Raw genomic sequence first — 57671 nt, forward strand, 5'->3', positions numbered from 1 at the left:
ATTGACCAAATCTTTATTTCCAAAGAGGACATCTTTTATTAATCTCAGTTTATCCCGATTTCTAAAAGCAGTCATATAATCAGAGCCCGAAACAGCCAGTTCCTTAATGGCGATTTTCCAATTCATAATACTCCATGAGTACTGATCCTTGGTTTTTAGGATATGTTCAACAAAATACGAAGTATCTGTATAAGCAACAAGCGGAGGCCTAAACCTTTTCCCTGTAGCATCCACCCAAATGGCGGATCGGGGTGGCACTAAACTTAAGCCATCTTTAAATTTTCCTTTCTCCGGATTGGGTGTGGGGATTCCAGCGGCGTAATGCCACTGTTTATTGAGGTGGGTTGAAGGGATTCCTTTTTTATCTAAATCCAAATGTAGGGTGCCATCAGCATATTTGTGAGAACCATTTAATAAACTATCTGGTGGGGTCTGGAATCGTGTAGGCCAATGACTTTTGACCAGTTTTAAATCGCCACCCATTATACCACCGGATGCAATAATGATGTTTTCTGAGGTGATGTTGAATCTTTCTTTTGTCAACTCGTCAATGACTTCGATGCCTACGGCTTTTTTATTGTCGATAATTATGGATTCTACCTTGTGCTGAAACTTTATTTCAAGATGTTCTTTTTTTGGGTGATTCACTAAATAGTTGGTCACTTTATTAGTCAAATCATAACCCGTTCCCCAGGTAATATGCCATCTCGGTACCGAATTTCCCTTGACGTCCATCCCGCGTTCAGGCCAATTGACCACCGGAAGGAAGTCGACTTTTTTCGCAATAAGCCAATTATAAATGACGGATATGGAATTGTCTGAGTAGTATTTGGCCCATTGTGCGCCTAAACTATCGATTTTTGTGAAATCGCCGTAACGCATCCAATCCTCGAAAAGTAATTGGGGAGAATCTTTGATTCCAGCTTTTTTTTGCTGAGGTGTCCCAGAAAACAAAATACCGCCAAAAGATCTTTTTGCCAATCCGCCAAAATGCTCTTCAATATCTCTTTCAATAATGAGCACTTTTTTATTATGATCTAAGAGCTCAATGGCAGTTGATATTCCTGCCAAGCCTCCTCCAACAATGATATTTTCGTAGTTCAGAACCTTCATGAATTATAGCGTAATAGCGTCTAAAATTATTAAATCATGAGCTGCATTTTTCAACATATCGCCGTAGGCGGGAGCAATGGCCGATTTTAGGAAGCGAGAAACCTTCCTTTTGCTAAAAGAATTTGAATTTAAGGTATTAGTGAAAATTTTCAATGGATAGTGGTAATTAATGGAATGATAGCATTTAAACACTAAACTAAGCATTTTTCAACTTAATTAGGTCATCATATTATATTAAAATCGCATGAAATTTAGTTGGTTTCTGGTAATAATTTAATCTCAAGAATGTCTTATCAGAAAGGAGTAGTTTTGACGTCTTCAGATTCGTGTGGAAATGTTTAGATTTGCCATCGCAAGTTTCGCATGGGATGCCATAAGAACTTCGAGGTATTGAAACCCAATATTGGGAATAAACCGTAAATCCATTTGTTTTTTTAAATATGAATGCTCAGCTAAAAAGTGTTTTATATGTTGCTATTGGCGCAACCAGTTACGGAGTTTTGGCAACCTTTGTCAAATATGCCAATAATCAGGGCATTGGTACGGCTGGTCTTGCTTTTTCACAATACTTATTTGGAGCTTTAATATTGAGTGTGTTGGTCTTTTTGTTTTCCAAAAAATCGGAAACACCTCAAGCTGAAAGCAAGTCACTTCATCCTAAAATTCAATTGATGCTGTTTGGAGGTTTCTCTGGGCTCACCAGTAGTTTTTACTACCTATCCATTCAATATGTGCCCGTATCTGTCGGAATCATACTGTTAATGCAGACCATTTGGATGGGGGTGGTTTTGGAGTTTTTTACTGCACGTGCCTTGGTCAATAGAGGAAAAATACTTGGTGCGTTTGTGGCCATTGTCGGAACCATGTTGGCCGCTAAAATCTTTGAAACTGACATTGAACTTAATCTAAAAGGTATCGGCTTTGGTCTGCTGGCGGCCGTGTCATTTACAGGAATGATGTACGGCACGAGTCGGGTCGCGCTGCAATTACCCAATCTTGTACGGAGCCAATATCTGGTCTATGGAGGGCTCGTTGTCATTGTGCTATTTTGGAATGTTCAAATTCTGCAGGAATTTAATTGGACTATTTTGATAACATGGGGCGTTTTCCTGGGCTGTTTCGGCACTATTCTTCCTCCGATTTTGTTCAATAAAGGGTTTCCAATAATTGGGACAGGTCTGGGAAGTATAATTGCCGCTTTGGAAATACCGATTTCGGTGCTCAGTGCTTATTGGATTTTAAATGAGGAGATTAGCAACTTACAGTGGTTGGGAATTGTCATTATTTTGTGTGCTGTCGTAATGATCAATTTTAGAAAAAAAAGTAGGTCAGTAAAATCTTGATTTTCAGTATTTTCAAAGAATATTTTCGTCTTAAAGCCATACATAGGAATGATCGTTTTGTTTCTTGTTTGTAATAAGTCTAAATAAGATTACCTTTGCAAATCAAATCAAAACACTATATATAATGAGTAATATTCTAAAATTTGGATTTGCTATCTGTCTAATGACTTTAGTCGTGGCATGTGGTGATTCTAAGACAAAAAAAGAGGAAGTCAATGTCTACACGCACAGACATTATAAGGCCGATGACGAACTTTTCACCAAATTTACCGAAGAGACTGGTATTAAGGTGAATATTGTAAACGCCAGCGCCGATGAACTGATCCAACGTCTCGAAACGGAAGGGGAAAATTCTAGCGCGGATATCCTGATTACTGTTGATGCGGGTCGCCTTTATCGCGCACAATCAAAAGATTTATTACAACCTGTTCGTTCTGAAATTCTTGAAGCCAATATCGCGCCAGAATTTCGTGAGAAAGAGGGGCACTGGTACGGAATGACTTATCGGGCAAGAATTATTGCTTTTGCTAAGGACAGAGTAAATCCAGAGGATATTAAGACCTATGAAGATTTGACCGATCCGAAGTGGAAAGGTAAAATTGTGATCCGTTCTTCGGAAAATGTCTATAACCAATCGTTGTTGGCCTCCATAATCTTAGCTGATGGCGAAGAAAAGGCTAAGGAGTGGGCAGAAGGTGTTGTGGCAAATATGGCCAGAAATCCAAAAGGTAGCGATCGCGACCAAGTAAAAGCGGTAGCTTCTGGCGAAGCCGATATCGCAGTAGTAAACACCTATTATATAGGATTGTTGCTCAACGATGAGAATGTAGAAGAGCGCAAAGCAGGTGAGAGTGTGGGCATTATATTTCCAAACCAAGACGGAAGAGGAACTCATGTGAATGTCAGCGGCATAGGAGTGACCAAATATGCTCCAAACAAAGACAATGCTATTAAGTTAATGGAGTTTCTTTCAGGAGAAGAGGCACAACAGGTCTTGGCAAATTTAAACTACGAGTACCCAATCAATCCAAAAGCTACTAAGGCATCAATTTTAAAGACTTGGGGAGATTTCAAGGCCGATCCTGTAGAGCTTTATAAGCTTGGCGAATACAATAGTAAAGCCGTTATGGTTTTTGATGAGGCTGGTTGGAAATAGAGTTATAATAAATTTTGACCTTCATGAGGGAGGTCAAATCATTGATTAGCACAATTAAATGGCAAAAAAAACCACCTACTGGTGGAATAAGTGGACGGGCGGGGCAGTTGTAATACTACTTTTGGTATTAACTCCCGTCTTTACTATTGTGATCAAGCTCTTCGATAAGCCTGGAGAGCATTGGGGACATATTGCGTCTAACTTGTTGCCGTCTTATTTTGCCAATTCTTTTCTTTTGTTACTTGGAGTTGGCCTATTCACATTTCTTATTGGGGTAAGTATGGCCTGGTTGGTTTCAGTTTATGATTTTCCAGGTCGCAAGTATTTTGAGTGGCTTTTAATTCTGCCACTAGCGTTTCCATCGTATATGATGGCCTATAGTTATGTGGGGATTTTGGAGTATACAGGACCGGTTCAGGCATTTTTGCGTAATAATTTTAACATCCATTTTAAAGGAGCCATTGTCGATATTATGAATATGCCAGGTGCCATTTTCATACTGTCCATAAGTTTGTTCCCTTACGTATATGTCATCTGTAGGGCATCTTTTACACGACAATCCGGCGCCATGCAAGAAGCCGCATTTCTTTTGGGCAGTAATCGGATGCGGATGTTCACAAAAATTGCGCTACCTATGGCAAGACCAGCAGTTGCCGGTGGAATTGCTTTGGTCGGCATGGAGGTTTTGAACGATTATGGTACGGTAAAATATTTCGGGGTAGATACGTTTACTTCAGGGATTTTTAGAGCGTGGTTTTCTTTTGGAGATATTAATACCGCCATCTATCTCTCGGCAATTCTGACCGTTATCGTTTTGGTGCTGATCTGGTTGGAGAACATCCAAAGAGGGAGCCGAAATTGGAATGCTGGAAGTGGGAGTTCCAAACCGGCACTTCGGATCAGGCCTAAGTACAAAAGTACACGACGGTTGTATACGGGGCTTTGCTTAACGGTTTTGCTGATTAGTTTTATTTTTCCGCTGTTACAACTTTTTTACTGGGTATCGCTGACCTGGCGTAATGTAGTAGATTCTGAGTTTGGGATCTTGATTTTTAGGAGTTTCTCTTTAGCGATTGGGTCAGCAGTGGCCATTGCGGTGATCTCCATATTTTTATTGTACGCCATCCGTTTAAGTCCTTTAAAATGGACGAAACATATTGCGCGGACCGCTTCTTTGGGCTACGCTATCCCTGGTGCGGTTATTGCAGTAGGAGTAATGATTCCTATGATGGGCCTCGATCGGAGCATCAATTGGGCGATCTCCAATAATTTAGGGATGATATTGTCAGGAACATTGTTTATCTTAGTGGTGGCGTATATTGTTCGGTTTATGGCTGTAGGATATAATGCTATTGACGCCGGATTTCAGAAAACAGGAGCCTCAGTAAATGAGGTGGCACGATCCTTGGGCGCTTCGCCGTTAAGGACCTTATGGAAAATAGACTTACCTTTGATAAGGAACAGTATAGCGGGGGCAGTATTATTGGCCTTTGTAGATATCTTAAAGGAACTGCCGCTGACCTTGATTTTGAGACCTTTTAACTTCCATACCTTGGCGACCAAAGCCTTTGATATGGCGACCAATGAGATGATAGCAGAATCAGCAAATGCATCCTTGGTGGTGGTTTTAACAGGAGTGATACCAATTATAGTGTTGAATAATATGATCAGTAGAAAAAAATGAGGAGTGAAGCATGAAGATCAATAGCTTTTGAAATGAGAAGATAAGAAACAGAATTGTATCTTTTCGGAAGACAAAAGCAGAAAAAAGGAATGACCATGGCGATTATTGAATTAAATAATATTAGTAAACAATATCGGAGCGCCGACACCTATGCGGTGGACGGAGTGTCTTTTTCATTGGAGAAAGGTGAGATATTGGCGCTTGTTGGCGAAAGCGGTTCTGGGAAAACTACCCTGTTGCGCTTAATTGCGGGATTGGAGCATCCAAATTCCGGAACGATTGTATTGGCTGGAGAAACGATCGTGAGCGGACGAAAATCCTTACCAACCAATAAACGAAAAACCGGAATGGTTTTTCAGGATTACGCTTTGTTTCCACATTTGACTATTTTTGAGAATGTTGCCTTTGGATTAAAAGGACTTAATAAAAAAGAGACCGAGCAGCGCGTTCTCGAAACTATTAAATTGACCGGCTTAAAGGAAGATGTTAAGAAATACCCACATCAACTTTCTGGAGGACAGCAGCAGCGGGTGGCATTGGCTCGGGCATTAGCACCACGACCAGAATTATTGTTGATGGATGAGCCCTTTAGTAATTTAGATACCATCTTACGGGACCAAGTTCGCGAGGAAGTGCGACAGATCATCAAAGCCATGGGGATCACTGCCATTTTAGTGACGCATGATACCAAGGATGCTTTTTCCACGGCCGATAAGATTGCGGTAATGCTTAATGGGAAATTATTACAGCTCGATACCCCAGATAGTTTATACAATAACCCAAACTCTTCTTATGTTGCTGAGCTTTTTGGAAAATCCAACAACGTCGTGGCTACTGTGGCTCCTGGAGGATTTAAAACACCCTTCGGATTTGTTAGAGGTCCAAAGGATTGTCCGTTATCCGTAAATCGTGATAAGGTGAATCTCTTTTTCAGGGCTGAAGAAACCGATTTTTGCAATGCCGAAGAACCACATCTCTGCGGCATGGTGGAACAGTGTATGTACCTTGGGGATCACATGCAGTTGAAAGTATGCTGTAACCGATGTAATAAATGTGCGAATGATTGTAAAGGGGAACTTTTGGATGAAACACAGAGTATCTTGTTGAAATCTTCAGTGCAAACTTGGAAACCTGGTGATATCGTACGGTTTAAACTCAAAAACTTCAAAGTCAAGGAAACCGATTCTGAATAGGGTGGTGATGTCGATTGAAGGAGAGATTTTTTTCATATAAAACTTTTTTTGAAGCTTTATAGGACGACATGGTGACGTTTGAACCTTTTTTATCATGTAACATCATGAAGCTGCCTTATAGAGTCTATGTATCAGGTAAAATTGAGAATTGATTAAAATAAATATCTGTTTATACCACAACTTTCTATTTCATAGAATAATACTCGAGCATTCAGGACTACAAGCCGCAAGAACTTCATCTTCTGTACAAAAAACCTTATAAGAGGCAATGTTTCTTCTAAGTATCAGTGCTTACCGTCTGTAACCCAATTACGGAAATGACCAAGGTGCTAATAAAGAACATACGCCAAAACGTCACCGGTTCCTTGAACAGCAAAATACCGGCAATGACAGTGCCTACAGCTCCAATGGCGCCCCATACGGCATAGGCCGTGCCAACAGGGATGGGATTCTCGCCGCCCATAGCCTTAAATAAGAGATACATGCTTATGCCTACGCACACGATAAAAGAAAGCAACCACAGCCACATCTCCCTGCCAGAAGTGTGTTGTGCCTTTCCTAAGCTTACGGCAAATCCGGTCTCGAAGATGCCGCCAATGATCAATATGATCCAGTTGATGTTCATGTTGGTTTTAATTTATTCCCACCAGTGGGTTTTAATACTTTGAGGCTTACCTCAATCAAAGACATAAATCCTTACTCATGCCTCGTGGTCTTGCCCTGAGGTTCTCGATTACACAGGATCTGTTAAATGTCATTTTTAAAAATACAATTGTTTCAATTAACGCCCCAATAATAGTCGGACTTTTATTTAATTAAAGGTCGAAATCCGGTTCTCTATGGCTATTGGAAACACAAGTAATGATGACTTTTTCATCTTCTTTTCCTGCTATTTCACGATTCAGACTTTCAGTTTGCCAATATAAAACTTTAGAATTCCAATCCATAATAATTCGTTCCCAAAACAAGAATCGGTTTGGGAATATGGTTGATGGATAACCCTTGTCATCTTTAACATGACATTAGAAGAAAGCGGCTTTGATTTTCTTAACTTAGCCATAAAAACAAATGAAAAATATTATAGTCGTTTTAACCTTTTTTCTCTCTATTAATTTAATATCGCAAAACAATTTAACCATGCAAAATAATTCCATTCATCAATTTAAGGTCGAAGCGCTTTCTGGTGGTGAGATCGATTTTTCCGATTTTAAAGGAAAGAAAATACTGATCGTAAATACCGCTTCAAAATGCGGATATACGCCACAATATGAAGGTCTGGAAGCACTATACAGTTCAAATAAGGACAATTTGGTCATTGTGGGATTTCCTGCCAATAATTTTGGAGCTCAGGAACCTGGCAGCAATGACGAGATTTCAGCCTTTTGTGAACAGAACTACGGCGTAAGTTTTCCGATGGCGGCCAAGGTCTCAGTTAAAGGGGAGGATATGGCTCCAGTTTTCGCATGGCTGACCTCTAAGTCCCAAAATGGCGTAATGGACGTCAATGTTAAATGGAATTTTACAAAATTCATCCTCGATGAGAACGGGGGCCTCGTCGCCTCTTTTGAGAGTAAGGTTAAACCACAAAGTGACGAGATATTGGAAGCACTAACGAGGTGATTTTTGGGCGTGTTTTTTCTTAAAAAGAGTTGATTTTACATTTGTCTTTCGTTTAAAATCTATAACCTGTGGAAATATTTTATATCTTTGCGACATTATGAAATCATTTTTCCATAAAATAACTGCTGCTACTCTTGCGACTTTAGTATTATTTACTACGATGTCGTTCACTGTAGATATGCATTATTGTGGAGATACTTTAGTTGATTTTTCTTTATTCGATAAGGTTGAGACTTGTGGAATGGAGAAACAAGTGCCGACCAAAGCTTGTGGTAATGAACTAACAGAAAAATCATGTTGTTCAGAATTGCAGATCGTCATGGAAGGTCAGGATGATTTGAAATTAACATTCGACACTTTAAATTTAGAGCAACAAGTTTTTGTTGCCTCTTTTTTCTATTCGTATATCAATCTTTTTGAAGGACTCGATGAAAACATCATTCCATTTAAAGACTATAATCCTCCCTTTCTCATACGGGATATACAAAAGCTACACGAGACTTATTTAATTTGATTTTTAGACAGTAAAAATTTTGCCCTGCGGTGATTCCGTTTTGGGCACATTTTGTTGTGTTCAATTCTGATTTAATCAGCATGTAACACGAAGTTCAACTGTTTAATAATCACAATTCATGCTAAATAAAAGCATAAAATTTCTCATAGAGAATAAACTCGTCGCAGTTCTATTACTCGCCCTCTTCGTAGGTATGGGTGTGGTCAATGCGCCTTTTAACTGGGATACTGGCTTTCTTCCCAGCAATCCTGTCGCCGTTGATGCCATTCCTGATATTGGCGAAAACCAACAAATCGTTTATACCCAATGGGAAGGGCGCTCCCCACAAGATATAGAGGATCAAATAAGCTATCCACTTACCACGACGTTACTGGGCATTTCAGGAGTAAAGACGATCCGTAGTTCTTCCATGTTCGGCTTTTCGAGCATCTATATCATTTTTGAAGAAGATGTCGAGTTCTACTGGAGCCGTAGCCGCATCTTGGAAAAACTCAATTCCTTACCTTCGGGTCTGCTTCCCGATGGTGTCAACCCATCCTTGGGCCCAGATGCCACAGGATTAGGCCAGGTGTACTGGTACACTTTGGAAGGTCGCGATAAAGATGGCAACGTTACGGGAGGTTGGGATCTTCACGAACTCAGAAGCATTCAGGACTATTATGTGAAATATGCACTTTCTTCGGCAAGTGGCGTTTCTGAAGTGGCGTCTATTGGAGGCTATGTGCAGGAATATCAAATTGATGTGAAACCAGAGTTGATGCGCCAATACAATATCAGTTTGTCTGAAATTGTCAAAGCGGTCAAAGAAAGCAATAAGGATATTGGTGCCCAGACCATGGAAATCAATCAGGTGGAATACTTGGTTCGAGGTCTCGGATATATCAAGTCCGTTGCAGATATTGAAGATGCCGTGGTGACCTCCGAAAATTATACCTCCATACGGATAAAGGATATCGCAAACGTCAGCTTAGGCCCTGCTCCTCGAAGAGGGATTTTAGACAAGGAAGGTGCTGAGGTTGTCGGTGGCGTTGTTACGGCGCGCTACGGTGCCAATCCAATGGAGGTGATCAACAATGTCAAGTTAAAGCTGGAAGAACTTAAAGCCGGTCTGCCTTCCAAGGAACTTTCTGATGGTAGAATATCCCAACTTACCGTAGTTCCTTTTTACGACCGTTCGATACTTATTCAGGAAACTTTGGACACGCTTGATGAAGCTTTAAGCCTGGAAATCCTCATTACCATCTTTGTGATTATCGTGATGGTTTTCAATCTAAGAGCTTCCGTACTTATTTCTGGACTCTTGCCCGTTGCGGTTTTAATGGTATTTATCACGATGAAGTTCTTTAATGTGGATGCCAATATTGTGGCGCTATCCGGGATTGCCATTGCCATTGGGACCATGGTGGATATTGGGATCATCCTTACCGAAAATATCATCCGACATCTCGATGAGGAAAAAGAACGCTATAGCCTGACAGGCATTAAAAAATCGATCAATACAGTGGTCTACGAGGGAAGTGCCGAAGTTTCCAGTGCTATTCTTACTGCAGTATTGACGACTATTATTAGCTTTGTTCCAGTGTTCACGATGATCGGTGCGGAAGGAAAATTATTCAGACCCTTGGCCTTTACGAAAACCATGGCCATTACCGCTTCATTTATCGTGGCGCTATTTCTGATCCCGCCGTTTGCGGCCTACTTGTTCCGAAGAACAAGTTTAAAAAAGGTAACTACAACTACAGTTAGCGGATTATTGATCATCATAGGCATTGCTGTCATAGTTTTTGGGTATTGGTTGGGCCTGATCTTAATTGGATTCGGTATTACCGGACTTTTAAAAGATGAGAAGATTGCTTCTAAAATATCTAACAGGTTAACACTAACTGATGAGCGTGCCAATAGCATCAATATATTTATTTCGGCCTTGGCTGTAATCTTCCTGTTGGCAGAATTCTGGCGTCCACTTGGCGTGGATAAAAGCATCTTCTGGAACCTTATATTTGTTGGATTGATCTGTTTTGGTCTTTTGGGCGTATTCTGGTTGTTTATGCATTACTATACCCGGATCCTTGGTTGGGCACTTCGCAATAAATTAGTGTTCCTGTCTATACCAGCTCTTATCGTTGTTTTTGGAATTATGATTTGGCAAAATACAGGCAAGGAATTTATGCCATCCTTAAATGAAGGTTCCTTTTTATTGATGCCAACCTCTATGCCACACTCTGGGGTGGAAGAGAACAAACGCGTACTACAGCAATTGGATATGGCCGTGGCGGGCATTCCAGAGATTAAAACCGTTGTTGGGAAAGCAGGTCGAACCGACTCAGCACTTGACCCGGCACCATTGGCCATGTATGAAAATATCATTCTCTATAAGTCGGAATACGCACTAAATAAAGATGGAAAGCGCCAAAGGTTTAAAGTCAATACCGATGGATTGTTTATTCTTAAGGACGGCAGGCTTGCTCTCAATCCAAATAGTGAAGCCGCTAAAAATGGCACTACTGAGAATTCAGAAACTCAGGATGCATTTTTTGTGAAAGAACAAGATCTTGTTCCTGATAATGATGGGGAGTTTTATCGCAACTGGCGACCTGAAATAAAATCCCCTGATGATATCTGGAATGAGATCGTTCGGGTAACGAAAATCCCTGGTGTCACCTCCGCTCCAAAATTGCAGCCCATCGAAACCCGATTGGTCATGTTGCAAACTGGAATGCGAGCGCCGATGGGCATTAAAGTGAAAGGACAGGACCTTAGAAAGATTGAAGCCTTTGGAATTGAACTGGAGGAGATTTTGAAACATGCCGAAGGCGTAAAAGTAGAAGCTGTTTTTGCCGATCGAATTGTAGGAAAACCTTACATGTTAATAGATATTAAAAGAGATCGCTTGGCGCGATATGGAGTGTCCATAGAAGATGTGCAGCAAATTTTGCAAGTTGCAGTCGGAGGGATGCCATTGACCCAAACGGTGGAAGGAAGAGAACGTTATGACGTGCGGGTGCGCTATCCACGCGAGTTACGGGCTGACCCGGAAGATCTTAAGAATATCTATGTACCGGTCGAAAAAGGCAATCCAGTTCCATTGGGAGAACTTGTAGAAATACGCTACGAGCAGGGGCCGCAGATGATCAAAAGTGAGGACACATTTTTGGTGGGTTATGTATTGTTCGATAAATTGGAGGGCTACGCAGAAGTCAATGTCGTTGAGAATGCACAGGCGTTGATCAAAGAAAAGATCGCCAGTGGAGAACTCACTGTTCCAAAAGGGATCAATTATCAATTTACGGGAACTTATGAAAACCAATTGCGCGCCGAAAAAACACTTTCCGTAATTGTGCCTCTGGCCTTGGGGATCATCTTTTTAATCCTTTATTTCCAGTTCCGTTCTGTATTTACTTCACTGATAGTATTTTCAGGAATCACCGTTGCTTTTGCTGGCGGATTTTTGCTGATCTGGTTTTACGGTCAGGATTGGTTCCTAAATTTCACCTTTTTTGGAGAAAACTTGCGGGACATGTTCCAAATGCATCCCATTAATCTGAGTGTTGCCGTCTGGGTAGGATTTATTGCCCTCTTTGGGATTGCCACGGATGATGGCGTAGTGATGGCAACGTATCTCACCCAAACTTTTGATAAAAACGACCCTGAAGATGTCAAGGAAATCCGTGCATCTGTAGTAGAAGCAGGAAATAAAAGAATACGTCCCGCTTTGATGACTACGGCCACCACTATTTTGGCCTTGTTGCCAATATTGACCTCTACGGGCCGGGGAAGTGATATCATGATCCCAATGGCCATTCCAAGTTTTGGCGGCATGTTGATTGCGTTGATAACGCTCTTTGTAGTGCCTGTACTGTTCAGTTGGAGACGGGAAGCAAAATTGAAAAGACGGCTAAGAATCCTTAAAAAACAATAGAAATAATGAATCTAAATTTAAATACAACTATTCGTTTGCGTTTTCAGCAGTTCCGTGTTGGGGGTCTATGTCTTGTGACGCTGCTATTTTTTGGTTGGTCTTCTCAAGGTCAGCAATTGGAAACCTATGTTGAAGAGGCTATAATTAACAATCCGAATATTCAGGCCGTAGAAAAGCAATATGCTATTTCTACGGAAAAGATATCGGAAACCAACACACTTCCTAATACCGAGTTTTCAGGAGGTTATATGATCGGAAGCGAGATGCCCATGATGCAACAAGGGCAGTTTTCAGTGATGCAAATGCTGCCTTGGTTTGGAACTGTTTCTGCTCGTGGCGACTATGCCGCGGCAATGGCCGATGCGGATTTTTTGGAGATCGAAATCGCCAAAAGAAAAATCGCCATGGTCTTGTCGCAATCCTATTACCGCTTATATAAAATAGAAAAAAAGCAAGAGGTATTGGATTCCAATATCAAGCTGTTGCAGGTTTATGAGCGGATGGCATTAACCTCTGTGGAGGTGGGACAAGCTTCTGCCGTTTCAGTGTTGCGACTGCAGATGCGACAAAATGAGCTGATGGAACGAAAATTAGTGTTGGAGCAGGATTACGCCGCAGAACTGACGGCTTTCAATAAGATAATGAACCGTGACGAAATAGCCCAGATCTCAATTGTAGATAGCTTAATCATGCCTGAAAAGGATAGTGACATTGATTTTGCCAGTCTTAGTTTGCATCCCGAATTGCGAAAATTTGAGGAACTGAACAAGGTGGTTTCCCAAGCCGATGCGCTCAATAAAAAAGAGAGTGCACCGGGGTTTGGGGTAGGGATGGAGTATATGCTATACAACGAAGCACCTAACATGTTGATGCCGATGGTAACGCTTTCGATACCAATATTCAATAAGAAATATAAATCCATCGCGAAACAGAACAACCTAAAGCATGAGGAGTTGGATATTCAAAAACAGGGATCACAAAATTCCTTGATAGCACAATTGCAGACAGCTGTGCGAAACAGAAATGCAGCACGCATCAGCTTTGAGACCCAAGAGAAGAATCTAATTCAAGCGCAGAATGCAAACGAGATTTTGCTCAAGAATTATGAAACTGGTACCATCGATTTTAGAGAAGTTTTAGATGTGCAGGAATTGCAGTTGAATTTTCAAATAAATCGCATAGAAGCGATCGGGGCTTATTTTAATCAAGTGAGCATTATCAATTATTTTATGGGAACAAATTGATGACTATTTATCAATGAAATCAGTTACCCAATAATTTAAAATTAATAACAAATGAACCATCTAAAATTCTTTACAATATTGCTTTTAATAGGCTGTGGACAAGTAACTGCACAAATTGTGAAAAGTAATTCTGATAATCTTCCGGTTCGTGAATATACCTTGGTGATCAAGGAAGAATTGATCAATAAAACAGGAAAACAGGTTAAGGGAATGACCGTCAATGGAACCATTCCAGGACCAACTTTGGAGTTTACGGAAGGCGAATACGCGGTAATTTACGTGAAAAATGAAATGAGCGTTGAAACCTCAATTCACTGGCACGGACTTTTGTTGCCCAATTTTTTTGACGGTGTACCTTATTTAACAACACCTCCTATCAAAGCTGGAACCACATTTAAATATGAATTTCCAATCAGACAGTCGGGTACGTATTGGTATCACTCCCACACCATGCTTCAAGAGCAAAGTGGCGTTTTTGGTTCCTTGCTGATCCATCCAAAGGAAAAAACCTTGGATTATGACTATGATTTAATTGTCATGTTATCTGATTGGACCAATGAGAATCCACACAGCGTCATGAAAAATCTCAAGCGCGGTAACGAATGGTATCAAATGAAGAAGGGAACGGCAACACCTTTGAATAAGGTTATTGCACGTGGCGCCTTGGGTGCACAGCTCGATTTCTGGAGACAACGGATGGGTGGTGCAGACATAGCCGATGTCTATTATCCTGCTTTTTTGGTCAATGGTAAAAAATCAGTAGAATACTCCGATTACAAACCCGGAGAGAAGGTGCGATTGCGGGTCATTAATGGTTCCGCCTCCTCGCAATTTTGGATGACAATTGGTGGCGAAACTCCTTTATTGGTGTCTGCTGATGGTGTGGATGTTGTTCCCGTTGAACATCCTAAAACCTTCATAGCTACAGCCGAAACCTATGATTTTATAATCACTATTCCCCATCATGGGAAGGTTGAATTACGGGCAATGGCACAGGATGGTTCTGGGATAGCTACAGCGTACTTTGGAAAAGGAAAAGTACTTCCAGCAGAAATTATCGCAAAACCCGATAAGATTGAGATGATGCAGGAGATGGCAAAAATGGATATGAAAATGGGGGCACACGCCTTGAAATTCCGTCCCAAGAAAGATGAGCGTTATGAAATGAAGAAAGAGTTTGGGATGCAGATGGACGGAATGAAAATGGATGACTCAAACATGGAGGATGTGAAAATGAAAATGCCGAAAGATTCTACAATGAACGATATGATGGACCATTCCAAAATGGCAATGAAAAAGGATTCCACTGAAGCTGAAAAGGGAATGGCAATGGATCATTCAGACCTGCCTGCCGACAAGGCAGGGATGGAAGGTATGGGCCCGCCTGCCGGACGGGCAGGCATGTTTTCAGAATACAATTATGATTATCTTAAATCGCCAAAACCAACTACCTACGATAAGGAACTTCCTGTTAAGGAAATCCTTTTGAACCTCACTGGAAATATGAACCGTTACATCTGGAGTATGAATGGTGTTCCCTTGAGTGAAGCTGATAGAATCAAAATAAATAATGGGGAAGTGACCAGAATAACTTTCAATAACCTTACTATGATGCATCATCCAATGCACTTACACGGTCATTTTTTCAGAGTTATCAATAAAAATGGGGAATACTCCCCTTTAAAGCATACTGTAAACGTTGCCCCGATGCAGGAAGTTACCATAGAATTCAGCGGAAACGAAGGCGATGAACATGGCGATTGGTTTTTTCACTGTCATATATTGTATCATATGATGAGTGGAATGGCACGAGTGGTGAGTTATGAGACGCCACGTGACCCAAGAATGGAAGAGCATCCAGAAAAGCATTTAATCAAGGAAGCAGACGAGTTTTATGCTTGGTCGATGCTTGAGGCAGCCTCACATATGGCTTCATTTAAGTTTGTTACATCCAATATTCGAAACCAATTCAATATTTCCGCAGAATACGGCTGGAACCAAAATTTAGAAGCTGAAGTGACCTATGAACGTTATCTACACGATTATTTTAGAGTGTTCGGTGGGGTGAAAGCTGAAAATGAAATGGTAGACAGTATGGATGATATTTCGACTACAGCAGTCGCTGGGATTCGATTTTTAACACCGTATCTGTTCAATCTTGATGTCCGTATCGACAGCAAATTGAGACCACAAATTAGCTTGACCCGTGAACTATTGATTTTTCCAAGAACAGCCATTTTTGGAAGGTATGAATATCAGGCAGATTTTGGATGGGTTGATACCCTTCCATTCGGAAATAATTACGCAAACGAAGTGACCTGGAATGCGGGAGTAGAATATTTTTTATCACGAGACTTTTCATTGATGGCAAGCTACGACAACCGTTTTGGTGCAGGTGGTGGACTGTCAGTGAGATTCTAATAAAACTTTATAAATCAGTTAAAACCAAGTATTAATTTAAATCAAAATCAAAATGAAGAATTTACGAGTAACAACAACAATTTTGGCAATGGCTTTTGTAGGCCTAACAGCAATGTCTTGTAAAGACGGCCAGAAGGAAGATTCAAGTGCTACAATGGACTCTGAAGTGAGCCAAGAGCAAGCAAGTACATCTAAGTCTAATGCACAAAATCCTGAATCCCAACAAGTATTGGCTGATTATATGGTGCTTAAAGATGCTTTAGTTGCAACCGATGGAAAAGCTGCGGCAGAGGCTGGAAAGAAACTTGAAAGTACATTAAAAAGTATTAAATTAGATAGCTATACTTCTGATCAACAAAAGGAACTGAAAGAAATTGTTGAATCTTCAACAGAGCATGCAGAGCATATTGGCAGAAGTGACATGGCGCACCAACGTGAACATTTTCAGATGTTAACTCAGGATGTAACAGATATGGTGGCTATAACCGGTACAGAAAATACGCTTTACCAACAATTTTGCCCAATGTATGGTGAAGGTGGTGCTTGGTTGAGCATGGAAAAGGAAATAAGAAATCCTTACTTCGGTAGCAAAATGATGAAATGTGGGGAAGTACAAAAAGAGATAAATTAATAAATTAACCTGTAAGGTATTCCCCGCCTTTTAGCGGGGTCCTTGTAGGCTTAATGAAAATGATTTAATGAGAATACTGAAAATCATAGCACTCATTTTATTGGTAGTCTTTATAGGCATACAGTTTATGCCTACAGAGCGCAACCAGAGCGACCTTGTACCAAAAACCGATTTTTTATTGGTAAACAATACCCCGGAAAATATTGGTAAATTATTACAGGTGTCCTGTTATGATTGCCACAGTAACGATACAGCTTACCCGTGGTATAACAGAATTCAGCCCATTGCTTGGTTTTTAGAGGACCATATAATGGAAGGGAAAAAGGAATTAAATTTCAGTGAATGGGACGCATATTCAAATCGTAGAAAAAATAGCAAGCTAAAATCTATCATGAGCCAAATTAGAGATGATGAGATGCCTCTTTTCTCTTACACATTGTTTCATAGGGATGCCATTTTATCAGACGTTGAAAAGCAGCGTATAATTGAATATATGAAAAACGTTCAGGATAGCTTATAATCAAGTTGAACACGGATGGATGATAATCCGAAAATATAATGTTCTAATCCATAGGCTTTTCATATTTATAGGAACAATAAGAACCTAAAATTTAAAATTATGACACACATATACAGCATAGAGGGCATGACCTGCAATGGTTGCAGAAGCCACGTTGAAAAAGTACTTTCCAATGTAGAAGGCGTCTCGAGTGCCAACGTCAATTTAGAGAAAAAAGAGGCGACCATCGCAATGGAAAACCATATTCCACTCGAAAAGTTTCAAAAGGCTTTAAAAGATGATGGTGGGACTTATAGCATCTATAATCTGGGAGAAATGCCTCACAGGAGCCATACCTACAGCATAGAGGGAATGACTTGTGATGGGTGCAGAAGCCACGTTGAAAAAGCACTTTCCAATGTAGAAGGCGTTTCAAGTGCTTCCGTGAATTTAGAGAAAAAAGAAGCGACCATCGAAATGGAAAACCATATTCCACTCGAAAAATTCCAGGAAGTTTTAAAAGATGATGGTGGAAGTTATAGCATTTATAATGTGGGAGAAGCACCTCACCCTTCCGAAATCAAGAAAGAAAAACCACCAAAAGGTGTTGGTACGGGCGTCTTTTATTGTCCAATGCATTGCGAAGGCGATAAAACCTACGATAAACCAGGAGATTGTCCTGTCTGTGGGATGGATTTGGTCGAAGAGCAAAATTTATCAGCGATAGCTGCAGAGCAATGGACCTGTCCGATGCATCCTGAAATTGTACAAGATGAAGCAGGGGCCTGTCCAATATGTGGTATGGATTTAGTCCCGATGCAACCCGACCTGTCTTCTGAAGAGAAAACCTATAAAAAGCTATTGAAGAAGTTTTGGATCGCCATGGCGTTTACGTTGCCAATCTTCATTATTGCGATGAGCGAAATGCTCACTACGAATCCATTGTACGATATTATGGAGCAGAAAAGTTGGAATTGGGTTCAATTTGCACTCTCCATTCCAGTGGTGTTTTATGCCACTTGGATGTTCTTTGAACGTGCGTATAGAAGTATCAAAACATGGAATCTCAATATGTTTACGCTTATTGGCATCGGTGCAGGAGTCGCTTGGTTATTCAGTGTGGTAGCGCTGTTCTTCCCTAATGTTTTCCCTGATCAGTTTAGGTCAGATTCCGGTGCAGTACACGTCTATTTTGAAGCGGCAACCGTTATTCTAACGCTGGTACTTTTAGGTCAGCTTTTGGAAGCGCGTGCACATAGCAAAACCAATTCAGCGGTAAAAGAATTACTGAAATTAGCACCAAATAAAGCGGTGAAAGTAGTCGATGGTGAAGAGGTGGTGGTAAGCATCGATAAAATTGTCTTGAATGATATTCTCAAGGTAAAGCCTGGGGAAAAAATTCCTGTAGATGGTGTCATTACTGAAGGTGAAACCAGTATCGACGAATCAATGATCACCGGAGAGCCGATTCCTGTAAGTAAAACTATAGACGACAAAGTCAGCAGTGGAACGATTAATGGAAATCAAACATTTTTAATGAAGGCTGAAAAAGTGGGGAGTGATACCTTACTATCCCAAATCATCCATATGGTGAATGATGCCAGTAGAAGTCGTGCGCCAATTCAAAATTTAGCCGATAGAATATCTGGTTATTTTGTTCCTGTAGTGGTGATCATATCGTTAATAACATTCGCAGTTTGGGCTATTTGGGGACCAGAACCCGCTTATGTCTATGCCTTGGTCAATGGGATTGCTGTATTAATTATTGCTTGTCCGTGTGCCTTAGGATTGGCCACACCAATGTCCGTGATGGTAGGTGTCGGTAAAGGCGCTCAAAATGGGGTCTTGATCAAAAATGCCGAGGCTCTTGAGCGAATGGATAAAGTAGATGTGTTGATTATTGATAAAACCGGAACCATTACCGAAGGCAAGCCAACGGTTGAAAAAGTAGGTTCATTTAATCCAGAATTCCCAGACAAGAAGGTATTGGAATACATCGTTTCACTAAACAGTAACAGTGAGCATCCATTAGCTGACGCCACTGTAAAATATGGGATAGAACAAAAAGCCGAAATTATAAAATCAGAGGCCTTTAGTGCAGTTACCGGTAAGGGTGTTGAAGCGACGATTAACAATCAAAAAGTAGCTTTAGGAAATCCTAAAATGATGGAGCATGCCAATGCAGAGATCAGTCCAGAAATGGAGAATGAAGCAAAATCTTTTCAGCAACAAGGTAAAACGGTTTCATACTTGGCCATTGATAAAGTAGTTGTTGGCTATGTGGTGATCGGTGATAAAATAAAACCTACCAGTGCAAAAGCCATTAAAGAACTTCAAGAGAGAGGCATTGAAGTCATCATGTTGACTGGAGATAATCACAACACGGCACAAGCGGTGGCCACAGAGCTGCATCTTACCGATTTTAAAGCGAGCATGCTACCAGAAGACAAACTCAAGGAAGTCGAAAAACTGCAAAAACAAGGTAAAGTCGTTGCCATGGCTGGTGACGGTATTAATGATGCACCAGCTTTAGCGAAAAGTGACGTGGGAATTGCCATGGGTACAGGGACGGATGTTGCTATTGAAAGTGCGATGATCACTTTGGTGAAAGGCGATTTACATGGGATTGTTAAAGCTCGGAAACTAAGCCACGCTGTGATGAAAAATATCAAGCAAAACCTCTTCTTTGCACTCGTTTATAACACTTTAGGGGTGCCGATTGCCGCAGGTGTTTTATTTCCGGTTTTCGGAATTTTATTATCACCCATGATTGCTGCTTTGGCTATGAGTTTTAGTTCGGTATCCGTCATTGGGAATGCCTTGAGATTAAGAGCGGCAAAGATTTAAATAAAGACAAATCATTATGGAAACAAATAAAGAACACTCGAAAAACAATAACTATACAAAATTCATTCTGATGCTTGTGGCATCGTTTATTGCCATGTATGTTACCATGTATTTAAATACCTATGCCATAGATCATGTTTATTTTAGTCTTACCCGATTTTATATGACCTGTTTGGGAATTTCAGCCATGGCAGTTATCATGTGGGTTTTTATGCGGAAAATGTATCAAAACAGGAAAAAGAACATTGCTATTTTATTGGGTAGCTTCATCTTGTTTGTTGGAGCACTTGGCTTGGTAAGAGCACAAAGTCCTGTTGTTGGTGATTTACTGTGGTTGAAAGCCATGATTCCGCATCACTCTATTGCTATTTTGACCAGTTCAAGGGCAGATATTGAAGATCCTGAAGTGAGAAAATTAGCAGATGCTATTATTAAAGCACAAGAAAGAGAAATTGCCGAGATGAAAGCAATAATTAAACGCTTAGAGAACAATAAATAAAATATTAAATTAAATGAAAAAGAATATCATTTACACGGCTGTTGCCTTGATTGTAGGTTTGTTAGTAGGATTTTTACTCTTCGGTGGAGATTCTGGAAACACGACGGCAAATTCAGACAATCATGAGCATTCAGAAGCAGTTGCTCAAATGTGGACCTGTTCCATGCACCCACAAATTATGCAGCCCGAACCAGGAGATTGCCCACTCTGCGGGATGGATTTAATTCCAGCAGATGCAGGTGGCGAAGGCCTCGCGTTGAACGAAATAAAAATGACAACCAACGCCATGGCTTTGGCAAATATCCATACGATGGTGGTGGGGAATGCCTCTGAAACAGAAGGAAACTCTTTGATGCTATCTGGCAAGATTATGCCCAATGAAGAAGCCAATGCGGTGCAAGCCAGTTATTTTGAAGGGCGAATAGAGAAATTAAACGTCAATTTTACGGGTGAAAACGTTCGTAAAGGACAATTGTTGGCTACTATTTACGCTCCAGCGCTTGTGGCGGCACAACAGGAATTGTTGACCGCAGCTTCAATGAAAGCATCACAACCTGCACTGTACAATGCTGTTCGAAATAAATTAAAACTCTGGAAACTGTCCGAAGATCAGATTAGCCAAATTGAGACTTCAGGAAAAGTTAGAGAGAACTTCCCGATTTATGCGACGGTTTCGGGTACGGTTTCAGAGAAAATGACTGAAGAGGGCGACTATGTTAAACAAGGACAACCGATAGTAAAAGTCAGTAATTTAGGAACGGTCTGGGCGATGTTTGACGCTTATGAAAATCAGATTTCGCAGTTAAAGGTCGGCCAAAAAATAACAGTGACTTCCAATGCATACCCAAATAAGGAATTTGAAGCCACGATATCGTTTATCGACCCAAGTTTAAATACCCTATCCCGAACCGTTTCAGTTAGAGCAACTTTAAATAATAAAGAGGCTATTTTAAAACCAGGAATGTTCGTCACCTCAAAAGTTCAGGTAGCAAAAAGCGGAGAAAAACAAGCGTTGATCAGTGTCCCTGCATCTGCGGTCCTTTGGACGGGAAATAGATCTTTGGTATATGTGAAAACCAGTCCAGATGAACCTATTTTCGAAATGCGTGAGGTTACGTTAGGGTCTAAAAATGGCGAAAATTATACAATTGCTGAAGGTTTGTCCAATGGCGAAGAAGTCGTGGTGAATGGTACGTTTACAGTTGACGCGGCAGCACAGCTTCAAGGTAAAAGAAGTATGATGAACCCCGTTGGACAGCCGGAGATGGATCCTACAGGTCATCTTGCTGGCATTGATAGGGTGGAAGTGCCATCAAAGTTCCAAGATCAGCTAAAAGCAGTGTTTGATGATTATCTGACCATGAAAAAGGCTCTGGTTAACGACAATGCAGAGACTCCAAAAAAAGCGGCTGGCGACTTACTTAAAAGCCTTCAAAAAGTGGATATGAAATTGGTAAAAGAAGAGCCAGGGCATAGCCACTGGATGTTATTGGATAAAGAACTGCAAGAATCTGCACTCGCCATTTCAAAAACTTCGGATATTGATGAACAAAGAGATCATTTCATCCATCTTTCGGCTCACTTAATAAATGCCGTAAAAACTTTTGGCATCAATCAAAAAGTATATGTGGATTATTGCCCCATGGTGAAGGGAGATCTTGGTGCATTTTGGATGAGCACAGAGGAAGAAATCCTGAATCCGTATTTTGGAGCGAGCATGTTGCGTTGTGGAGAGATCACGGATGAAATAAACTAACTTAAGGGGGCTCTATAAATGAAAATTGTGGTTTTGACTTAATTTAAGATTTCTTTTCCTTAACTATAATAATGCTTTGAGAGACTTCTTTTCGTTAATTTAGAGTTATGGATTAATTCCTAAGTATTGATATGGGACTTGAATAAGTAAATGAGAAACGAAAAAACCGCCATACGAACTGTTTACTTCAGTATCATCGGGAACACCTGTTTGGCTATCATAAAAGGCTTGGCTGGGTTTTTCGGAAACTCCCATGCGCTCATTGCCGATGCGATAGAATCTACCACTGATATTTTTGCTTCATTTTTGGTGTTGTTGGGATTTAAATACGCCAAACGACCGGCAGATAAAAATCATCCCTATGGCCACGGAAAAATCGAACCATTGATCACATTTGCAGTGGTTGCATTTCTGGTGATTTCTGCTACAATTATTGCTTATACGAGTATTCAAAACATTCAAACGCCTCATGAAACTCCAAAAGGATGGACCTTAATTGTGTTAGCTTTGATTATTATTTGGAAAGAAACCTCCTTTCAAATTGTGGTCAGGAAAAGCAAGCAAACCAATAGCTCGTCGCTAAAAGCAGATGCTTGGCACCATCGGAGTGATGCTATTACTTCTGTAATGGCGTTTATCGGTATTTCAATTGCCATTATCTTCGGAGAAGGTTATGAAAATGCGGATGATTGGGCAGCTTTATTCGCGTCTGGATTTATTTTGTACAATAGCTACTTAATTTTCAGGCCGGCTTTGGGTGAAATCATGGACGAACAACTTTATGACGATCTCATAGTGGAAATCAGAGCACGATCAATTGAAGTTCCAGGAGTTCTGGGGACTGAGAAATGTATGGTCCGAAAATCCGGAATGAAATTTCACGTCGATTTACATGCCATTGTGGATGGAGAGATTACGGTAAAATTGGGTCATGAAATATCGCATGAGCTCAAAGATTATTTACAAGAGAAAATTCCAAATTTGGCTGAAGTACTCATTCATATTGAACCTAATCATTATTTTTGACAATACTTACTCATGCGATTTGAGGCTCAGCATTGAAAAGAGCTTTAACTTCTAATTGGAAATCATTTCATTGATCTCAAATAAATTTGAAAGCCAGCCTGAATGAACCGTGAGGTATGCTAAGTCCATATAGATTATCTTCTAAAAATTTTGACACGAATTTTCACAAATTCTTTCCTGATAAGTTGTGCGAAAAAACTTTACTTTCTATTTCACGAATGCAACAGACTTTTAGTCTGTTTTAAAAATCTCTAAAAAAGATATTTAAGGCTTAATATGTGGCTTTTATCTATCGTGATTTAGTGGTTAAATATTGAAGAGGGAATAAAAGTCCTTTTCAAGATATTTATCGCTAAATCAGATGTACATCCTTAATTCCATGGATAGGATTACTACCTTTGACATTTAAAAATAACATCTCAAATGAGTTTAAAATTATTGGTATTCTGCATTGGTTTTCTATTTTCCCTGAGTGCGTTTTCGCAAAACGATACTTTAGTATTGACTAATGGAGATCGGATTGTGGGAGAGTTGAAAAAAATGGATCGCGGCGTTTTAATTATAAAAACCCCTTACAGTAGCAGCGATTTAAAAGTTAAATGGAAAAAAGTCAGAGCGATAACAAGTATCGAAAATTTTTTGGTAACCACGACTGATGGCCAACGTTATAAGGTTACAGGTTTTGATACTGACCCTGCGAATTCTACACTTGTTCTAAATGGTGATGTTATTGGTATCAATGATATCGTTTTCATCAAACCTGTTAAAGATGATTTTGTGTCGCGTTTAAATGCGACAATGGCATTTGGATTTAATTTATCAAAAGCCAGCAATTTAAGCCAACTGACTTTGGATGGCACTTTAGGCTACACATCAGATTACTACAGCATAGGATCAACCTTTAACGCCGTGAGAAGTAATCAAGATAACGTTGAGGAAATCCAACGTACTCATGGTGAACTGTCTTTTAATTATTTTTTAAAAAACGATAACTTTTTAATTTTTCAATCAGAATACTTGTCCAATAGCGAGCAGAAGTTAAAAATGAGATTAACCAATAAATTGGGTTTTGGAACATACTTTATCCATAGTAATCAAATGTTCCTTGCGGGTGCTTTGGGTATTGCTTATAGTGTTGAAGATTATACAGATACAGTAGATGATAACAGAAATAGTGGAGAAGCTTTTGCTGCTTTAGAAGTCAATTTATTTGATTTTAATGATTTGAGTTTAGTTTCAGGAGTCACGATATATCCCAGTTTAACGGAGAAAAAAAGGGTGAGAACCGATTTTAAAATAGATCTTAAATATGATTTACCACTGGATTTATTTGTGAAATTAGGTTTCAACTATAATTATGACAACAAACCCGTGGAGGGAGCGTCTTATGATGATTATGTTTTTCGAACCACTGTGGGTTGGGAACTTTAATGTGAAATCACTTTTATACCCTTCTCAGCGTCTGTAGTATTTGTATAAAAATTGGGGACATCCTTTCTTAAAAGCGCTTTCAGTAGGATTACATCCTCTCAAATTAGTATCTTCGCTTTCTTATTTTAATTAAATATGTTCAATTATGAGATACTTTAAAAGCAGCATCTTGGGGCTGTTTGCTTTCCTTCTTCCACTTTCAATCCTCGCGCAAGAAGCAAATTATGGCAATCAACATTTATTTGACGATTTTACTTATCGTCAAGGTAATGTCTATCGAACGGCGTCAGGGAAACCCGGTCCGGAATATTGGCAAAACGCTGCCGACTATAATTTGGAAGTGACTTTAGACGAAAAAAATCACACGGTTTCAGGAGATGTCACCATTCATTACACCAATAACAGTCCAGAAACCTTGGATTTTATATGGATTTATTTGGAGCAAAATCGCTTTACCGAAAACTCGCGTGGCACATTAACGACGTCCGTCTTGGGAAGCCGTTACAGCGGTGATGTTGAAGGTGGTTTCGAATTGTCAAATATTTCGGCAAAAACAGAAACGGGAACCTCTTCAAAACATATCATTACCGATACCAGAATGCAGCTTTTCTTAGATAAACCATTAGCTGCCAAAGGTGGAAAAGCCACCATAAAAATGAATTTCAAATTCAAAGTTCCGGTGGAAGGCATGGACCGAATGGGACGATTGGAAACTGAAGCAGGAACGGTTTATGCTATTGCTCAATGGTATCCACGTGTGGCAGTATTTGATGATGTAGTGGGTTGGAATACAGAACCTTATTTGGGTGCCGGCGAATTCTATTGTGAATATGGAACTTTCGACGTAAAAATAACTGCGGCGGCAGATCAAACAGTGGTCTGTTCTGGAATTTTACAGAATCCGAAAGACGTACTTACCAAAACCCAACAAGATCGTTTTGCGGAAGCTGAAAAAAGTGATAAAACAGTTTATATCATCAAACCTGACGAGGTTGGAAAACCGGTATCACAAGTCAAAACGAATGGAACATTGACCTGGCATTTCAAAATGGAAAATACGCGTGATGTGGCTTGGGCTTCGTCAAAAGCATTTATTTGGGATGCCGCCCGTATGAATCTGGGTGAAGGAAAATCAGGAGTGGCACAATCCGTATATCCTAAGGAAAGTGACGGCAATGGTGCTTGGTCACGTTCTACTGAATATAGCAAAGCATCCGTGGAATTTTATTCAAACACCTATTATCCTTATCCTTATCACAATGCGATAAATGTTGCAGCCAATGTTGGTGGAATGGAATATCCGGGCGTTAGTTTTTGCCATTTTCAAAGCAAGGGTGAAGATTTATGGGGCGTTACCGATCACGAATTTGGTCATAACTGGTTTCCAATGATTGTTGGATCAAACGAGCGCCGTTACCCATGGATGGACGAAGGTTTTAACACCTTCATCAACCATTACAGTACGGTGGCTTTCAACAATGGTGAATATCCATCTTACACGGATAAACCCCGTACTTTGGTGAGATACCTCACGTTTGAAAATCGTGAAGGTATTGATACGTCTCCAGAGGTGGCCAATGCAAGAAATTTGGGTTACACGGCTTATTACAAGCCTGCAGCGGGTCTTTTTATGCTTCGCGAATATATATTGGGTCCTGAGCGTTTTGATAATGCTTTTAAGAGTTACATCCGTCACTGGGCATATAAACATCCACAACCAAATGATTTTTTCAATCATATGGAGAATGTCGCAGGCGAAGATCTGTCCTATTTTTGGAAGGGCTGGTTTTATGGTAATGGTAATATCGATATGGGTATTACGTCCGTGGAACCTTACCAAGGCAATTATCTGATCACAGTTGAAAACAATGGACAAATCCCAATGCCTGTTGAACTTCAGGTGATTTATACGGATGATACCACTGAAAATGTAAGACTTCCTGTAGAAATTTGGCAGCGTGGCAATAGCTGGAGCCATCTATTGAAAACAACAAAAGAAGTACAACGTGTTGTTCTGGATCCGAACAAGATGTTGGCAGATGTCAATATACTAAATGATACGTGGAATAAACTCTAACCATATAATTAAAGCCTCTAAATTTTCAATAACTTAGAGGCTTTTTCTTTTTAAGCTGATCTATTTTGGAAGACTTGGTAAAAGGGAATATCTTTCAGATTCTAAACAATTTCTAATGGAAATTGAGATTAAAAAATTGGAACATTAGAAAAAATATATATCATAGACATGAGCAATACAAATAACAGAAGGAATTTTTTAAAACTAAGTGGTCTTGCAGGACTTGGTATTGCCACTGGTGGATTGGTAAGTTGTGGTACGACTTCAGGAATTGCGGCGCCACCTAATTATGGCGCCTCCCGATTTAATATGTCAGGATATGCTGCGCCAAAAATAGATACGGTTAAAATTGGTTTTATTGGTTTGGGCATGCGCGGTCCAGGGGCTGTAAAACGAATGAGTTATATAGAAGGTGTCGAAATTAAAGCATTATGTGATTTAAGACCGAAGCAAGCCGAAAGTGCCAAAAAATTATTGGATGGCACGTCGCACAATCCAAAACTATATAGTGGCAGTGAAGACGCTTGGAAAGACATGATCGATACTGAAGACTTAGACCTGATCTATATTGCAACGCCATGGGCATTACATGTACCAATGGCCGTTTATGCCATGAACGCCGGAAGACATGTTGCCATTGAGGTGCCCGCAGCCAAAACTATTGACGAATGCTGGGAGTTGGTAGAGACCTCAGAAAAGACCAAAATGCATTGCATGATGCTCGAAAATTGTTGTTATGACTTTTTTGAATTGCTCACCCTGAATATGGCACGACAAGGTTATTTTGGCGAGATCATCCACGGTGAAGGAGCTTATATCCATGATCTTGTCGATTTAAATTTTAACAAGAATGCCTATCAGGACATGTGGCGACTTAAGGAAAATATTGGTCGCGATGGAAATCTCTATGCGACTCATGGTTTAGGTCCAATCTGTCAGATCATGAATGTGAACCGAGGGGATCAGATGGATTACTTAACATCGCTTTCAAGTGCGGATTTCTCCATGAATCCAATGGCTAAAAGTTTGGCGGCAAAAGATGAATTCTTCGAACCCTATGTGGACGCCGATTTTAGAGGAAATATGAACACGACCATGATCAAAACCAAAAACGGACGAAGCATCATGATTCAACACGACGTCAGTTCGCCAAGGCCCTATTCTCGTATCCACTTGGTAAGTGGCACCGAGGCTATTGCCAGAAAATGGCCAACGGCTAAAATTGGGAAAGGACATTCGTGGTTAAATGATGAAGAATTTAAAGCTGTAGAAGAAAAATATACCCCAGAAATTGTTCAAAAAGTAGGTGAATTGGCCAAACAAGTGGGCGGTCACGGCGGTATGGATTTCATGATGGATTGGCGATTGATCGACTGTCTGCGTAACGGACTTCCGTTAGATCAAGATGTTTATGATGCCGCTTTATGGAGCGCCATTACACCTCTAAGTGAATATTCAGTCGCAAACCGTGCGGCTTCTGTAGATGTGCCTGATTTTACGCGTGGACATTGGAAATCCAATAAGCCTGTAGATGTGAGTTTGGCTGGTGGCGGTACAACGAATGTGCTTTATGGTAAATAAGATTTAGTAATTAAGAATTTTAAATCCAGTACTCGTTTGGTGTTGGATTTTGGAATAGATAAAGTAAATCCTTCCCAATTCATTTGAAATGGGAAGGATTTCTGATTTTAAAGCATGGTGAGTTATTTTAAAAACACTATAAATGTTCTTCTGTTTAAGAATGTCAAGTTTTACGAGGTAGACAACTGTGTAAAAACATGTATAAAATCCCCTAATACGTGTAATTCTTACACACTTTATATCCCGATAAATACAATAATAGCCCTAAAACCGATGAATTTTGTGATGGCATAGGTGTTGCTAATAGTATGATGAACATGAATCATAAAACAAACAATTATTCGGGATTATCATCTATGAACACAAAAATGACAAATTCAAATCAAACGCAAATCTCAAAAGAGACCAATGTATCTATCGGAACTTCGAAGAAAGGTTCGTTTTTTAATAGTTTATCTCCAGTAAAATCGATCAATCCATGGGGAGTGGTGGTGTTGGTCAGTACTTTTATACTGATGATTGGTTCTGGGTTTTTAGTATTTGATCTTCAAAACGATTTTCAGCAGTTTAGAGAGGATCGTATCAATTCTACTTTTGGACTTATATTTTTAGTTGTGGCTACCGGCCTATTTGTTTTTAAAGCAGGCTTTTTTATCTACAACTTATTTCTTTATTTCAGATATAAAGCTGTTAAGTCAGTGTCGAATGAAGAATTGCCAACCTGTACCGTAATTGTACCAGCCTATAACGAAGGCAAACAGGTTTGGGATACCTTAATGAGTTTGGCGGATAGTGATTATCCAGAAGGTAAATTGGAATTACTGGCGATTGATGATGGCAGTAAGGACGATACCTGGTACTGGATGCAACAGGCAAAAAAGAAATTAGGAGACCGAGTGTCTATTTTTCAACAACCTAAAAATAAGGGAAAACGTCATGCACTCTACCGTGGATTTAACTTAGGTAAAGGTGAGGTTTTTGTAACTGTAGATAGTGATTCAGTTGTTAAACCGGACACCTTGAGAAATTTGGTGAGCCCGTTTGTGGTCAATGAAAATTGTGGCGCAGTAGCTGGTAATATCCGTGTGCTGAATAACGAAAGAGCATTATTACCTAAAATGTTGAACGTGAGTTTTGTATTGAGTTTTGAATTCGTACGTTCGGCAGAAAGTAGTCTCAACTCTGTACTTTGTACACCAGGGGCGTTGGCGGCATACCGTAGATCGGCAGTTTTTGCTTGTCTTGAAGATTGGATCAACCAAACCTTTATGGGACAACCTTCAGATATTGGGGAAGATCGTGCCATGACCAATATGATTTTAAAACAAGGTAAGCACGTGCTTTTTCAAAAAAACGCTTATTGTTATACCAATGTGCCTGAGCAATATAAAGGCTTGTACAAGATGTTTATTAGATGGGGGAGAAGTAATGTGCGTGAGAATATACAAATGTCAAAATATGTATTCACGAACTTTAGAGAAGGCTCTAAATTGGGGACCCGACTATTGTTTATTAGTCAATCTTCAAAAATAATAATGAGCTATCCGTTCTTAGTGTTTATGTTGTTTTTCGTCATCATGCACCCCGTGCTTTTTATAAGCTCTACATTTTTCAGTATCTTAATTCTATCAAGTTTTCCGGTGTTGTTTTACGCAAAAAATTATAAACTATCAGAATCCTTTTGGGCCTATTCGTATAGTGTGCTTTATACTTTTGGTTTGTTCTGGATAACGCCTTACGCTATTGCAACGGCAAGTAGAAGAGGATGGTTGACACGTGAATTGCCAGAAAAATAAATAAAACAACTTTTCTTCGGAAGTGTAGTAAATATGTTAAGGGATTGCGGCTTATAAATAAGTCGTGATCCTTTTTCATTTTAGGATATCTGATGACTGATACTTGGACAACAGACAACGGATAACGAGGAAAGAAGTGCGTACTGAATCCTGAATATTGATCACTCAAAACATCAACTGAAAACTGCGACTGAGTACTGCGACTGAAAACTGAAAACCAAACCCTATTCCCTCAACATCTCCACCGTAGCCACCGTTCTAAATCCAGAATGGTCAGATCCAGAATCCCAACTGGTACCCATTCGTGCTGAAATCCTGAAACTCGCACAATACGAGGCATGACATAAAAAGGAACCGCCCTTAATGACATGCTCTTTTGCATAGGGATTAGCGGGATTGTAAGTCTGATCTGCGCCTTTAGGATTGATCAAAGGTTTTGAAGTGTCCAATTGTTTATAAGATTCCACATTGAACCAATCGCTGGTCAATTCCCATACATTACCAAGCATATCATAGACGCCAATACTATTGGGAGGATAGGATTTAACTGGAGCGATCAGTGCAAATCCGTCCGTGCTTTCGTTTTTTACAGGAAACGTGCCTTGCCATGTGTTTGCCGATGCATTCAATTGTGCAGGATCATTGCCCCATGTATATATGCCTTTTGTATCCTTGCCTTGGGCTGCAGATTCCCATTCCGCCTCGGTAGGTAAGCGTCTATTGGCCCATTTGCAATAGGCAATGGCATCTTCGTAAGCAATATGTACTACAGGATAATCATCTTTGCCATCAATAGAACTATTTGGGCCTTCGGGATGTTTCCAATTGGCGCCAATTTTCCAAGTCCACCATTGTGTGTAGTTGTTCATATTGGCCACCATATTCAAGTTTTTGTTAAAGATCAAACTACCAGGTTGTAGAACACTGTCTGCTGGTTTAGGCGTGCCTTCTGGTAACTCTTTTTTCATCTCTTCCCAATCAATTGGACGTTCTGCCACGGTCATATAATCAGTGGCATCCACAAAAGCGCTGAATTGTTTATTCGTCACCTCTGTGACATCAATGAAAAATCCATCTACGGTAACTTCATGGGCAGGCTGCTCTCTTGGCATGGCAAATTCATCGCCCTGTTTGGCTCCTTGCACAAAGGTTTTCCCTGCTACCCAAACCATACCTTCTGGAGTGGCCATGTCTTGTGGTTGTTCTTTCAGTAAGTCATGTTTTGGAATTTCCACAATAGCTGCTTTTTTTTCGGCGGAAGGATTCTTGCAGCTCATAAAAGCGACTATAGAAAAGACAAAAAACAGCGAGTTTTTATATGTGTGATTTGGCATGAAACGAGGTTTTAGCAAGGGATTGCATTTGGTTAGAAATTCCCAAATGTAAATTTACTCAAATAATTTAATTAGTGCCGAGAATTGAAGTGCTTCTTCTTGCGTAGTAGAGCCTGGCGATTGATTAGAAAGATAGTGCTGTTGTGGTAATTAAAATTAGATATAATCAAAATAGGAGCAACGGTATATGGTATTCTAATTTATAAAACAAACGTCTCAAATAGAAGATCCAATTCCTTCTGTGGATCTGTGCACAATCCAGAATGTGTTTTGGAACTTTGGATGATGGTGCTTCTTGAAGCCGCCAACCATCTAAATCGGTCCGATACTTCAAATTCTCCAATGCAGCCTCCTTTCGGACGCCCTTTGCAAACCTCTTCCCATGCTTTTAAGTGATCGTTCAACATCGTGATGTCCAAATCTTCTGAAAAAGCTTCCAGTTTCTTTTTGTCGATTTTATATTTGACCCCAAGAAAGTTTTTTCGTTTTGAAAAAAGAAGCACGCCAACATTAAAGAATTCTTTCCGCTCAACTTTCGGAACGATCCTGATAATGGCATATTCATAAGTCACTTTATCTTGCATTTTGAGCTTCTTTTGCTAATACATCAATCATTGAAAGTTTGGTGGTCAGATAAAGGATATAAGCAGCTCGCATCTCATCTGGGGTGAGCGTTTCGCCTTCATGGATCAACCAATCCTCTGGAATGCTTGCTATAATGTCGACAATTTTTTCAGGAAGAAGTGACAGTTCAATACTCTTTGCTGCTGCAGGTAATTGTGTGGCCTGCGCCAATAAAACGTGATCTTTAATGAGTGGAAAAGATCGGGTGAGATGGTTCTCCCAGGTTGGCCAATTGTGATGAAAGTAAAAACTCGCACCGTTATCAATAACCCATAGTTCTTTATTCCAAATCAACAGGTTTGGATTTTTTGGGGTCCGATCAATATTACTGATAATACTGTCCAATAGTACCAATTTTGAAGCAAGTACGCCATCTATTTGATTCACCAAGGGGTCAAAAGTGATGGCTCCCGATAAGAAGTGTAGCCCGAGATTGAGACCGACGCTAAACTTCAATAAATCCTGGATTTCTTCGTCAGGTTCAGTTTTGCTGAAGGAATCGTCAAGATTCATAAAAACCACTTCCGGAACTTTTAAGCCAATGGTCCTTGCTAATTCACCACCAATAAATTCGGCTATGAGTGCTTTTTTGCCCTGTCCGGCACCCCTGAATTTAAGCACATACATAAATCCATCGTCGGCTTTTACAATTGCAGGAAGTGAGCCGCCTTCGCGTAGAGGGCTAACATATTGCACCACATCAACGGTGCGAATATCGAGTGTATTCATAGAAACGAAGGTAGTGAAAAAGTAAATTGCTCAGGCATCAAAAAAATACATTATTAAGATCAGACATGATTTTTCAGTCACCCGAGCAATTTGATTGTTTTTATTTAGCAACAGCCCGTATCTGGTGAGCAAGTAAGACCCTCAGATATCTCAGATAGTTTTATTTTAGGCTTTTCTGACACTGTGCCTTCTTTTTCGGCGTACACAGTAATGCTGAAAATTCCTGTGGCGTCTTTGTTAAACGCATTTATTTCATCTGCTGAGAGATATTTCGAAAGTATATCATCAGGAATGGTAATTGGTTTTTCTTTTTGAATGGTAACGTTTTGAAATCCTCTGTCGGTGATCAATTGCAGGTATTCTGATTTTTGAATGGCACCCGCAACACATCCTGCATACATTTCCGCATCTTCTTTTAAAGCATCAGGGAGATTCCCTACCAAAACAATATCTGAAATACTAAAGTGGCCGCCCGGTTTGAGTACTCTATGGATTTCTCCAATTACCTTTTGTTTATTTGGCACAAGATTCAGTACACAATTACTGACAATCACATCGGCCACATTATCGCTGATGGGCATGGCATCAATGTCGCCTTCTCTGAATTCCACATTATTATAGCCCAATTTTTCGGCATTGGTACGCGCTTTTTCTATCATGATAGGGGTGAAATCGATACCAATAACTTTTCCTTCTGAGCCAGTTTCATGTCGTGCCACAAAGCAGTCGTTTCCAGCGCCCGATCCTAAATCGATCACTGTATCGCCTGTTTTGATTTTTGCGAATTGTGTTGGAAGTCCACATCCTAAACCTAAATCGGCAGCTTCATTGTAGCCATCAGTCTCAGAATAGTCATCCATCATAATATTGTAAATCTTGTTTGAAGGCGTCGTGGCACCACAGCAGGAAGCTGCGTTTTCTGCTTTTCCTTGTTCGGCAATTCGCGTATAACGTTCTTTGACGATGTCTTTTAATTCTTGTTCTTTTTTCATGTTAATGAATGTTTTAAAATGATTAGATAATCAGTGATTTTAGCAGCAATCGTTCTTAATGGAAACATCTTGATTTAAGAAATTCGATAGAATCTGTTTCATTTTTGTCCAATTTTCTGGATTTATACAATAGCAAACTCGAGTGCCTTCAACACTTCCCTGAATTAGACCCAAGTTTTTCAACTCTTTAAGATGTTGTGAAATAGTTGGTTGTGCAAGACCAATTTCATTGACCAGATCACCGCAAACGCAGGTGTCGATCTTGAAAAGATGTTGTAGGATGGCTACGCGTGCAGGATGACCAAATGCTTTGGCGAACACTGCAATTTCGTTTTGCTGGTCCGTAAATATTTCAGTTTTGGATATGCCCATAATTCAATAAATTACTTCATTGCAATATTACGATGAATGACTTTCTTATCAAAGATATTTTTTATTTATTTTTTGAAAGTTGTGCAGAAATTGCCCCCTGAAAAATATAACTCCTGATTGAATTAAATGAGATAAAAATTAAGGCTTTTTACTGTAGAATTTGAGTACAGCCCGCTTGCGCATTTTATTGGAATAGGCCCGGAGTCGTTTTTGTCTTCGTTTTACTTTAATGAATTTCAGTCTCATATCGTCATAATAGAGGCTTAATATCAAAATGACTACACCAAGAATCAGGGTGTTCAATTTCAATTCTAAGGTTGAATAAAAAAACCCTGCGGATAGTCCCCCTAAGAAGAAGAAGGCAATGATATACAATCGGAGTTTTATGGTCGATTTTATTTCTTTCCTGTTAGGGTGTGTTTTTGGAAAAAACAATTGTGAAAGCTCAATACCTAAATCTGTAAACAACCCTGTAAGATGCGTCGTTCTCACTACGGCATTTGAAAGTTTGGTGACGAAGGAGTTCTGCAGTCCCATGGCGAAAAGCAACAAACACACCATAAGCTCAGGATAATTAAATTGTGGAATATTGCTCATAATGGCAACTCCAGATAAAATCACACATTCAATGAGCGTTGGGATAACGAAAACATTGAGTTTTTTGTTTTCTTTAAAAGTTTCAATCAGTATGTTTGATGAAAATGAGCCAAAGAGAAATGAGAAAATATAAAGAAAATAAATTGTCCCCTTCCAAAATTTAAAATCTGCCACATCTCTTATAAATAGCGCAAAATGGCCAGTCACGTTTGTGGTCAATTCGTTGAATGCCAAAATACCTGAAACGTTCACAATTCCGGCAACAAAAGATAGGACGATGGCAATCCGAAGATTGTGCTGTACTGTTCTTTTTTTTCCTTGATGTTTAAACATTTAGATTTCTATGGTTAGGTGATAACTTACGATTTTATATTGACACAAGATTATTTTAAGACCGAGTTTTTCATATCGAATACCAATCCAATATAGGTATTGTTGTTAAACTCGAATTCATCTATTTTTTCCCATCCCAGCTTTTTAGTGTGTGCCTTTTCGGAAATGATGTTGACCTTATTTATGAAGGTAATCGAAACTGGATATTTCTTAAAGAATTCAATTCTCATTTCTTCAAAAAGTTGGTTTAAAACTCCTTTCCCTCTATAGTTTTCATCAATACAAACGGGGCCATATTGAAAACTGTTTTCAGTGGTAATGGGAGTTCCATGAAAAGACAATTTCGGAAATCGGGAGACCATAAAATTGAAGATTTCCCATTGTTCAAAATACGTCCAACTTCCCGCAAAGGCGTAGGCGACAATACCCTCGTTTTCATTCTCTGCGATAAATACACCATTTTGTTGAAGGATGTCTTCAATTTGAGAACTTGTAAAAGGCGTCGTCACAAAACCTTTTTGCCGTTCAACAGCATTGAGATTTCTGTACAAATATTTTTCCTGAAGTGATAGAATACCGGGAATGTCATCCGTATGTCCTATACGTGTTTTTATCATTTGAAATGAGTTTTAAAATGCCAACATTTCGGATAAGATCAGCAATGCCGTTGGGGCAGCTAATTTAACAAATTAATGCGGATCGTTAAGCTCAGGTGTTGACTTTTTAGAGTAGGCAGTTAGCTTACACAAATGGCTGAGGTTTAGAGATGTGATTAGACCTGTTTTCCGTGGAGGTTTTAAACACTCTTAGTTTCTGGCTTTATTTGAAGGTGGTCCATACGCTTGCCCACCAATATTTTTCCTCCAACGGATTTAAAGCCCAATTTTAAATATAATTTTTTGGCCTTCGGATTTTCCTCATCTACCAAGAGCCCAATAGTTTGTCTTTTTTGGGTGACATAGTAATTGATTAAGAACTTGAGCATTGTTGCACCTATCCCTTTGCCCTGTTGGTTAGGGTTCACACCTAACGAATCGATATAATACTCACCTGATTGTGTTTCATCTTCTGGATTGAAGTCTGTCTTAAATTGTGATTTTATATACTGACTGATCGGGAGTCGCAATTGATTTAACTGCGATCCGTCGTAGATGTTGACAGCAGCAATAATTTGATCATTATCTTCTGCCACAAAACAGTTTTGATACGAATATTGATTCTGCTCTTGATGTATGAAATGGATTAAAAAATCTCTCGCTTTATTTGGGTCCTTTTGACCAATAAATTCACATACAATGTCTTCCATGGCCAATAGTAAATGAGTGGCGATGGCTGCTGAATCTTCTCTGTTTGCTTTTCTTATCTTTATTGAGGTCATAGTGTTTTACTGAGTCTTTATTGGGTATGAGATTGGTTTTTTTACACTATTTTCTATCTCATATAATAGATGTAAACTGCAAATTTAAAAATTTGAGACATATCTGATTCGTTGATTTTAGTGTAGGTCTTTAAATAGTCAGAGGTCATTTTGTCAATGTCAAAATCGGATAAATCGGCATAATTGAAGTCAGACTTGTTGTAATATTTAGATTTTGTTGATTGTGAAATCTCTCTGCACAAATCATTCTTTAAATTTCTGATATAGGCAACGCGCTCTTGATCATAAGGTCCAAGATTGTAATATTTTAATCTCCGTTTTATCTTCTTTTCGATTTTTTTAAAATCTGAAGAATCACGTTCGTAGACTACATCGCTAAAACAAATATAGTCATAGGTTTTATCTGGTTTTTGTCCCATTACTACTTTCTGGTTTATGCGTTTTTTTACATTTTTTTCTCAGTATAAATTATACCAATTTAATTTCTTAATGTCGTGTTCATTTCTATGAGATTTAATGCGATATTTAAAATCATAGTCGGTATTAATCAGAAGATCATTGAAAGCCATCCTAACAATATGAAATCCGTTTTCGATATTATCAAAAACGGATTTCTCATGCATGATTTGATTAGTCTGTGCCTGAGCTTATGAGGGGTCAACATTGATTTCCTCAGAAGTACCTTTGTTTTTTAAAGCGTTCTTTTCACAAGTTTTACAAAGTTCAGAAATGCCTTTCTGCTCCCATGATTCCTTTACAGTTCCGTTGGAGATGCCTTCTCTGCCTCTAATGTGTTGACAGTCTTCGAAAATGTGGTATTTGTTTCCGGCGGTGGTCCAATAGACATTATCGTTGTCAAAATTTAATTCTTTTAGAGTGGTCGTTTGTTCGTTGATTTCCTTGGTGTATTGTTCAACCGAAGGCGGATTGAAATCGACCCCAGAAATACCGGCAATCAACATAGCGACGACTGCTATACTACCGGCAATTCCTTTAGTTTTTCCGTCAAGATCTTTGTTCATGAAAATAAGGATGACTAAAGGCAAAAATGCCAATACGCCCATGATGGCGCCCAACTGATTTTGAACAAAGAATCTTGTCTTGTCCTTTTCAGAGGCAGGATCTAACCGATTTGCTTTTTTCCAAAGCATGGACCCGGTGATGGATAGGGCTAAAATGGCCACAATAACAACGATCAACCACACTAGGGTTTCGTTATTGATTAATTTAAAAATGGCAAAGATCTGACCTGCAATAGCAATGATCCAGGCCAACATTGCGAAAAGTCGCAACTGTTTTGCTTTCCCTTTGCTTTCAGGACTTGCTTCAAATACTTTTTGATCTGGCATAATTCTGGTTTTAATAGTTAGGTTTTTTCTCAATGTAATATGCTTGTTCAGATACTATAAGTAGCAACTGGTCAGCACGTTTCACTAATTATCTCAATCGGCAAATATAGAACAAGTTTGACTCTTTTGAAATACCGACTCTTCATTTAATATAAAAGACTTCGAGTGCTTAGGGTTTGGTTGTGTCTAAGACCAATTACCGCTTTTGCTTGAACGATCTTTTTAAACGAATTGAGGCCTCATTTTTTTAAACCTTGATAAAATCTTATATTCGAAACAGGCACTATTTTTTACAACAGAAATAATAGACTTTCGGATGTAAATACACTGCTAATTTGATTAGAAGTATTAATTTCACCTGTCAAAGAAGAAAAGTTTTATGAAAATTCAGAAAGACAAACCTTGGATTGTAATTTATTCGGTAATGGCAATAGTATTAATTGCTGTTCATTATTTATTGGAACTGAATATTTTTGATCCTTGGGAAGAATATATTCCTGTATTCAAAAAGTTGAGCATCAGCCTGTTTTTAATTTCTTTAATCCTTCTAATTAGTAAAATTATTTCGAGGATAGTCGATAGCCAAAACTATCTTGAAGGCGATCGCTATAATCTATTGCGAATTATAAGATTTCTTACAATTGTATTGAACCTTATTGTTGTCGTCGCTTTTTTGTTTCAAAATATCTACGCGGCAGCGGTCAGTTTTGGTTTAATTTCTCTGGTTTTAGGATTCGCGTTACAAGCGCCTATTGCATCATTTATAGCTTGGGTCTATTTGATTTTCCGACGCTCTTACTTGGTAGGCGATCGTATTCAGATCAACGGACTTCGTGGTGATGTCATAGAAATAAGTTATTTGGACACTATAATTTTGGAGTGTAGTGGCGATTATTTAGGCAATGATAGATCAAGTGGACGGGTGATCCGGTTTCCTAACAGCTTGATTTTAAGAGAGGAAATTATTAATTATTCTGGTCCCCAACTTCCATTTATATGGAATGAAACAGCCATTCAAGTAGCCTATACCAGCAACTTACAGTTTGTGGAAGACTGTTTGTTGAAAGCTGCCAGTGATGATTTTAAAGAGCGCTATCCTGAACGTTTAACCAGTAAGAATAAGCAATGGGAACCTGCCGTCTATTTCAGGATCAACACATTTGCCTGGATGGAAGCCGTCATTTCCTACCCTGTAGAACCACAAGATACTACTGGACGGCGCAATCGAATTTTAAGAGCAGCTTTGCCAATGTTGAATGCAGAACCAGATAAGGTGAGGTTTCCTGAAGGTGCCTTGCGCTAAAATTAGGTTGATTCCCACGAGTGGGTTTTAATACCCCGAGGTTCTTGATTTAGGAATACGCCATGGAATACTCCAAAGCAGGATAGGATGGCCCCTAATGAATGGGCCTGCACCGTAATTACAGTGATAGTTCTACTGCTTAAGTTCTGCTGGCAGTCAATATTATTTTTTTCCAATTAGCGTTGCGATTGGCTTATCATTTCTACTCCATTCACTCCATGAACCAACATAAAGTTTTGGGATTTCCAGTCCAGCGTGGGCTATTGCTAAAAGGGTATGACAAGCCGTAACACCCGATCCACAATGAACAATTATGCTTTCGCTTTTAGCATTTTTAAATATATTTTCATATTTAATCTTTAATTCACTCGGAGATAGAAACTGACCATTTTTCTTTAAGTTTTCTGAAAAAGGGATATTAATTGCCCCTGGAATATGTCCCGCAATCAAATCTATTGGTTCAGTTTTTCCATTATAGCGATCAGCATCCCGAACGTCAATTACGGTATGGTTTTCCATCTGTGAAACCTTTTCAACCTCATCAAGATCTGCCATTGGAAGTTTCCAATCATTGAATTCATACATTTCTGTATTATTGATGATTTCTGTTTTTGAGCTCATTGGGAAGTTGATCTTCTCCGCTTCTTGAATTCCACCATTTAAAACTTGGACTTTCTTATGGCCAATTGACCTTAGCATCCACCAGAATCTTGCCGCAGCACTTGAGCCATTTTGATCATCGTAAATTACGACGTGACTTGTTTTAGATATTCCGATATTTGATAATGTTTTAGCGAAATCTTCAATTTTTGGGAGTGGATGTCTGCCTCCAATTGATGGATCTTTGTTAACTTCAGCAAGATCAGTGTTTAGATCAACAAATAGAGCGCCTTTTAAATGTTTTGATCCATAATTTGATTTAGCGTCTTTTCCACTACTAGCATCAACAATTACAATGTTTTCAGTTGCATATAATTTAAGCAATTCTGATGCTTGAATTATTGGAGAAATAGTTATATCCATTTTCATTATTATTTATCTATATTTTGCTTGCGTAATGATGTTGCACAACCTTTAGTTTATATCACTTTGGTGTGTTTAGCTTTTTTTTATAATTATTATCAAGTCTTCCAATTGGGTATCAGTTTTACCTAAAATTTGACTTTCTCTTCTTTCAATTACGATATCAGGTACGGTACCATTTCCATCTAAAGTTTTACCATTTCTTTGGAATGACAGCATAGTAGATAATCGTATGCTTATTTTGGAGTTTTTCAAATCGAAATAAACCGATCTTCCACTCGAGCCGTTTGTATTAGTCCCAACGATCTTTATATTGGCCAATCCTTTAAATGCAGAAGTGAATACAGACGCTGCGCTAAATGATTCTTCATTGACCAAAATATATACAGGGCATTCTAAAGGCGATTCATTACTATGGAGAACCATATAAAACGGATTGCTAAATTTTTTTTCATCGAACTTGTATTCAGTCTCATAGCCGTTATTGAAATCATCAATAGCTTTTCTGTCCTGATCTGAAAGAGAACCTGATCGATAGTTATAAAGGTATCTTCCCTGCATTGAAGAAATGTCTTCATTCAGACGTTGATCACTTCGCACATATGCCAGATTTGCGACCCATGGCGATTGTTCAGGCTGTACAAAATATCCAGATAAGGTATTAAGAATATCGCGCGTTCCACCGCCATTTCCTCTAATATCGATGATTAGGGCTTTCGCATTTCTGAATTTTTCGATAGTTGTATTCAAGTAGAGTTCTATCCTGCTATTGTTTTTATAGCTGGCCATTGCAGGAATGGCGAGGTATGCTATTGAATCTGTTAACCATGTATCTAAAGTATTCAAATTAAAATCTTTATCTCCGTAAAAAGATTTCATAGCCGTATTGGATCTTAACGAACCAAGATCTGACCACGAATGTTGTTTGTTGCTTAAAGGTAAAGTCAATGGCATATCCTTCTTGCCGTCAGTTAAGATTATATTTAGCTCCTTTATATGATGTTCTCCTTGTTGGAAATAAAGTTTGCCAACGGCTCTTAAGTCCTTTAAACCATCAGTGATTCGAGCTGCATTGGGCGAAAGTTTCCTTCGATAGGCATAGTGCTCTAAAAACTTATCCATAGGTAGCCCGTTAATACTCTTTAGAAAGGGATATTTCTTTGAATAATACTCATATTCTCCATTGGAGTTTTTTTCTTTTAAAGCCACTATATCCCCATCCAATGAGGATAGAACAAATGGAAAATAAAGATTTAGTTGTTCAAAATCGTCGGCTTCGAAGTTTTTCATTTTAATACCTGCATGACGATCAATAGTTTCCGAAATTATTTTTTCCAACTCGTAGGCCAAAAAATATATAGGGATGGAATCATGAAGTCGGATTTCTTGCTCGATGAATTTATAGCGACTGGAAAAATCAAAATCTGACAATTGATAATAAGAAGATTCAATTTCCATTAAAGTTTTGAATTCATTCAAATCTTCGATGGCTTTATCCTTCTTCAAATATTGGGCAAAACAAGTACCGGAAAAAAGCATTAGTGTTATTCCTATTAAGTGTTTTTTCATTAGTATTTAGCTATTGTTAATGTTTTAATTTTGCGTCCCAATCGACGAATTTGACTTTGTGGCCTAAAAATCAATCACTTGGCTAAGGTGCGTAGTGCCAAAATAGTTAATGCTCCTGTCCATACTACTGTGGGTTGATGTGATCAGACTTTGCTTTTTCACGCTTTCCCCAAGCAATGACTTTTACACCTTCTGAGTATTGAAAGCTGTGCGGTTTACCTTCAATGAGTTGGTTGAGTCTTGGATAATCGATTTCTAATGCTTTCAAGTCCATCTCGTTAATTGGCCATTCCAAGTGGTGGATCTCAAATTGGTTAATCGACTTTTCTGTATCTTGAAAAAGAGCGTATCGTTCCGTCAGCCAGGTTTCCAATGCTGTTTTCTCGGTGATTGCTTTTCCTATGGCAAATTGTATATCCAATTTATCATTAAATTCGGTGTTATTGGATTCGTATCGGTGTTCAGTTCGTTTCATTCTTGAAAATCTGTACGGAAGTTGGGATATGCTTCTGGCAACTTTACAAGATATTTTTTTTCCGCCCTCCATACTCAGAAAATAAACACCAGCTTTATGATTTGATTTCACATAAGTGCGGATGTTCACTTCGTCAAAATCCGAAATTGGTGGGAAGGATGGTAGGTTTTTCGGTCGAATCTTTTCCATTGTAAATGCCACAACTGAAATCCAAGGTTTTCCATCAAAAAGATCGATTTCTAATTCTTCTGGCACAAATTTTTTCAGTTCGCTGAATTCCACTTGCCAATGAAGGAAGATGGCTTTGTTCCACTCTTGATAAAATTGCCAAGTTTCGGTGGGTATTTTCCAAGGTCTGTGTTCGGTTGTATGTAGTAGCTCTCGGATGGTCATTTCTTCATTGTCATTAGATAGAGGTGAAAACCTTTTGCCCAAAAGTCTTTTTCCACTTTCTCCAGTTCAAAACCCATTTTCTCATAAAACTTGAAGGCATGTTGACTTGTACGAACGATTATGATTTCAATTTCTTGGTTTTCGCTTAAACAGTTAATTCTGTATTGCGTTAGTTTTCTTCCGATTCCTTTTTCCTGTGCTTTGGGATCAATGATATCCCATGAGATTCGAGCGAGTTTTTCTTCTGGAAAATAATTAATGCCTCCAGCCCCTAAAATTTCAGAGTTTTCTACAAATACAAAATAGTCCTCTACTTCCGTATCAAGATATATTTCAAGATCGTTTTCTTCTGAAGGGTCAAAATATTTTGGAATATTTCGTCTTAGTAAGTCGATGACCTTAATTCTGTCCTTCTTTGTATATGCTCTAATCATGGTGTGGATTGTAATCATCTAATTTACCAAATACTGACTGAAATAAATGCACCATAGTACCAAGACTTCGAAATGGGACAAATTTCATTTACAATCTTTTAGATTGTCTTACTTATTTGTGAGAGATTTTTGACAATATAAAATGAAGATTTATTATTTTTAAAACCATAAAAATGTATTTTCGTTTGTACTAAACCCTTTTGAATGTCAGAAGCCAAGTTAAATCCCTTTATTAACGCCCTTGAAGTAGCGTCTGAAATTCTATATTTCCAATGCATACAGAAGATTAGCCGAATGTTATTGACCCCAAACGCTGATACTAATTTCACTTTTCTCCAAATCAATTCTTAAACAGGCGTCTTTATGAAACAACTATTGAAACTCATTACGATTGGCTTGATTTCTGGCTTTGTGTTGATGTTGGTATTAAAAATAGTCATTGAATTGACGGGTAATACGGCCTATGTTCTCCTATTTAATTTTGATTATATTCCTGTAGTTAAAGACTTGGAACCGGTTTGGTTTTTTGGACAGCTTTTTCATTATTTAACCTGTATTATCAGTGTGATTGCGCTCTTTTACATTTTAAAAACATGGACCTTACAGAAGACACTATGGCCTTATATGCTTGTTTATACCATAGGAGGAGGGGGACTGTTTTTTTTAACGGCATTATCTGAACAACCACCCGCAGCAAACGATATTATGGCTTGGATTTATTGGACTATGGCCCATGCAATTTTCGGCTATACGGTTGGCGCAATAATAAAAAAATGGATGTAAAATCTTTTGCAATCCTGAATTAATTGATCACATGTGTTGTCAAGATGAATGGCTAAATTAAATCCAAAAAACTCTTGACCATTAGTAGTTACTTCTTCAAGACCCGCAAAGCGGATGTTTTTTTAAAAAAGATCAAAGCATCGTAGCGTAATGGAATGATGGTAGGGACAAACTGCCTTCTGTCTCCTCGGGGATTATAGACCACGCCCACAGCTCTATTTCCTAATGTTTTCAGATTTTCCTCCTTTCGATCTTCGTCGTCAAAGATTATATAAAAGCTGTCTTGATCTACTTGATTTAATTTGTATTCGATACTATTGGGAATAGCTGGCGGAATGGTCATCTCCTTCATAGGAGCGCCCCAACTGGAGCCTGCCATCACTTTCCCCTCATAGGTGGTAAAGCCAATCAAAAACACATTGACGTCACCCAATCCTTCTCGCGTAAGCTGACCGATATTCTTTTGGCCGGCACTTCGCATGCTTGTATATTCCGCATCACCAATATGCGTATTATGTGCCCAAACAATGCCTTTGGAGTTCTCACCATAAAGATTTAATAGATCATTGACGGTGCCATGCATGTGATGGACTCGGGAATTCCATGAACCAGGCCCTGATGAAGAAACACTTTCTCTGTAGAATTCCTCAGCATTCTGTACGACAATCGTGTTTTGTAACAAATAAAAATAAGCGTCATCTGAAAGTTCTTGTAATTTATTTCGATTGTTTTTAATATATTCTACTACATTTTTAGTAGCTGTTGTGCAGGCATCCTTGCCAGCATTTACTGCATGTGCATAGCTCCAACTATCGCCTTTGTGCGGTTCGAAGCACTTGTATTGATCTTCCGCATATTTAGAGATGGTCTGGTCGGTAGATTTGAGCAGGTCCAAAACCACTTTTTTGGAATTCCATTCGTCATAGACATCCATTCCATAAAAGCCTACTTTTTTATTTTGAGGTAATTGATCGTTGTGATTGCGGAGCCATTCGGCTAATGCTACTACCTCTTCATTGGCCCACATCCAAGTTGGCCATCTGTTGAGCTTCAATAAAACTTCTTTGGCAGAACTTGCCGCGCCATCCAAATTTTTCACGTAGAGATTGAGGTGGTATAAACTTGCAAAATCGCCTTCTACCGCAATAAAACTGAAGTTCTGCTCTGATATCAACCGTCGACTGATTTTATCGCGCCATAAGTAGTACTCATGGGTGCCATGACTCGCTTCGCCCAATAACACCAATTCCTTATCGGCGGCCGCTGAGATCAGCTTGTCCAAACTCGTATCTCCTTCAAGAGGAATAGCTTTTTGTTTCATATTTTGGGCGGAACAAGACATACTGCCAAGCAATAATAAAACTCCTGCAAAGTATGTTGTAAGTAATTGATTCATATAATAATCAAGATAACCATAATTAATGTGCTTATCAAATTATCGATAAATGATTATCTCGTCAGTCGTCACTGGTAGTGTGAAATTAGGCTGTAAAATCCGCGAGTCTCCTCGGTCAAAGGAGATCAATGAACTTGCCAGTAATTAATTTGATGTCCCTGAAATTTATTGCTTTACTATATCAGATTCGATTTCAGGCCTATTCCCAAATAGCCACATGAGAATGCCGCCAGTTATGAACATCCATATCGCATAAGCTGCAGTTGGTATACTCATTTCAAAATTATTCAGTATCGACGTGGCAACGACGATGGCTAAGGTTCCGTTTTGTATCCCACTCTCAACGGTGATTGAAATGGCACTCTTTAAATTCAATTTGAATAATCGGGCCGTAAGATAACCCAATCCCATGGTGAGGATATTTAACAGCAAAGTAGGTAGTCCAACTTCAGTCATTGCTGTACCCAAGATGTTATAATTTGCAGCCAATACGGCAATAAATACAATAATAAAAATGACGGTTGAAGCCGTACGCATTGGTTTTTCCATTCGTCTGGCGAAGTTTGAATTCAATCTGCGAATGAACATGCCTATTGAAATAGGAATAATGGTAATTCCCATGATTTGAATGATCGTATTTAGTATGGGCAATTTGATAGTCACACCGGTACCAGTGCCAAAATAGTCTAAGGCAAAGGACAAAATAAAAGGTATTGTAAAGACGCAGATTATACTTGAGATGGCAGTTAGTGTCACCGATAATGCAATGTTTCCTCTACAAACCTGTGTGATCAAATTGCTGGTAGCACCTCCCGGACAAGTAGACAGAATCATTAATCCAACTGCCATTATTGGGTTTAAATCAAAAGCTATGGCTAACGAAAAACCAATGATAGGCAAAAATATAAGTTGATTGGTAAGGCCAATTAAAATGGCTTTCGGGTTTCTTAGAATTCTCGCGAAATCGGAGAGGATTAAAGTCATTCCCATGCCTAGCATAATAATGGCAAGAGATAATGGTAAAAATATATTGCTTATGATTTCGGCTATTGTCATAGGTTGATTGATTGGTTATTCATCTTGGTCATACGCGTTGTAGATAAGGTTTATATGTAAGAATATTTTGCGCACAAGGAGCTAACTTACTAAAAATAGAACAAACTAACGTAAAATCTGACTGGATGCGCTTTTGCAGAAGCGGATTTTCCGAATTGACCAAAATCAATGTTGGTTTAGAAACGTTGTGCGTAGTAAGAAATTTACTAATTGAAAACTGAACGAATTAGAGAGGGCTTCAGTCAGTTAAGGTTTTGAAGATGCTGTATTTTAGTCATTTCATAAATTCCGTTATCGTCTTAAGTGATAGAAAGAGCGATTGGGACGATGGATTGCGAACCGCTGACTACAATCTGTCCCAATCTTTTATAGGTAAGATCCGTACGTTTGATATAGTTAGGGGCACACTCCGTCATTTGGTGGTGTCATCCATTCATTTATCAACTGTTTGTCCTTTTGAATAAGCACCTGAAGAATAGGTCGATTCTTCATTTTGTATCATCTTGATTTTTTTACTATTCCAATTTAGAATAACACGATAATTTCTAAAAAAATCTAAACCAAATCTCTTACTTAAAGATTCTTCTGAATGCACCTTTTCATTTTTTAGAGTAGAATTTACGAATTCTATTTCATTAATTATTCCTCTATAAGATTCCCTTGCTAGATCCTGTTTTCCATAAACACCAATAAATCCGTGAGTTTCAGATTTTGTGAAATCTGAAATTTGACCACTTTCTTTTTGCTTTTCAAATTCGGAAAATGGAATTACTATACCACCATCATATCCAAAATCTACAGGAAAATTCCAAACCTTTTTTCCGTTTACTTTGCAAGCAATTGAAGGAATGCCTGCGTAACCAATAAATAATTTATTCTCAATTATTTCTTCAGGTAAGCTTAGTTTCGATTCGTTATCCGTTATAGTGATTTGGTTTTGGTTGAAGTCAAAATCCCAAATGGCATGTTGCATTAAATTTGAGCCTATGAATCCGTTAATATGCAAAGAAGACCAAACGGGCATTGATTTAACATCCTTGATTACGGCTACTGTATTCATGAAATTTATTGTTCCAATTCCAATTTTATCTATTCTTGCATATTTAGTGATTTTTGATTTATCAAAAACATCATAAACATTTACTGAATCAAGAACTTTTAAATTTAAACTTTAAGCAAGTTCTTTGAATACAACAAGGTTTATCTTTAAAGACTATTATATTAGTAAAAATATAATGCGAATCGATATTGACGACCAGATTAAAGTCGATGGATCCTTGTCAAAAAGAATCTATTAGTGGAAAGGCTCAAAAGCAGTATTGATAAAAACACGCTTTTTGAATATAATTTTACCATGCAAACGAGCTTTCAGAACTATATGACTGTGCTTTCTGCACATTTTACGGCAGCAAAAAGTATTAGAAGAGACCATCAGACGTTTGAATCTGAATTAGTGGTTTATAACGAAAATTACGAGTCCTATAAAGAGGAACAGGACCAACTAAAAACAGAATTTCCTATTGCGAAAATGGAACGCATCCACTAAAATACGGTATCCAAAAACAAACGAATGCTCTCCTGATTGGCGCGAATCAATTCATTTCTGGCACTCTCAATATCCTTTGGTTTTTTGTCTTGTGAAAGTTTGAATTTACCTTCCCAATGAGTGATGTCAATTTCAAATCCTTTAACATAACTAATAAATTGAGCCATTCTGGGATTATCCAATTCTAAAGTGTATTTGTGCTCAGGAGCTTCTAAAAACGACGTCATGTCAATCATGGATTGTTTGATGGCTTCTTGATCAACAATGTCTTTGACCTTGCCTTTGAGATGAACCACAATATAGTTCCAGGTGGGCAATTGTGTGGTGCTGTAGATACTTGGTGAAATATAACATTGCGGGCCTGAAAATATAACGGTAACATCATTGTCGTCTTTTAGCAATTCTGCTTGCGGATTGTATTTGTCCAAATGGCCAGTCAGTTTTCCATCAGAATAGATCAATGGTAAATGCGAAATCAATGGCAAGTTGTTTTTGACCGAAATAAGAGTTGCCAGTGGATAGGTTTTGATGACTTCAATGATATGCTCATGGTTGTCATCTTGATGTTGTTTTGGTGGGTAGTTTGTCATATCGTTTATTCCCGCGAAAGAGGGAATCTCTTGAATTTAAAAATAGCGTTTGGTAAGAGCGCCTCCAATTTGTTAATTAAGTGTGGTTAACAAAGATCTCACGTCTTCTGATGAAACAGGTGACAATCAGCAGGAAGAAGTTTTAATTCCATTTTTTACCTTAAATTCTGTAAAATATAGCCAAGGTTTTTTAATTTCATACCTCATACCTCATACCTCATACCTCAACCTCATACCTCAAAACCTCGAAAGCTTCATACCCCAAACTGTCTCAAGTGATGGTCCAAATGTTTGTATTGCATTCGTCCCCATTGATCTGTGCTAAAACTGCCAAAATAAGGGTGTTTAGGCCAATGCATATTTAAAGCTTTGCCTTGGAATTCGTTAATGGTTAATTTTAATTGATCTCTTTCCGTTTCAAAAACTTGCCGATCGGTTATCTTAAAATCTTTGGGTGTGGTAATGTTTTCTGGCCAAGGTTTGTCATTGTACATGATGGGTTTATAAAACTTGAACACCATCCTTTTTAAAAATCCAACTTTTTCCTCTAATTCCATCTTTCCACTGGCCACCAATAACGGCATTTGGCAGTGTTTTACCATTTGTGCCACATCCATTTTCCCCCAATTAGGCGTAGAGTTTTCTGTAAGTTGATCAATACGGGTCAATATTTCTTGATGTACTTTTTGGTCAAATAGCGTTTGCATCCTACAACAATTAATGTATTGGTTCTGAAATTTACAATTTTTATCTTTTCTTTGATAATAATTACCTATTTTTTATAACCAAAAAAGTACTGCATCTGCAATTAATACTAACTTTATAATCATCTAATTTTATTTGGGGAGCATGTCAGAAAAACAACCTTCATTTTCCATAAAAAACTGGTCGCAAGATGATCAGCCTCGTGAGAAATTAAGAGATAAAGGAAAAGCAGCTTTGAGTGATGCCGAACTTGTTGCTATCTTAATTGGTTCTGGAAGCAGAGATGAAAGTGCTGTAGAACTGTGTAAACGTATTTTGGCCAGTGCCAATAATAATTTAAGTGCTTTGGGTAAATTGTCAATCAAGCAGTTGACGGAATTTAAGGGGATTGGCGAGGCAAAAGCCATCACCATCATTGCAGCCTTAGAACTGGGAAGACGACGTAGGGGAGAAGAAGCGCTCCAACAACATAAAATTGATTCCAGCCAATCGGTTTTTGAACTCATGCAACCCATTATTGGTGAACTGGGACATGAAGAGTTCTGGATCATCTATCTGAACAATTCCAATAAAGTGCTTCAAAAAAATCAGTTGAGCAAAGGTGGCATCACCGGAACCCTGGTTGATGTCCGATTGGCTCTTAAAATGGCGCTCGAAGTGGGAGCCGTAGGTATAATTCTGGCACATAACCATCCATCAGGAACGCTAAAGCCGAGTGAGGCCGACAAGCAAATCACACAAAAATTAAAAAATGCTGGAAATAGTCTCGATATTAAGGTTTTGGATCATTTGATCATTACCGAGAACGCCTATTTCAGTTTTGCTGATGAGGGAATGCTTTAGGAGAAGGAAGACGGATGACGGATGACGGATGACCGATGACGGGTGACGGGAGGCCGAAGACCAATGATTGCCTGCCCGACCGATTGCCTGAAGTTTTTCTAAAGGCGGGCAGCATTTGCAGAGGAGGGAACACTATAAACTACTCAAACACCAAATTCCAATCAAATCAGGCCAAATTGACACACGAAATCATCATATTCCATGGTCTTACTATTATGTAAAACAGTTTAATTAGGAAGGTTAATTTAATGAATAGAAGCTTAAGCTGGAAATTTGTCTTTTATTATCTCCTGTAGAATATTTTTTTTAAATTTAATTAACTTCATGAATATTGAGCAAATGGCCATTTTGGAATATGGAATTTGTAATTTTGAAGTTTACGACTATCAATGCTACTAGTTTACACCCATAAAATTACCCATAGATTAACCTATGCTTTTAAGCATATCAGTTTGCGTATCTTAAATGTTCCAGTGAGTTTTACAACCACGGTTGAAGAGTTTATTGCACATGACAGTATGAAAATTTCCTATACCAAACAGCCATTAAGTAGCGAGTTGTTTATTAGGAGCCATGAACTCTTATTTGAACAGGGACTTTCTGATTTAGATATTCATGTTCAGGATTGGGGCAGGACAAAATGCTTTTTTTCAACATCTGATAAAAGTAGTATACCCTTTGATATATTTGCGGCTACTTTTTATTTGTTGAGTAGGTATGAAGAATATTTACCGCATGTTAAAGATGATTACGGACGGTTTCTGGCTACAGAAAGTTTGGCGTTCAATGAAGGCTTTCTGCATCAACCAGTGGTGGATATCTGGGCCTATAAATTTAAGGCCATTCTACAGGCACAGTTTCCGGATTTTGAGTTTCCAATAAAAAAGTACAGCATTCAACCAGTTATTGACGTGCCAGTTGCCTATTATTTTAAGGAGAAAGGTTTGTTAAGGACTTTCGGAGGTACAATAAATGATTTGTTCCGATTAAAATTGAAACAGTTTTACAGACGTTTTCAATCTTTGGCGGGTTTTAAACGCGATCCGTATGATACGTTTAAATGGATCATAACCAAACAAAAACAAACCCCAAATAAGTTTATCGTGTTTTTCTTGATAGGCGAGTATTCTACTTATGACAAGAACATCAACATCAATAAGAAGCGATTTGTATCGCTCATTAAATATGTTGCTGATTACTGTAAGGTCGGATTAAAAGTGTCGTATCTGGCGTTGGATGATAAGGAAATGCTAAAACATGAGAAACGGACTATGGAAGCGACTACAAACTATCCGTTAGAGGCATCAAGGCATTCATTTTCCAAGCTTAATTTACCCGAATCCTACAGAAACCTGATTGAATTGGAAATTAAGCAAGATTTCACAATGGGATATATCAACCACATGGGGTTTAGAGCTGGCACTTGTACGCCATTCCAGTTTTATGATTTGGATTATGAGGTACAAACGCCACTGCAGATCAATCCGTTTCATTGTGTGGATTACGCGCTGTTAAAGCGCCATTCCTTATTGGATAAAAAAGAGGATCTACTGCGTATCATCAGGGAAGTGAAAAATGTAAATGGCACCTTTGTGCCCATATTTCATAATTATTCGTTTAGTGATTTGGATCGATGGAAAGGATTTAGGGAATTATTTAGAATGGTATTAGAGTCAGAACATGAAGATTAAAGCTATTAAACACGTTTTTTTTGATTTGGATCATACGCTTTGGGATTTTGATAAAAACTCAGCGTTGACCTTTGATAAGATCTTCAAGAGACATCAGGTGGAAATCAACTTAGAAACCTTCCTAGAGGTTTATGAACCTGTTAATTTGAGGTATTGGAAACGCTTTAGAAATGATGAAATTGACAAGATAGAGTTGAGATATGGGAGGTTACGCGATACTTTTAATGAAATCGGTTTTGTTGTAGATGACACCTTGATCCATAATCTTGCAATGGATTATATTGAGTTTTTGTCCAGCTTTAGTCATCTTTTTGAAGGCACGCTTGAGCTGTTACAGTATTTGCAGCCCAAGTACCAATTGCATATCATCACTAATGGTTTTGAAGAACCCCAGTTGAAAAAAATGAATGCTTCTGCAATCACTTCCTACTTTAAAACCATCACCAATGCTGAAATAGCAGGTGTTAAAAAACCGAATCCTATTATTTTTGACTATGCTCTTAATATCGCAAAAGCACAATCTAAAGAAAGCATCATGATTGGCGATAATTATGAAGCGGATATTCTGGGCGCACTGAATGTCGGGTATGACGCTATATTTTTTAATTATAGAAATGACCTAACAGAACCACATATCAAGCAAGTCAGACATTTATCACAACTTAAAAAGTACCTATAACTAAACAGAACTTCTTTAAAGTTTGGCAATAGAGACGATTTAAAAAAGTAAAGACCCAGATGGTACTTATTTTTTTAAAGGAAGATAAATGATGACAGAATTGAACTCATTCTGGAAATGTAATTTAAAATAGTTGATGATTGGTGTCTTTGTTCTAATTGCGATCAGACCTTGATTTTTTTTCTAACTTTATTGTATCTTTATATCAAATTAATATATCCAAATATTCTATGAAATCCATTCTAACACTATGTGCTTTTTTGATATTGTTCAACTTCAAAGGACTTTCTCAAGAAAGCATCAATGCCTATAAATACATCATAGTACCAAGTTCCTATAATTTCTTAAATGAGCCAGACCAATACCAAATTAACTCCTTAACCAAGTTTTTATTTGAAAAACAAGGGTTTAAAACACTGTTGGCAGATGAAGAGTTTCCTGAAGACTTGAACAATAACCGTTGCCTTGCATTATATGCCGATGTTGAAAAGCACAAGGCATTCTTAAACACTAAATTACAGGTGCATTTAAAGGATTGCAACAATAAAGTGGTGCTCTCTTCAGAAATTGGTCAATCGCGGGAAAAGGAATACAGCAAAGTATATAACCTTGCTTTAAGAGATGCATTTAAAAGCCTTGAGAATTTAAATTACAGCTATCAACCAAGTTCGAAAGTCACGTCGAAAACTACAAATGTGTCTTCTCAAAATGTAGAAAACTCACAAGCTCAAGTAGAAATTGATCGTTTACAAAGAGAATTAGAAGCACTGAAAGAATCAAAACTCCGAGCGGCAGATGCTAAGATGCAGGCCGAAGCTGCAAAAGAAAGGGCTTTGCGTGAAAAAGAGCGCGTAAATATACAGGTAAAGGAGAATGAGTCGGTTGAAAAAGAAGCTAAAATAGAACTTGCAGAAACCTTAAAAAATGAAACGAAATCTGATGAAAGTATACAAAACTTATTTGCAAACCCTGTCGCAAACGGTTACACAATTACAGATGCATCTTCTAAAGTATTGTATCATCTGGTATTTTCGGGTAAGGAAGATGTGTATATCGTTAAAGGCCAAGATGCCATTGTTTATAAAATGAACAACAGCTGGATAGTTTCAAAAGCCAGCGATTCTGGTGTTTCCATGAAGACGCTTAATGTGAAATTTAACTAATAACTAAGGCTGTTTATCAAATAAAAACCCCGAAGCGCATTTCTTGCCTCGGGGTTTTATTTTAATAACTTTAGGATCATTATTTTATTGCTTCTCAATTTCACTCTTATCTTAGTGTCTTTTTTCAATCTCTATTGTCTGTTTTCTATAGTCTTTTGTCTCTATTCTATCGTCTTTTGTCCAACTACCCACTACCCACTACCCTCTAATACCCATATTTCGTCTTCCAACGTTGTTTTAAAAACTCACGTTGCGAGTTTTCCCTGGCATTATTTCCCGGTTCGTAAAGTTTGGTGTTTTTGATTTCGTCAGGAAGAAACTCTTGTGGCGCAAAGTTGTTTTCGTAACTATGGGCGTATTGGTAATTATCGCCATAACCCAATTCCTTCATGAGTTTGGTAGGCGCATTTCTTACCGATAAAGGCACCGATAAATCACCAGTTTCCCTAACCAATTGTTGTGCTCTCCCAATAGCCTCATAAGCGGAATTGCTTTTTGGAGACGTAGCCAAATAGGTGGCACATTGGCTCAGTATAATGCGAGACTCTGGGTGTCCAATCACAGAGACCGCCTGAAACGTGGTATTCGCCATAACTAATGCCGTCGGATTGGCGTTGCCAATATCTTCACTGGCCAAAATCAGCAAGCGTCGGGCAATGAATTTGACATCTTCACCACCTTCAATCATCCGTGCCAACCAATATACCGCTCCATTGGGATCACTCCCTCGAATTGATTTAATAAACGCCGAAATAATGTCATAATGCTGTTCGCCAGTTTTATCATAGCGCACCGTATTGCTCTGTACTTTTTTGAGCACGGCTTCATTGGTGATCACAATCTTTTCATCTTCATCATAAGAAGTGATGATCAATTCGAAAATATTCAAAAGCTTTCGGGCATCGCCACCAGAAAGGCGCAATAAGGCTTCGGTTTCCTTCAGTTGGATGTTGCGCTTTGAAAGAATCTCATCTTGGGTAATCGCGCGCTGCAACAAGTCTTCCAAGTCTTTTTTATCAAAAGAATTCAGTACATACACCTGAGCACGGGACAGGAGGGCAGGGATGACCTCAAAACTTGGGTTTTCAGTCGTAGCACCAATAAGGGTGACCCAACCTTTTTCAACCGCTTCCAACAACGAATCTTGCTGAGATTTACTGAAGCGATGGATCTCGTCAATAAACAACAGGGGGTTTTTAGCTGTGAACAAACCACCGCTGTGCTTCGCCTTATCGATTACTTCCCGGATGTCCTTGACCCCAGAATTGATGGCACTCAGCTTATAAAATGGACGGTTGGACTCATTGGCAATAATATTCGCCAAGGTCGTTTTCCCCGTTCCAGGAGGCCCCCAAAAAATCATGGACGGAATAACGCCCTGCTTGATGTGTTGCGTCAAAACCCCTTTGTCGCCAATCAAATGGGATTGACTCAAGTAGTCTTTTAAATATTTTGGTCGTAAACGTTCTGCTAATGGTGCATTCATATTGCAAAATTACATGAATTCCTTTGAAATAATTAATTTACTAATATACTATTGTAAGACATTGTGTCTTGATGAATGTTATGGAGTGGAAATAATCATCATTTTGGTGAGAATTTCAATAAATGAAAACAGAGCAGAGTTAGTTGGCATTATTAAATAAAAGCCTATGTTCCCTGGCTGCCGGCGCGCAGGTTTGCTCTAACAGCGAAGCGGTCTTGATTCTATTATCGGGCCTTGTTAATTATAAACTAAAATGTCAATAGTAAGCATATCTTTATTTCTACTTTTTGGGCATGCCTTTTTTGTGAAGGACAAAAAAGTCGTGCTCTCGCGGCTCAATCTTTTTGTTTTGAAAAAAAAGCAAAAAGGATTTCAAACAAACCGCTCCATCACTCATGCAGAAACGTGACAATTTTTCATATTTGGGTCAAATGGATACGAATTTGATAAGAAACCTTTAAATTTAACCATGGGCAATCAGCAACATTTCAGATATTCAACAGGCGTGGTAGCCTATCCCATCTTTTTTTTGATGCTTATTTGGGTAGTGTTTTGGTTGCAAGTCCGTTTTTTTCCGGTCATTAAAACCTGGGGTATCGTTCCTGAAAGTTTGATTGGTCTGCGAGGTATCGTATTAAGTCCGCTCATCCATTCCAATATTGAGCACATCTACCACAATAGTATTCCGTTGGTCGTACTCACCATGGCCTTATTTTATTTTTACAGACCAATTGCCTGGAAGGTCTTGCTCTATGGTATTCTGCTGTCGGGATTGATCACATGGACTATTGGAAGACCAGCAAACCATATTGGCGCCAGTGGCCTCATTTACGTATTGGTCAGTTTTATATTCTTTAAGGGTGTTTTTGCCAAACACTTCCGATTGGTGGCCTTGTCACTGTTGATTATCTTTCTATACGGCAGTATGATCTGGTACGTACTTCCCATTAAAGACGGCATGTCATGGGAAGGGCATTTGGGCGGACTCATTACAGGGTTGCTCTTTGCCGTTATCTTCAGAAAGGCCATTGCCAAACCAGAACGTTACGTCTGGCAAGAGCCACAGTATAATGAAGACGACGATCCGTTTTTAAGACATTTTGACGAAAATGGAAACTTTATTGAGAATTTGGAACCTGAAATTGAAAATGAAATTGTCGGCCTGACGGACGGGCAGAAAGATGAAATTGAAAATGATGACCAACATGGCGGACCCAAAGTCAATTATATTTATAAAGAAACCCCAGAAAAAGAATAATTAGGTCAATGACATCCCATCGATTATGTCACAATGGTTCTAATTTTGAGTTTTATTCGTTGCCGAAATCTACTCCCTTTGCCTACCTATATGTATTCGGGCTGGAATAGGTAAGTTAGGAACACAAAATCAACAATCAACAATCAACAATCGTCAATCGTCAATCAAAAATCTAAAGTCTTTGTCTCACCACCTCATACAAAAACGCACCACAGGCCACAGAAACGTTCAAGGATTCAATCTCTCCTAAAATCGGCAATTTGGCTTTTTCATCCACTATTTTTAGAATAGACGGATTGATGCCTTTGCCTTCAGATCCCATGATAATCGCACAAGGTTCTGTGAAAGAAACATCGTAAAGATTTTGGTCGGTCTTTTCAGTAGCGGCAATTACTTTAATGCCCGATGCCTGCATGTAGAACACGGCATCTTTAATATGATCGACCTTGCAGATTGGAATTTTGAAAATAGCACCCGCACTTGTTTTGATGGTATCGCCATTTACGGGAGCACCGCCTTTTTTCTGAATGATAATTCCTGAAACACCGGTACATTCTGCAGTTCTGATTATGGCACCAAAATTACGGACGTCACTTATCTGATCCAATAGTAGAAATAAAGGCGTCTTGCCGGATTCCAAAACATTGGTGACCAATTCCTCCAAGGGATAAAAACTGATCGGTGCAATTTGTGCCACAACACCTTGATGGTTCTTAGTGGTCAATCGGTTGAGTTTTTCAATAGGGACGTAAGAAAAGTTTAAACGTTCCTTATGTAAAAGTTGCTCCAATTCAGTAGACAAATCGCCGCGCAATCCCTTTTGTAAAAATATTTTGTCAATGTTTTCACCAGATTTAATAGCTTCTATAACCGCTCTGATTCCAAAAATAGTTGTTTCGTGTTCCATGGGCGCAAAGGTATAAAATAACCTTCTTAGTTTGGGAAGGTTTATTTAAGAATGCATAGCTAACCTTTCATTTATTTTTTAAAAGAGTGTATAAAAAAACCTCTTAAACATAAAGCTTAAGAGGTTTTCAAATTTCAAGTAGGCAAATTAGATTAATTCACGTCCCAGAATAATTTACTGAATACTGTATCTCCATCACTTAATTTGGATACTGCTGCAGCTCTATTTTCTCCATTTAAAGTTTGTGAGGTAACAGGATACCTTAAACGGCTTGGTAATGTGTTAAGACCATCGACACCTGACAGAAATTTAT

At 38.7% G+C, this 57671-nt stretch carries 51 protein-coding genes (2 of these 51 cut by a window edge); 27 read left to right on the forward strand and 24 right to left on the reverse strand.

The genetic code is table 11. From position 1 onward, the window contains the following. Positions 1 to 1113: the 5' portion of an FAD-binding protein gene (locus J4051_RS08855; RefSeq protein WP_208233519.1), read on the reverse strand. It extends 507 nt beyond the left edge of the window; the window shows 1113 of its 1620 coding nt (coding positions 1-1113); it begins with the start codon at positions 1111 to 1113; its stop codon lies off the left edge, out of view. Between the two features lie 440 nt (positions 1114 to 1553). Between J4051_RS08855 and J4051_RS08860 the strand changes: the two genes are divergently transcribed. The 4 genes from J4051_RS08860 (at position 1554) to J4051_RS08875 (ending at position 6489) form a co-directional block, all read left to right on the forward strand. Further along, a complete protein-coding gene (locus tag J4051_RS08860) occupies positions 1554 to 2456 on the forward strand; it encodes an EamA family transporter (protein WP_208233520.1) in 903 nt (300 codons plus the stop codon). Between the two features lie 124 nt (positions 2457 to 2580). Continuing rightward, positions 2581 to 3612 (forward strand): Fe(3+) ABC transporter substrate-binding protein, encoded by a 1032-nt coding sequence (locus J4051_RS08865; RefSeq protein WP_208233521.1) that lies wholly within the window; start codon positions 2581 to 2583, stop codon positions 3610 to 3612. 58 nt (positions 3613 to 3670) lie between these two features. Then, complete coding sequence (locus tag J4051_RS08870) at positions 3671 to 5296, forward strand: ABC transporter permease (RefSeq protein WP_208233522.1); 1626 nt, start codon at positions 3671 to 3673, stop codon at positions 5294 to 5296. A gap of 95 nt (positions 5297 to 5391) precedes the next feature. Next, positions 5392 to 6489 (forward strand): ABC transporter ATP-binding protein, encoded by a 1098-nt coding sequence (locus J4051_RS08875; RefSeq protein WP_208233523.1) that lies wholly within the window; start codon positions 5392 to 5394, stop codon positions 6487 to 6489. Positions 6490 to 6766: 277 nt separating this feature from the next. Here J4051_RS08875 and J4051_RS08880 read toward each other — a convergent pair whose 3' ends face one another. Further along, entirely contained in the window at positions 6767 to 7114 is a 348-nt protein-coding gene (locus J4051_RS08880; RefSeq protein ID WP_236027320.1) for a DMT family transporter, read from the reverse strand. 512 nt (positions 7115 to 7626) lie between these two features. On the opposite strand from J4051_RS08880, the gene J4051_RS08885 reads away from it, so the two are divergent. The 15 genes from J4051_RS08885 to J4051_RS08955 all read left to right on the forward strand — a co-directional run bounded on the left by J4051_RS08885 (position 7627) and on the right by J4051_RS08955 (position 30350). After that, positions 7627 to 8109: a glutathione peroxidase gene (locus J4051_RS08885; protein WP_236027321.1), complete on the forward strand. Its 483-nt coding sequence runs from the start codon at positions 7627 to 7629 to the stop codon at positions 8107 to 8109. A 97-nt stretch (positions 8110 to 8206) separates the two neighbouring features. Beyond that, positions 8207 to 8623 (forward strand): HYC_CC_PP family protein, encoded by a 417-nt coding sequence (locus J4051_RS08890; protein ID WP_208233525.1) that lies wholly within the window; start codon positions 8207 to 8209, stop codon positions 8621 to 8623. Positions 8624 to 8741: 118 nt separating this feature from the next. Beyond that, complete coding sequence (locus J4051_RS08895) at positions 8742 to 12542, forward strand: efflux RND transporter permease subunit (protein WP_208233526.1); 3801 nt, start codon at positions 8742 to 8744, stop codon at positions 12540 to 12542. 5 nt (positions 12543 to 12547) lie between these two features. Then, a complete protein-coding gene (locus J4051_RS08900) occupies positions 12548 to 13786 on the forward strand; it encodes a TolC family protein (protein ID WP_208233527.1) in 1239 nt (412 codons plus the stop codon). A 51-nt stretch (positions 13787 to 13837) separates the two neighbouring features. Further along, entirely contained in the window at positions 13838 to 16207 is a 2370-nt protein-coding gene (locus tag J4051_RS08905; protein ID WP_208233528.1) for a multicopper oxidase domain-containing protein, read from the forward strand. A 52-nt stretch (positions 16208 to 16259) separates the two neighbouring features. Continuing rightward, positions 16260 to 16838, forward strand: coding sequence for a DUF3347 domain-containing protein (locus J4051_RS08910; RefSeq protein WP_208233529.1), 579 nt, complete (start codon positions 16260 to 16262; stop codon positions 16836 to 16838). Positions 16839 to 16905: 67 nt separating this feature from the next. Then, positions 16906 to 17358 (forward strand): heme-binding domain-containing protein, encoded by a 453-nt coding sequence (locus J4051_RS08915; RefSeq protein ID WP_208233530.1) that lies wholly within the window; start codon positions 16906 to 16908, stop codon positions 17356 to 17358. A 99-nt stretch (positions 17359 to 17457) separates the two neighbouring features. Beyond that, positions 17458 to 20184 carry a heavy metal translocating P-type ATPase gene (locus J4051_RS08920; RefSeq protein ID WP_208233531.1) on the forward strand — a complete coding sequence of 909 codons (2727 nt, stop codon included), beginning with the start codon at positions 17458 to 17460 and terminating at the stop codon, positions 20182 to 20184. A 16-nt stretch (positions 20185 to 20200) separates the two neighbouring features. Beyond that, positions 20201 to 20683 (forward strand): DUF305 domain-containing protein, encoded by a 483-nt coding sequence (locus tag J4051_RS08925; RefSeq protein WP_208233532.1) that lies wholly within the window; start codon positions 20201 to 20203, stop codon positions 20681 to 20683. Positions 20684 to 20696: 13 nt separating this feature from the next. Beyond that, positions 20697 to 22439 carry an efflux RND transporter periplasmic adaptor subunit gene (locus J4051_RS08930; protein WP_208233533.1) on the forward strand — a complete coding sequence of 581 codons (1743 nt, stop codon included), beginning with the start codon at positions 20697 to 20699 and terminating at the stop codon, positions 22437 to 22439. Positions 22440 to 22589: 150 nt separating this feature from the next. After that, a complete protein-coding gene (locus J4051_RS08935; protein WP_208233534.1) occupies positions 22590 to 23465 on the forward strand; it encodes a cation diffusion facilitator family transporter in 876 nt (291 codons plus the stop codon). A gap of 423 nt (positions 23466 to 23888) precedes the next feature. After that, entirely contained in the window at positions 23889 to 24896 is a 1008-nt protein-coding gene (locus J4051_RS08940; RefSeq protein ID WP_208233535.1) for a DUF481 domain-containing protein, read from the forward strand. 145 nt (positions 24897 to 25041) lie between these two features. Further along, positions 25042 to 26973 carry a M1 family metallopeptidase gene (locus J4051_RS08945; protein WP_208233536.1) on the forward strand — a complete coding sequence of 644 codons (1932 nt, stop codon included), beginning with the start codon at positions 25042 to 25044 and terminating at the stop codon, positions 26971 to 26973. A gap of 168 nt (positions 26974 to 27141) precedes the next feature. Next, positions 27142 to 28554 carry a Gfo/Idh/MocA family oxidoreductase gene (locus J4051_RS08950; RefSeq protein WP_208233537.1) on the forward strand — a complete coding sequence of 471 codons (1413 nt, stop codon included), beginning with the start codon at positions 27142 to 27144 and terminating at the stop codon, positions 28552 to 28554. Positions 28555 to 28922: 368 nt separating this feature from the next. Then, positions 28923 to 30350, forward strand: coding sequence for a glycosyltransferase (locus J4051_RS08955; RefSeq protein ID WP_208233538.1), 1428 nt, complete (start codon positions 28923 to 28925; stop codon positions 30348 to 30350). 224 nt (positions 30351 to 30574) lie between these two features. On the opposite strand, the gene J4051_RS08960 is transcribed toward J4051_RS08955, so the two are convergent. From J4051_RS08960 to J4051_RS09005, 10 genes are all read right to left on the reverse strand, one after another. Next, complete coding sequence (locus tag J4051_RS08960) at positions 30575 to 31684, reverse strand: formylglycine-generating enzyme family protein (protein ID WP_208233539.1); 1110 nt, start codon at positions 31682 to 31684, stop codon at positions 30575 to 30577. Between the two features lie 200 nt (positions 31685 to 31884). Beyond that, positions 31885 to 32268: a DUF3037 domain-containing protein gene (locus J4051_RS08965; RefSeq protein WP_208233540.1), complete on the reverse strand. Its 384-nt coding sequence runs from the start codon at positions 32266 to 32268 to the stop codon at positions 31885 to 31887. Then, the gene (locus J4051_RS08970) at positions 32258 to 33037 is read right to left on the reverse strand and encodes a HipA family kinase (protein WP_208233541.1); all 780 of its coding nucleotides are present in this window, start codon (positions 33035 to 33037) and stop codon (positions 32258 to 32260) included. Before J4051_RS08970 ends, J4051_RS08965 begins: the two co-directional genes overlap by 11 nt. Before the next feature lie 104 nt (positions 33038 to 33141). Then, positions 33142 to 34029: an arsenite methyltransferase gene (locus tag J4051_RS08975; protein ID WP_208233542.1), complete on the reverse strand. Its 888-nt coding sequence runs from the start codon at positions 34027 to 34029 to the stop codon at positions 33142 to 33144. 39 nt (positions 34030 to 34068) lie between these two features. Further along, positions 34069 to 34401 carry an ArsR/SmtB family transcription factor gene (locus tag J4051_RS08980; protein ID WP_208233543.1) on the reverse strand — a complete coding sequence of 111 codons (333 nt, stop codon included), beginning with the start codon at positions 34399 to 34401 and terminating at the stop codon, positions 34069 to 34071. Between the two features lie 138 nt (positions 34402 to 34539). After that, positions 34540 to 35331 (reverse strand): YoaK family protein, encoded by a 792-nt coding sequence (locus J4051_RS08985; RefSeq protein ID WP_208233544.1) that lies wholly within the window; start codon positions 35329 to 35331, stop codon positions 34540 to 34542. 50 nt (positions 35332 to 35381) lie between these two features. Continuing rightward, positions 35382 to 35948: a GNAT family N-acetyltransferase gene (locus J4051_RS08990; RefSeq protein ID WP_208233545.1), complete on the reverse strand. Its 567-nt coding sequence runs from the start codon at positions 35946 to 35948 to the stop codon at positions 35382 to 35384. Positions 35949 to 36127: 179 nt separating this feature from the next. Further along, positions 36128 to 36709 carry a GNAT family N-acetyltransferase gene (locus tag J4051_RS08995; protein WP_236027322.1) on the reverse strand — a complete coding sequence of 194 codons (582 nt, stop codon included), beginning with the start codon at positions 36707 to 36709 and terminating at the stop codon, positions 36128 to 36130. Between the two features lie 53 nt (positions 36710 to 36762). Then, entirely contained in the window at positions 36763 to 37128 is a 366-nt protein-coding gene (locus J4051_RS09000) for a hypothetical protein (RefSeq protein WP_208233546.1), read from the reverse strand. Positions 37129 to 37356: 228 nt separating this feature from the next. Further along, complete coding sequence (locus J4051_RS09005; protein ID WP_208233547.1) at positions 37357 to 38058, reverse strand: hypothetical protein; 702 nt, start codon at positions 38056 to 38058, stop codon at positions 37357 to 37359. 379 nt (positions 38059 to 38437) lie between these two features. Here J4051_RS09005 and J4051_RS09010 point away from each other — a divergent pair, with 379 nt between their 5' ends. Next, positions 38438 to 39361, forward strand: coding sequence for a mechanosensitive ion channel family protein (locus tag J4051_RS09010; protein ID WP_208233548.1), 924 nt, complete (start codon positions 38438 to 38440; stop codon positions 39359 to 39361). Positions 39362 to 39523: 162 nt separating this feature from the next. Here the strand turns inward: J4051_RS09010 and J4051_RS09015 are convergent, their stop codons facing one another. From J4051_RS09015 to J4051_RS09030, 4 genes are all read right to left on the reverse strand, one after another. Then, a complete protein-coding gene (locus J4051_RS09015; protein WP_208233549.1) occupies positions 39524 to 40384 on the reverse strand; it encodes a sulfurtransferase in 861 nt (286 codons plus the stop codon). Between the two features lie 75 nt (positions 40385 to 40459). Further along, positions 40460 to 41953 (reverse strand): S41 family peptidase, encoded by a 1494-nt coding sequence (locus tag J4051_RS09020; protein ID WP_208233550.1) that lies wholly within the window; start codon positions 41951 to 41953, stop codon positions 40460 to 40462. A 124-nt stretch (positions 41954 to 42077) separates the two neighbouring features. Next, positions 42078 to 42821, reverse strand: a complete 744-nt coding sequence (locus tag J4051_RS09025) for a YqjF family protein (protein ID WP_208233551.1) — start codon at positions 42819 to 42821, stop codon at positions 42078 to 42080. Then, positions 42818 to 43273 carry a GNAT family N-acetyltransferase gene (locus J4051_RS09030; protein ID WP_236027323.1) on the reverse strand — a complete coding sequence of 152 codons (456 nt, stop codon included), beginning with the start codon at positions 43271 to 43273 and terminating at the stop codon, positions 42818 to 42820. The genes J4051_RS09025 and J4051_RS09030 overlap by 4 nt, the downstream gene beginning before the upstream one ends. 345 nt (positions 43274 to 43618) lie before the next feature. Between J4051_RS09030 and J4051_RS09035 the strand changes: the two genes are divergently transcribed. Next, positions 43619 to 44038, forward strand: coding sequence for a hypothetical protein (locus J4051_RS09035; protein WP_208233552.1), 420 nt, complete (start codon positions 43619 to 43621; stop codon positions 44036 to 44038). Positions 44039 to 44126: 88 nt separating this feature from the next. Here the strand turns inward: J4051_RS09035 and J4051_RS09040 are convergent, their stop codons facing one another. The 3 genes from J4051_RS09040 to J4051_RS09050 all read right to left on the reverse strand — a co-directional run bounded on the left by J4051_RS09040 (position 44127) and on the right by J4051_RS09050 (position 47550). Continuing rightward, a complete protein-coding gene (locus tag J4051_RS09040) occupies positions 44127 to 45359 on the reverse strand; it encodes an erythromycin esterase family protein (protein WP_208233553.1) in 1233 nt (410 codons plus the stop codon). Positions 45360 to 45599: 240 nt separating this feature from the next. Beyond that, complete coding sequence (locus J4051_RS09045; RefSeq protein WP_208233554.1) at positions 45600 to 46490, reverse strand: bile acid:sodium symporter family protein; 891 nt, start codon at positions 46488 to 46490, stop codon at positions 45600 to 45602. A gap of 433 nt (positions 46491 to 46923) precedes the next feature. Further along, the gene (locus J4051_RS09050; RefSeq protein ID WP_208233555.1) at positions 46924 to 47550 is read right to left on the reverse strand and encodes a hypothetical protein; all 627 of its coding nucleotides are present in this window, start codon (positions 47548 to 47550) and stop codon (positions 46924 to 46926) included. Positions 47551 to 47787: 237 nt separating this feature from the next. On the opposite strand from J4051_RS09050, the gene J4051_RS09055 reads away from it, so the two are divergent. Further along, positions 47788 to 48036 (forward strand): hypothetical protein, encoded by a 249-nt coding sequence (locus J4051_RS09055; RefSeq protein WP_208233556.1) that lies wholly within the window; start codon positions 47788 to 47790, stop codon positions 48034 to 48036. On the opposite strand, the gene J4051_RS09060 is transcribed toward J4051_RS09055, so the two are convergent. Together J4051_RS09060 and J4051_RS09065 are read right to left on the reverse strand one after the other, a co-directional pair. Next, entirely contained in the window at positions 48033 to 48626 is a 594-nt protein-coding gene (locus J4051_RS09060; RefSeq protein WP_208233557.1) for an FMN-binding negative transcriptional regulator, read from the reverse strand. The genes J4051_RS09055 and J4051_RS09060 overlap by 4 nt on opposite strands. A 254-nt stretch (positions 48627 to 48880) precedes the next feature. After that, entirely contained in the window at positions 48881 to 49333 is a 453-nt protein-coding gene (locus J4051_RS09065) for a DUF1569 domain-containing protein (RefSeq protein ID WP_208233558.1), read from the reverse strand. Between the two features lie 142 nt (positions 49334 to 49475). On the opposite strand from J4051_RS09065, the gene radC reads away from it, so the two are divergent. The 4 genes from radC (at position 49476) to J4051_RS09085 (ending at position 53707) form a co-directional block, all read left to right on the forward strand. Next, positions 49476 to 50174 (forward strand): RadC family protein, encoded by a 699-nt coding sequence (gene radC, locus J4051_RS09070; protein WP_208233559.1) that lies wholly within the window; start codon positions 49476 to 49478, stop codon positions 50172 to 50174. Between the two features lie 389 nt (positions 50175 to 50563). Beyond that, positions 50564 to 51865 (forward strand): polysaccharide deacetylase family protein, encoded by a 1302-nt coding sequence (locus J4051_RS09075; protein ID WP_208233560.1) that lies wholly within the window; start codon positions 50564 to 50566, stop codon positions 51863 to 51865. Further along, positions 51855 to 52544, forward strand: coding sequence for a YjjG family noncanonical pyrimidine nucleotidase (locus J4051_RS09080; RefSeq protein WP_208233561.1), 690 nt, complete (start codon positions 51855 to 51857; stop codon positions 52542 to 52544). The genes J4051_RS09075 and J4051_RS09080 overlap by 11 nt, the downstream gene beginning before the upstream one ends. A 230-nt stretch (positions 52545 to 52774) precedes the next feature. Beyond that, positions 52775 to 53707: a hypothetical protein gene (locus J4051_RS09085; protein ID WP_208233562.1), complete on the forward strand. Its 933-nt coding sequence runs from the start codon at positions 52775 to 52777 to the stop codon at positions 53705 to 53707. Positions 53708 to 53912: 205 nt separating this feature from the next. Here J4051_RS09085 and J4051_RS09090 read toward each other — a convergent pair whose 3' ends face one another. Further along, entirely contained in the window at positions 53913 to 55193 is a 1281-nt protein-coding gene (locus J4051_RS09090) for a replication-associated recombination protein A (RefSeq protein WP_208233563.1), read from the reverse strand. A gap of 469 nt (positions 55194 to 55662) precedes the next feature. Between J4051_RS09090 and J4051_RS09095 the strand changes: the two genes are divergently transcribed. Further along, entirely contained in the window at positions 55663 to 56451 is a 789-nt protein-coding gene (locus tag J4051_RS09095; protein WP_208233564.1) for a rhomboid family intramembrane serine protease, read from the forward strand. A 172-nt stretch (positions 56452 to 56623) separates the two neighbouring features. Here J4051_RS09095 and rlmB read toward each other — a convergent pair whose 3' ends face one another. Both rlmB and J4051_RS09105 read right to left on the reverse strand, forming a co-directional pair. Continuing rightward, positions 56624 to 57358 carry a 23S rRNA (guanosine(2251)-2'-O)-methyltransferase RlmB gene (rlmB, locus tag J4051_RS09100; RefSeq protein ID WP_208233565.1) on the reverse strand — a complete coding sequence of 245 codons (735 nt, stop codon included), beginning with the start codon at positions 57356 to 57358 and terminating at the stop codon, positions 56624 to 56626. Positions 57359 to 57510: 152 nt separating this feature from the next. Continuing rightward, positions 57511 to 57671, reverse strand: partial view of a SusD/RagB family nutrient-binding outer membrane lipoprotein gene (locus J4051_RS09105; RefSeq protein WP_208233566.1) — the 3' portion only. The gene runs 1429 nt beyond the window's last position; the window shows 161 of its 1590 coding nt (coding positions 1430-1590); its start codon lies off the right edge, out of view; it ends in the stop codon at positions 57511 to 57513.

The organism is Gelidibacter pelagius (genome assembly GCF_017581925.1).
Taxonomy (GTDB): Bacteria; Bacteroidota; Bacteroidia; order Flavobacteriales; family Flavobacteriaceae; genus Gelidibacter; species Gelidibacter pelagius.

Coding starts and splice junctions, on each gene's coding strand:
- J4051_RS08860 (WP_208233520.1), top strand. CDS start 1,554: ATGAATGCTCAGCTAAAAAGTGTTTTATATGTTGCTATTGGCGCAACC.
- J4051_RS08865 (WP_208233521.1), top strand. CDS start 2,581: ATGAGTAATATTCTAAAATTTGGATTTGCTATCTGTCTAATGACTTTA.
- J4051_RS08870 (WP_208233522.1), top strand. CDS start 3,671: ATGGCAAAAAAAACCACCTACTGGTGGAATAAGTGGACGGGCGGGGCA.
- J4051_RS08875 (WP_208233523.1), top strand. CDS start 5,392: ATGGCGATTATTGAATTAAATAATATTAGTAAACAATATCGGAGCGCC.
- J4051_RS08880 (WP_236027320.1), bottom strand. CDS start 7,114: ATGAACATCAACTGGATCATATTGATCATTGGCGGCATCTTCGAGACC.
- J4051_RS08885 (WP_236027321.1), top strand. CDS start 7,627: ATGCAAAATAATTCCATTCATCAATTTAAGGTCGAAGCGCTTTCTGGT.
- J4051_RS08890 (WP_208233525.1), top strand. CDS start 8,207: ATGAAATCATTTTTCCATAAAATAACTGCTGCTACTCTTGCGACTTTA.
- J4051_RS08895 (WP_208233526.1), top strand. CDS start 8,742: ATGCTAAATAAAAGCATAAAATTTCTCATAGAGAATAAACTCGTCGCA.
- J4051_RS08900 (WP_208233527.1), top strand. CDS start 12,548: ATGAATCTAAATTTAAATACAACTATTCGTTTGCGTTTTCAGCAGTTC.
- J4051_RS08905 (WP_208233528.1), top strand. CDS start 13,838: ATGAACCATCTAAAATTCTTTACAATATTGCTTTTAATAGGCTGTGGA.
- J4051_RS08910 (WP_208233529.1), top strand. CDS start 16,260: ATGAAGAATTTACGAGTAACAACAACAATTTTGGCAATGGCTTTTGTA.
- J4051_RS08915 (WP_208233530.1), top strand. CDS start 16,906: ATGAGAATACTGAAAATCATAGCACTCATTTTATTGGTAGTCTTTATA.
- J4051_RS08920 (WP_208233531.1), top strand. CDS start 17,458: ATGACACACATATACAGCATAGAGGGCATGACCTGCAATGGTTGCAGA.
- J4051_RS08925 (WP_208233532.1), top strand. CDS start 20,201: ATGGAAACAAATAAAGAACACTCGAAAAACAATAACTATACAAAATTC.
- J4051_RS08930 (WP_208233533.1), top strand. CDS start 20,697: ATGAAAAAGAATATCATTTACACGGCTGTTGCCTTGATTGTAGGTTTG.
- J4051_RS08935 (WP_208233534.1), top strand. CDS start 22,590: ATGAGAAACGAAAAAACCGCCATACGAACTGTTTACTTCAGTATCATC.
- J4051_RS08940 (WP_208233535.1), top strand. CDS start 23,889: ATGAGTTTAAAATTATTGGTATTCTGCATTGGTTTTCTATTTTCCCTG.
- J4051_RS08945 (WP_208233536.1), top strand. CDS start 25,042: ATGAGATACTTTAAAAGCAGCATCTTGGGGCTGTTTGCTTTCCTTCTT.
- J4051_RS08950 (WP_208233537.1), top strand. CDS start 27,142: ATGAGCAATACAAATAACAGAAGGAATTTTTTAAAACTAAGTGGTCTT.
- J4051_RS08955 (WP_208233538.1), top strand. CDS start 28,923: ATGACAAATTCAAATCAAACGCAAATCTCAAAAGAGACCAATGTATCT.
- J4051_RS08960 (WP_208233539.1), bottom strand. CDS start 31,684: ATGCCAAATCACACATATAAAAACTCGCTGTTTTTTGTCTTTTCTATA.
- J4051_RS08965 (WP_208233540.1), bottom strand. CDS start 32,268: ATGCAAGATAAAGTGACTTATGAATATGCCATTATCAGGATCGTTCCG.
- J4051_RS08970 (WP_208233541.1), bottom strand. CDS start 33,037: ATGAATACACTCGATATTCGCACCGTTGATGTGGTGCAATATGTTAGC.
- J4051_RS08975 (WP_208233542.1), bottom strand. CDS start 34,029: ATGAAAAAAGAACAAGAATTAAAAGACATCGTCAAAGAACGTTATACG.
- J4051_RS08980 (WP_208233543.1), bottom strand. CDS start 34,401: ATGGGCATATCCAAAACTGAAATATTTACGGACCAGCAAAACGAAATT.
- J4051_RS08985 (WP_208233544.1), bottom strand. CDS start 35,331: ATGTTTAAACATCAAGGAAAAAAAAGAACAGTACAGCACAATCTTCGG.
- J4051_RS08990 (WP_208233545.1), bottom strand. CDS start 35,948: ATGATAAAAACACGTATAGGACATACGGATGACATTCCCGGTATTCTA.
- J4051_RS08995 (WP_236027322.1), bottom strand. CDS start 36,709: ATGACCTCAATAAAGATAAGAAAAGCAAACAGAGAAGATTCAGCAGCC.
- J4051_RS09000 (WP_208233546.1), bottom strand. CDS start 37,128: ATGGGACAAAAACCAGATAAAACCTATGACTATATTTGTTTTAGCGAT.
- J4051_RS09005 (WP_208233547.1), bottom strand. CDS start 38,058: ATGCCAGATCAAAAAGTATTTGAAGCAAGTCCTGAAAGCAAAGGGAAA.
- J4051_RS09010 (WP_208233548.1), top strand. CDS start 38,438: ATGAAAATTCAGAAAGACAAACCTTGGATTGTAATTTATTCGGTAATG.
- J4051_RS09015 (WP_208233549.1), bottom strand. CDS start 40,384: ATGGATATAACTATTTCTCCAATAATTCAAGCATCAGAATTGCTTAAA.
- J4051_RS09020 (WP_208233550.1), bottom strand. CDS start 41,953: ATGAAAAAACACTTAATAGGAATAACACTAATGCTTTTTTCCGGTACT.
- J4051_RS09025 (WP_208233551.1), bottom strand. CDS start 42,821: ATGACCATCCGAGAGCTACTACATACAACCGAACACAGACCTTGGAAA.
- J4051_RS09030 (WP_236027323.1), bottom strand. CDS start 43,273: ATGATTACAATCCACACCATGATTAGAGCATATACAAAGAAGGACAGA.
- J4051_RS09035 (WP_208233552.1), top strand. CDS start 43,619: ATGAAACAACTATTGAAACTCATTACGATTGGCTTGATTTCTGGCTTT.
- J4051_RS09040 (WP_208233553.1), bottom strand. CDS start 45,359: ATGAAACAAAAAGCTATTCCTCTTGAAGGAGATACGAGTTTGGACAAG.
- J4051_RS09045 (WP_208233554.1), bottom strand. CDS start 46,490: ATGACAATAGCCGAAATCATAAGCAATATATTTTTACCATTATCTCTT.
- J4051_RS09050 (WP_208233555.1), bottom strand. CDS start 47,550: ATGAATACAGTAGCCGTAATCAAGGATGTTAAATCAATGCCCGTTTGG.
- J4051_RS09060 (WP_208233557.1), bottom strand. CDS start 48,626: ATGACAAACTACCCACCAAAACAACATCAAGATGACAACCATGAGCAT.
- J4051_RS09065 (WP_208233558.1), bottom strand. CDS start 49,333: ATGCAAACGCTATTTGACCAAAAAGTACATCAAGAAATATTGACCCGT.
- radC (WP_208233559.1), top strand. CDS start 49,476: ATGTCAGAAAAACAACCTTCATTTTCCATAAAAAACTGGTCGCAAGAT.
- J4051_RS09075 (WP_208233560.1), top strand. CDS start 50,564: ATGCTACTAGTTTACACCCATAAAATTACCCATAGATTAACCTATGCT.
- J4051_RS09080 (WP_208233561.1), top strand. CDS start 51,855: ATGAAGATTAAAGCTATTAAACACGTTTTTTTTGATTTGGATCATACG.
- J4051_RS09085 (WP_208233562.1), top strand. CDS start 52,775: ATGAAATCCATTCTAACACTATGTGCTTTTTTGATATTGTTCAACTTC.
- J4051_RS09090 (WP_208233563.1), bottom strand. CDS start 55,193: ATGAATGCACCATTAGCAGAACGTTTACGACCAAAATATTTAAAAGAC.
- J4051_RS09095 (WP_208233564.1), top strand. CDS start 55,663: ATGGGCAATCAGCAACATTTCAGATATTCAACAGGCGTGGTAGCCTAT.
- rlmB (WP_208233565.1), bottom strand. CDS start 57,358: ATGGAACACGAAACAACTATTTTTGGAATCAGAGCGGTTATAGAAGCT.